The sequence below is a fragment of the Variovorax sp. GW821-FHT09B05 genome, assembly GCF_059418265.1.
Genome location: NZ_JBWKPN010000004.1, coordinates 1 through 56,517, shown reverse-complemented (window position 1 = coordinate 56,517; position 56,517 = coordinate 1). Strand labels below are relative to the sequence as shown.

The following is a 56,517-nucleotide window of genomic DNA, read 5'->3' as shown; positions in this document are numbered from 1 at the left end:
CGGGCACCTTCGACAAGTCCATCGTGACCCAGCACGGCACCGCCGGCATGCAGATCCGCAAGCCCGAAACCGCCACGCTGGAGTTGCCGCCGCATGCGCTGGTGGTGCTGCACAGCGACGGCATCGAGACGCGCTGGCATGCCGACCGCGTCCGAGGGCTGCTGCAAAAGGATCCCACACTGGTGGCCGCCGTGCTTTTGCGCGACCATACGCGTCACCGCGACGATGCGACGGTCGTGGTTCTGCGGCGAAAGGAATAGCGATGAGCAGCAGCGAACCCGGGACCGCGCAGGACACCGACCCCCTGACACTGGCGCGCCAGCTGGCCGAGAGCCGGCAGGAGGGCGCGGACCTGCGCGCCGAACTCGAGGAGACCAACCGCGGCGTGGTGGCGCTCTATGCCGAGCTCGATGCGCAGGCCGAGCAGCTCAAGAAGGCCACCGAGCTCAAGAGCCGCTTCCTGGCCTACATGAGCCACGAATTCCGCACGCCGATCAGCGCGATCCGCAGCATCACGCGCATCCTCAGCGACCGCATGGACGGCCCGCTCACGGCCGAGCAGGAGAAGCAGGTCGGCTTCGTCGAGACCATGGCCTCGGAACTCGCCGAGATGGTCGACGACCTGCTCGACCTGGCCAAGATCGAGGCCGGCCGCGTGGAGATCTCGCCGGCCTGGTTCGAGATGGTCGACCTGTTCTCGGCGCTGCGCGGCATGTTTCGCCCGGTGCTGCGCAACCCGGCCACCGCGCTGATCTTCGAGGAGCCCGAGGGGCTGCCCAAGCTCTACACCGACGACCGCAAGCTGTCGCAGATCCTGCGCAACTTCATCTCGAACGCGCTCAAGTTCACGCCCGAGGGCGAGGTGCGCGTGACCGCGATGCGCGTGGGCGAGGACCGCGTGCGCTTCTCGGTGGCCGACACCGGCATCGGCATCGCGCCCGAGCACCATGCGGCCGTCTTCGACGACTACTCGCAGGTCGATTCGCCGGTGCAGAAGCGGCTGCGCGGCACCGGCCTCGGGCTGTCGCTGAGCAAGCAGCTCGCCACGCTGCTCGGCGGCCACGTCGAGCTCGAGAGCGCGCTCGGCAAGGGCTCGACCTTCTCGGTCACGCTGCCGGTGCAGCTGCGGCGCCAGCCCGGCACCGAGGCGCAGGGCGGCGAGGACGGTTGGGGCTGGAACGGACAGGGCGGCCCCGGGAACGAACAACACGCGGGGCAGGCATGAACATCGACCCCGTCATCAACATCACCATCGACCGTTCGCAGCACACGGTGCTGGTGGTCGACGACAACCCCACCACCCGCTACGCCACCGCGCGCGTGGTGCGCGCGGCCGGCTTCCATACCCAGGAGGCGGGCACCGGCGGCGAGGCCGTGCGGCTGGCGCCGAAGAACATCTCGGCCGTGGTGCTCGACGTGCACCTGCCTGACTTCAGCGGTTTCGAGGTCTGCCAGCAACTGCGCCAGCGGCCCGAGACCTCGACCCTGCCGGTGGTGCACCTGTCGGCGACCTTCGTGCGCAACGAGCACAAGGTGGCCGGCCTCAATGCGGGCGCCGATGCCTACCTGGTGCACCCGGTCGAACCGCCGGTGCTGATCGCCACCTTGCAGGCGCTGATCCGCGCGCGGCTGGCCGAGGAAAAGCAGCGCGCGAGCGAGGCGCGCTTTCGCGCCATCTACGACCAGGCGCCGCTGGGCATCGCGCTGGTCGACGCCCTGGGGCGTTTCGCCGACGTCAATCCCGCGATGGTCGGCATGCTGGGCCGGCCGCGCGAGACGCTGATCGGCCAGGCGGTCAGCGCCTTCGCGCCGCCCGACTGGACCGCCTTCGTGCACGACCACACCGTCGAGAACGACGATCCGCTGCGGCCCCTGGCGACCTGGACCGGCGAGTTCCCGCTGCTGCGCCAGGACGGCCGCTGGACCCGCCTCGAATGGACCATGTCCACGGCCATCGAGCCGGGCCTGCGCGTGGGCATCGCGCTCGACGTGTCCGAGCGCTTCGAACTCGAGACGCGCCGGCGCGAGGTGCTCGAGCGCGAACAGGCGGCGCGCGCCTCGGCCGAGCGCCTGAGCCGCACCAAGGACGACTTCGTGGCCGTGCTCTCGCACGAGCTGCGCAACCCGCTCAACGCCATCGGCGGCTGGGTGCATCTGCTGAAGGTGGGCAACCGCGCGCCCGAGCAGATGGAGAAGGGCCTCAACGCCATCGACCGCAGCGTGAAGGCGCAGGCGCGGCTGATCTCCGACATCCTCGACGTCTCGCGCATCAGCTCGGGCAAGCTGCGGCTGCACCGCGAATGGGTGGACCCGGCCGCGCTGGTGAGCGCCTCGATCGAGGCCTCGAACGCAGCCGTGGCCGCGAAGAAGCTGCTCATCCACTTCAACCAGGAAGGCGCCGAGCAGGCCGCCTGGCTCGACGGCACGCGCTTCCAGCAGATCGTGTGGAACCTGCTGTCGAACGCGATCAAGTTCTCGAACGAAGGCGGCCGCATCGTGGTCGACCTGGTGCGCAGCGGCGACCGGCTCCTGCTGTCGGTGCAGGATTTCGGCCGCGGCATCGCGAGCGATTTCGTGCCGCACCTGTTCGACCGCTTCTCGCAGAGCGACTCGCCCGACAACCGCTTCCACGGCGGCCTCGGCCTCGGGCTGTCGATCGTGAAGAACCTCGCCGAGCTGCATGGCGGGCAGGTCTCGGCGCACAGCGAGGGCGAGGGCAAGGGCGCCACCTTGCGCGTGTCGCTCGGCGTGGTGCCCGATGGCGACGGCGGGATCATCCTGCTCGATGCGCGGCAGTCGTCCGCCGATTCGCCGTCGGACCACCTGCTCGCGGGGCTCGAGGTGCTGGTGGTAGAGGACAACGCGGACGCCAGCGAGATCCTGGCCGTGGTGCTGTCCGACGCGGGCGCGCTGGTGCGCATCGCGCCCGACGTGGACGTGGCGCTGCAACTGCTCGACCAGAAGTGGCCCGACGTGCTGGTGAGCGACATCGGCCTGCCGGGCCGCGATGGCTACGACCTGATCCGCGAACTGCGGCTGCTCCAGGTGGAGCGCGGCAAGCCACGGGTCTTCGCGATCGCGCACACGGCCTTCACCCGGCCGCAGGACCATGGCAAGGCGACCGAGGCCGGCTTCGACGTGCACCTGGGCAAGCCGCTGCAGCCGCATGCGCTGATCACGCTGATCAACCAGCGCCACGGCTGAGCGCGGCCTCCTAGGCCGCCGGGCCCTCCACGAACACATCGGAGTGGAAGTCGGCGGCATCGAGGCCGCAGCGCGCGAGGGCGGCCTCGCGCACCGCCGCCACCATCGCGGGCGAACCGCAGCAGTACAACGCGTGCCCGCGCAGGTCGGGGCAGGCCTGCACCAGCGCCTCGTCGGCCCGGCCGCGGACCTGCTCGGCGCGCAGGCTGTCATCCGCCGTGGCGTCCTCGTCGCTCAACGCCGCGATGAAACGCAGCGACGGCCACTGCCGCTGCCAGCGCGCGATCGCGGCGGGCAGATAGATGTCCTGCGCCCGGCGCGCACCCCAGAGCAGCGTGATCGGCCGGTCGACGCGGCGTTTCATCAGGTCGTCGAGGATGGACTTGACCGGCGCGAAGCCCGTGCCGCCGACCACGAAGACCAACGGGCCGGTGTCCTCGCTGCCACCGGCCAGCGAGAAGGCGCCGAACGGCAGCTCCACCTCGAGCACATCGCCGCTCGCGAGCTGCGGCACGCGCGCACTGAAGGCGCCGCCGGGCACGTGGCGCACATGCAGCGTCAGCGTGTCGCTCTCGTGCGGCGGATTCGCCATCGAGTAGCAGCGCGTGCTGCCGTCGTCGAGCTTCAGCTGCAGGTACTGGCCGGCCTGGAAGCGCGCGCGCTGGCCCGCGGGCAGTCGAAGCTGCAGCAGCGAGACGTCGGGCGCCGCGAGCTGGTGGCGAAACACCTTGGCCGCGAAGCGCTTGCGCGCCGCGGGATCGACGCGCCGCCAGGAGACCGGCCGGATCTCGAGCGCCGGACTCGCGGCCGTGCACATGCAGAACAGCACCTGGCCCGGCCCGCAGGTCTCGTTGACCATCGCGCCGCGGCCCGCGGGTGCGACCTCGCCATGCGCGACCGTGCCCGCGCAGTTGCCGCACACGCCCTTGCGGCAGGAATGGGGCAGCTCGATGCCGGCGCGCAAGGCGGCGTCGAGCACGGTCTCGCCCTCGTCGGCGTCGAAGGCCAGGTCGCTGTCGGCGATGGCGATGCGGTGGCTCATGGCACGACCTCGCCGGAAGCGGCCGGCAGACCCGACAACAGCGCGATGGTGCGCAGCACGGCCTCGGGGCTCGCGATGCCGCGGCCCGCGATGTCCATCGCGCTGCCATGGCCCACGCTCGACAGCAGCGCATCGGCGCCGATGCTCAGGGCGCTCGCGGCGCGCGGCGCCAGCAGCTTGACGGGGATGTGGCCCTGGTCGTGGAACATCGCGACGTAGAGGTCGTGCGCGCGATCGGCGAGCAGCATGTCGGCGCCCGCGGGGCCGTCCACGCGCAGGCCCTCGGCACGCGCGGCCTCGACCGCCGGGGCGACGATCGCCGCATCCTCGGGCCCGAACAGCCCGCCCTCGGACGCATGCGGGTTGATGCCGAACACGCCGATCGAAGGCTGCGTCACGCCGAGCGTTGCGCAGGCCCGCGCGCCGGCGCGGATGGCCTCGGCCACCAGTGCGGGCGTCATGCGCTCGAGCGCGGTGCGCACGCTCTCGTGCAGCGTTGCATGCACGATGCGCAGCCCGCCGCCCACGAGCATCAGGAACACGCGGTCCCCGGCCATGTCGCAGACGCGCGCCACCAGCGAGGGATAGCCGCTGAAGGCGATGCCCGCGCGATGGATCGCGGTCTCGTGGTGCGGGCAGGCGACCACCGCATCGACCTCGCCGCGCCGGCAGGCCTGCAGCGCGGCCGTGGCCGACGCGACCGCGGAGGCGCCTGCTGCGGCGTCGATCTGTCCGGGGCGACCCTCGAAGTCGTCGGTCGCGACCAGCCTGGCGTCGCGCAGCAGCGCATCGAGGCCGAGCTGGGCCGCCGTGCGTTCGAACACGTTGGCCGGTCCGTACAGAACGATGTGCCCACGGTCTTCGCGCGGCAGCGCGGCCAATGCCTTCAGCGCGATCTCGGGCCCGATGCCGTTGGGATCGCCCGCCGTGAGCGCGAGCCGGCGTGGCGTTCGAAGAGAAGACTCGGCGTTCACAGCGGCAGCGCGAGCAGGGTATCGGTCACCGTGCTGTCGCACACGGCCACGCGCGACTGCAGCAACAGGCGGCCCTCGCGCCGCACGAAGCGATCTTCGTAGCTGCCGGTGGCGAACATCTCGGTCTGTCCCGTGGCCATGATGCGCGCCACCATGAAGGGCGTGCGCGCGCGCGCCGTGTCGGCTTCGGCCTCGAGCAGCAGCGGCATGCCCAGCAGGTGGCGGTAGCGCTGGCGCTCGTAGATGTTGGCCTCGCGCAGCGCGGCGATACGGTCCTCGAGCATCGCGCGCGAGTCGGCGTAGACGATGCCCGCGGGCAGTCCCTCGCGCTCGTTCTCGACGTGGGTGATGCGGTAGTGGCAGTCCTCGGCGAAGAAGTCGGGCCAGCGCTCGAGCGCATCGCTGTCGATGGCATCGGCATAGGCCGCGTTGAAGGCGCACAGCGCCAGCAGGTCGATCATGGGTGTTCTTTCCTCGTCGGGTGCTCAAGCGCCCATGTGCTGCCGATAGGCCTTCCAGAAGCCGCGCACCGAGGCCTCGGTCGCGCGGCCCTCGCTCGAGACGGCACCGTCGCCGCCCATCTCGACGATGGCCTCGTGGTCGGCCGCGCCCGCGATGCCGCGCTGCACGAAGCCGCCGACCGCGCCGTCCTCCATCGAGATGAAGCCCGCGGGCCCGACCAGGTTCGACTGCTTGAGCCGCACGCGGCGCTGCGCGGGCGTGTCGTCGACATAGCCGATGTAGGTCCAGTTGAGCTCGGTGCGCGCGCTGCCCTTGGGCAGCACCTGGCGCACCGCGAGGCAGTTCTGGATCTGCTGCAACACGAAGCCCGGGAACACCGAGAGGATCTGCAAGGTCACGCCGTCGTCGTACTCCTTGAAGCCCGCGAGCACGCTCGGGTCCTTCAGGCGGTAGCGGTCGTTGTCGGAGCGCAGCGCCTGCTCCTTGTACGAGGCATCCTTTTCCGCGGCCGCGTCGATCATCGAGTAGCTCACGTGGTGGCCGCCGCTCTCGTCGACGATCACGCCGCCCTTCTGCGACAGCCGGTTGAGCTCGAAGGTGGTGAAGAACAGGTGCAGCAGGCTCGCGTGGTAGCTGTCCTTCACGTTCTCGACGTAGAGCTTCCAGTTGTTGGGCAGCGCCTGCGTGAAGCGGCCGATCACCTCCACCGGCTTGTGCAGCACGCGCTCGATGCGCGCGCAGATCTCGTCGCCGAGGTACTCCTCGATCGAGGGCACGTCCTCCGAGAAGCTGCCGAACACCAGCCCGCAGAAGCGCGCGATGCGCAGCTTGCGCGGCCCGTGCGCCTCCTTGCAGAAGCTCGCGGGCATGCCGCCCTGGCCCTTCACGCCCTTCTCGAAGGCCACGCCCGTCAGGTCGCCCTGGCGGTTGTAGCTCCAGGCGTGGTAGACGCACTGGAAGTTCTCGCTGCGGCCCGACTTCTCGAGCGCGATCAGCGCGCCGCGGTGCGCGCAGCGGTTCTCGAAGGCGTAGATCTCGTCGTCGTCATCGCGCACCACCACCACCGGTGTCTCGCCCGCGAAGGTGGTGCGGTAGCTGCCGCCCTCGGGCAGCTCGGCCTCGAGGCACAGGTAGTTCCAGGTCTGGCCCCGGAAGATGCGTGCCTGCTCGTCGGCGGCCAGTTGCGCGTCGCTGTAGACGCCGAAGGGGATGCGCGTGAGGCCGGGCCCCGACCAGTGGATCGGTTGCGCGGGCGCGGTGGATGAAGCGATGGACATGGCGGGCTTACTCGAGGGTGACGTTGGCGCTCTGGATGACCTTGTGCCACTTGGCGGACTCGGCCTGGATGAACTGGCCGGTGCGGGCACTGTCCCAGCCGCGCGGCTCGGCGCCCTGCTCGGCGAACTTCTGCTTCACGTCGGGCAGCGCGAGCGCGGTGGCGATGGCCTTCTGCGTCGAGGCCACGATCGGTGCCGGCGTGCCCGGCGGCGCGACCACCGCGAACCAGGTCACGGCATTCATCGCGGGCAGCTTCTGCTCGGCGAAGGTCGGCGCCTCGGGCAGCGCGGGACTGCGGTGCTCGTCGGCCACCGCGAGGATGCGGACCTTGCCGGTGCGAGCGAACTGCAACGAGGAGGAGATGTTGTCGAAGAACACGTCGACCTGGCCGCCGATCAGGTCCACCAGCGCGGGTGCCGTGCCCTTGTACGGCACGTGCGTCATCTCGGTGCCCGTGAGCTGCATGAACAGGCTGGCCGTGAGGTGCGAGGTGGTGCCGTTGCCCTGCGAGGCGAAGCTCACCTTGCCGGGGTTGGCCTTGAGGTAGGCGATGAACTCGGCCACGTTGTGCACCGGCAGCTTCGGGTTCACCACCAGCACGTTGGGCACCGTCGCGAGCACCGTCACCGGCACCCAGCGCGTGGGGTCGAAGCCCAGCTTCTTGTAGAGGTGCTGGTTGATCGCGATCGGCGCGGGCGGCGAGGCCAGCAGGGTCTTGCCGTCGGGCTCGGCGCGGTAGACCACGTCGGCGCCGATGTTGCCGCCGGCGCCCGTGCGGTTCTCGATCACCAGGCCACCGGGGAACTGGTCGCGCAGCTTGTCGGCCACCACGCGCGGCAGGATGTCGGCGGTGCCGCCGGCGGGGAAGGGCACGATCATGCGCGCGACCTTCTCGTTGGTGGTCTGCGCCTGCGCGGCGAGCGGCAGCGCGGGCAGCATCAGCGCGGCCAGGGCCGCCAGGCCGAGCGTGCGCGCGGCGAGTCTGTGGAACATCGTGTGTCTCCGTCTTGTTCGTGCATCGAGGGGTTTTCAGTGTCCTTGCGAGCCGGTGGCCGGACAAGCTAGATTTGCGCTATGCGCAAAAACGAAACCACCGCCCCGGGCGAGGACGAGGCCGTCCCCGACAAGAACTTCGTCGCCTCGCTCGAGAAGGGGCTGGCCGTGCTGACCTGCTTCGGCCGCCAGCACAGCCGGCTCAACGTGTCGGAGGTCGCGCGGCTCACGATGAGCACGCCGGCCTCGGCGCGGCGCTCGCTGCTGACCCTGCGCGCGCTCGGGTACCTCGACAGCGACGGCAAGCGCTTCTGGCTGCTGCCGAAGGCGCTGCTGGTGGCGCATGCCTATCTGGCGTCGCGGCCCGAGCCTTCGGTGGCGCAGCCGCTGCTCGACGCGCTGTCGGAGCGCACGCGCGAGTCAGCTTCGCTCGCGCTGCTGCAGGACGACGACGCGATCATCATCGCGCGCTCCACCGCGCGGCGCAGCCTCAGCACCGGCCTGGGCATCGGCTCGCGCCTGCCGGCCTACTGCGCGGCGCTGGGCCGCGTGCTGCTCGCGAGCCTGCCGCCCGAGGAGGCCGAGCGCCGCATCCGCGCCATGCCGCGCCCGCGGCTCTCGCCGCGCACCGTCACCGACGCGGCCGAGGTGCTGGCCATCGTCGCGCGCTGCCGGCGCGAGGGCTACGCCAGCAACGACGGCGAGCTCGAGCTCGGCGTGCGCTCCATGGCCGTGCCGGTGCGTGATCGCGCGCAGCAGGTGGTGGCGGCGATGAGCATCGCTGTGCGCACCGAGCGCATGACGCTGGCGGAGTTTCGCGAGGCCTTCCTGCCGGCGCTGCAGAAGGCGAGTGCGAGCTTGAGTGCGCGCCTGTATCCGGGATGAGGGGCGCCGTCGTCGCGTTCAGCGCAGCGCGCCAGACAGCCGAGCGATCAAGGAACGAAAAGGAAACAGGAGGATGCTTCCAGTGGCCAGCAGCACGTAGGCCAGCACCATCAGCGAAAAGCTTCCCAGCAGGCACAGGGCGATTCGGGACTGGATCATCAGGTGGATCAGTTGCTGGCCGAACAGTCTCGGATTCGCCAGATCGATCGGCAGCCAGTAATAGAACGACAGCAGGATCAGGAAGAATGGAAGCGCCAGGAAGTAGATCGTGAACAGGCCCTTGAGCTGTGACGGCTGGCGCGAGAGGCCGGACTTCAGCCGCAGATGCATCTTCTGATTCACGCCGAGAAAAATGGCGACCAGCGGCACGAAGAGGACTCCGATCGAAAAATACTCCGCGGCAAGTCGCGAGGAATCCGTCTGTAGAAGGTGGATCTTCTTCAGCGGAGGGATGGCTTCGATCACGAGGTGGTTGTCGCCGGCCAGCAGCTCGCGAAGAAAGAGGAAGACGAAGAACAGCAGTGCGAAGAACAGCCAGGACTGCAGCGAATGCCTGGTGAAGTCCGCATTGATCTTGCCGAGTGCGTCGAACTCCTTGTCGCTCATGGCGTGGTTCATTTCGTGCTCCCGAAGCCGAAGAGCCTCGATAGGCCGAACACAACGATCACCGAGCAAATCGCCGCCGCGGCGGGAGCGATGATTCCGAACAGCGCCAGGTCGAACCTGGAACTGCCCAATTCAAGATATCTGAGCCCCTGACCCTGATTTCCGATGGCGATGCCATAGGTGAGAAGCGCGAACACCGGGATGGCGAAGACGATCAGGGCCTTGTCCGAGAGCTTCAGGTCCGGCTTCACGAGCAGGCCATCGATTCCTTTTTTCATGCACGCTTCCAGCCAACGCCAGAGGATGTAGAAGAACAAGGGGTAGCTGAACCAGACGATCGAGTAATAGAGGGAGGAAATCTCCGGGAAGTCGGACTTGAGGAACCCCTTCCATCCCGAGAGCGCTTTCCACAGGGAAGGCATCGGATTGATCGAATCGATGTCGCGTGCGACTTCCGAAGGCAAATAGGCGGCGCAGAGAGCGGCCACGCTCCAGATCGCCAGGATCAATACGACCGGGAGGCGGGGGAGTCCGTTGAAGAAATGCATTTCGCCTTGTGTGTTTTCCGGTGGAGCTGTACTCACTGCCTGCCCTGGGGATTGCGTCGTCGGATGCGTCGGCTTCGATTCAGTGAAACAACAAGATACATTGGCTGGCACGACTCAACAATGGGGGAAGTCAATAGCTGAGCATCTCTCCTCCGGATGGAGGAGGCCGACGGCACGCGCCGGTCGCCGATGCGGCGGCGAGCTAGCGATGCAAAATGCGCAGCCCTGCCGCAGGCCCCGATGAGGCTCGCTGGCTCGTGCGACCACCATCACGACAACGGCCTATGAACATCCGTCCCTTCCCCGCGCGAATGCTGCTTACGGGCACCGTCCTTTCGCTGCTGGCCGCCTGCGCTGCAAACCCGCCCGCGGACCCCGGCGAATGGAAACCCAACCCGCCCAACCCCAATGCGCCATATCCCGCCGAGTCGCGCACGAATGGCGAGCAGGGCATGGTGATGCTGCGCGTGCGCACCACGCCGGCGGGCAAGCCGGCCGCGATCGAGGTGCAGAAGTCCAGCGGCTATCCGCGCCTGGACCGCTCGGCGGTCGAGACGGTGTGGAAGTGGCAGTTCAAGCCCACGCCCGACGACGGCACCGTGGTGTGGCACGAGGTGCCGATCCGCTTCTTCATCACCTCGCTGCCGCAGCAACAAAGGCTCGACTGAAAGCGCCGCCGCTCAGGCGATGGCCGGCGCGTCGTCCGTGAGCTGGCGCAGCGCCTCGCGCAGCTTGCCGAGGTCGGCCGGCTTCGAGAAATGGGCGTCGAAACCGGCCTCGAGCGCCTGGCGCCGGTCCGATTCCTGGCCATAGCCGGTCAGCGCGATCAGCGCCATCCGGCGCGTGCCCGATTCGCGCTCTCGCTCGCGCACGCGCCGCGCGAGTTCATGCCCGCTCATGCCGGGCAGGCCAATGTCGAAGATGCCCGCGTCCACGGGCCCGGCCTCGAGCAGCTGCAGCGCCTCCTCGGCGCTGCCGGCCTTGCGCACCTCGTGCCCTTCGAGCGCGAACCACTCGGCCAGCACATCGAGCGCATCGAGGTTGTCGTCGACCAGCAGCAGGCGCAGCGTGGGCGCGCCGATGGCGGCGGCATCGGCGGGCGCCTCGGGTTCGGTGGCCGCGGCGCCGGCCAGCGGTAGGCGCACGATGAAGCGGCTGCCCTGTCCCGCGCCGGCGCTCTGCGCCTCGATCAGCCCGCCATGCAACTTCGCGAGGCTCTGCGCGATGGCCAGGCCCAGGCCCAGGCCGCCGGCGGCGCGCTGCAGCTGCTGCGCGCCCTGCACGAAGCGCTCGAACACATGCGGCAGCAGCTCGGGCGCGATGCCGATGCCCTCGTCGCTGACCGACAGCTCGGCCTGGCCGCCGACCATGCGCAGGTCCAGCGCGATGCCGTCGGTGGGCTGGGTGAACTTGGCGGCGTTGTTCAGCAGGTTGCAGACGATCTGCACCAGCCGCAGCGGATCGCCGAGCACCGGCACCGGCTGGTCGGGCAGGCTCAGCCGCGGCATGCGCGCGCGCGGCTGCAGCGCGGGCTGCGTGAGTTCGATCGCCTTGGCGGCCACGTCGCGCAGGTCGACCGGTTCGGGCCGCAGCACGATCTTTCCCGACACGATGCGCGAGATGTCGAGCAGGTCGTCGACGAGTCGCGACAGGTGGCGCACCTGCCGCTCGATGATCTGGCGCTCGCGCGGAAAGGCCTTCTCGTCCTTGCGTTCGATCAGCGTGAGCGCGAGCGAGATCGGCGCCAGCGGGTTGCGCAGCTCGTGGCCCAGCATGGCGAGGAACTCGTCCTTGGCCTGGCTCGCCACCTCGGCTTGGGTCTGCGCCTTGCGGGCGCGCGCGAGCAGGCGCACGTTGTCCAGGGCCAGCGCGGCGCGCTGCGCGAGCTCGCCGATCAGGGCACCGTCGGCCGGCGAGAAGCGCCGCTTCGAGCGGTCCTGCAGGATCGCCATCGCGCCGATGGTGCGGCCGCGCGCCACCAGCGGCACCACGCAGCCGGCCGTGATGCCCAGCATCTGGACGAAGCCGCGCAGCTGCGGGTCGAGCAGCTCGAAATCGCCGGGACGGTCGAGGTTGCCGATGAAGGTCTGGCCGCTGGCGATGGCCCAGGGGAACGAGCCCGGGCCTGTGGTCGGGGCCGCGCTGTTGTCCACGAACTTCGCGATCTCGGCGCTGCGCGCGGGGTCGGCATGGTGGGTGAGCTTGCGCTCGAGCACGTCGTGCTCGTCGAGCAGGTCGATGCGGCAGAGGTCGGCCACGTGCGGCACGATGATGCCGGCGATCGCCTGCAGGGTCGACTCCTCCTCCAGCGAGCGCGACAGCACCGCGCTCGCGCTCACCAGCCGCTCGAGCTGGGTCTGCGCCGCCTGCGCCACGGTGCGCGCCTCGCGCTCGGCGTTCAGCAGGCTGTCGCGCTCGGCCTCGTGCTCGGTGCGCTGCGTGGCGGCATCGGCCAGCGCCTGTGCCACGGCGTCGATCTCGGCGATGCCCGAGGCATGGGGCGAGACTGGCAGGCGGTGTCCGAGCGCGTCGGCGCTGCGGCGCAGGCGCGCCATCGGCCGCGTGATCGAGCGCGACATCCACCAGGCCACGAGCGCGCCGAGCAGCAGTGACACCAGCAGGCCGCCGCCATAGGCGACCAGGGTGCGGCGCAGCGCGTCGTCGGCCACCGCGGTGGGGGCGCCGAGCGCGACGATCCAGGGCGTGACGTCGATGCGCGCCACCGCCGTCTGCACCTCGGTGCCGTCGACGTTGCGCGTGGTGCCCACGTATTCGCGCCGGTCCTTCATCGTCTGCAGCAGCGCGCGCAGGCTGTCGCTGGGCGCGCGGCCGCGAAAGCGCTCGTCCTCGCGCGAGCGCGCCACGCGCGTCAGCGCCGCATCGAAGACCGAGACCGTCCAGCCTTCGGGCACGCGCTGGCGCGCCAGCACGGCGCCGATCGCCTCGGGCCGCACGATGGCGGTGAGTACGTAGCGCACCGTGTCGTCGCGTATCACCGGCACCCGCACCGCGAAGGCCAGGTTGCCGCGCGGTCCCGGCGTCAGCGCGCCGATGCCGGGCTGGCGCGTGCGGATCACCTCGGCCAGGCTGGCGGCCTCGACCACCTCGCCGTCGGGTCCGGCGACCGAGCCCTCGCTGCTGAAGACCACCTTGCCCGAGGGCGCGATCAGCAGCACGCCGCGCCATTCGGGATGCGTGGCGCGCAGCGACTTGGCGAGCACCAGCGCGTCGATCAGGCCGCTGTCCTCGTTGGCACCCAGCGGCTCGGCCAGCGCCAGCGCCTGCAGCGCCGAGATCGTGAGCCGCAGCTCGCTGTCGACCGAGGTGGCGAGCGCGCGCGCCACGCCCATGGTGGAGGTCTGGGTCTGCGCGCGCTGGGCCTGCAGCAGCCCGTTGAGCGCGAAGCCGCAGACGACGGCGAGGGGCAGCAGGGCCGCCGAGGCGACCAGCAGGAGCCGGACCGAGAGGGAGGGAGCGCGCATTCGCCTGAGGAGATCAACCGCGGAAGCGGTGATTGTTGCTCAGCCGGCGCGGGCGGCCATCCCGGGTTTTCGGTAGCTAGAAAGTCCAGCGCGCGCTGACCCGCGCGCTGCGCGGCTCCATCGGATGGATATGGCGCCCGTCGATGCCGTCGCCACAGGCACCGCGCGCTACTTCGCCCGCGCTGCACGAGGCGTAGAAGTACTCGATGTCGTTGCCCTTGCGGCCCGCGAGGTTGAACACGTCCAGGCCCAAGGTGAGTTGCTTGTTCACTGCATAGCGCGCGCCGAAGTTCAGCAGTGTGGTGGCGCGCGAGCGCACCGTGTTCAGCGTGTCGAGCGCGCGCGGGCCCATGTAGCGCAGGCGAAGCGAGGCCGTCAGCGGACCCTCGGTGTAGATGACGCCGGCCGCGAACACGCGCTCCACCGCGTTGTCGATGTAGTTGCCTTCGCCTTCAGGTGCGAGGCCCCGGAAGCGCGCGCGCGAGATCGCCGCATCGGCCTCGAAGCGCCAGCGCGAACCGAGCTTCCAGCGCAGCGTGGCCTCGATGCCGCGGCGGCTGCTGGCGCGGCCGGGCTCGGTGGTGCCGGCATCGCCGACATAGACCAGCTCCGAGTCGAGCCGCAACTGCCACAGCGCCGTGGTGAGGCTGAAGTCCTCGCTGGGCTGGAAGCGCCAGCCGATCTCGGCGCCGCGTCCCTTCACGAGCGCGGGCACGCGGTCCGCGGGCAGGCCGTTCGTCGGATCGACGTTGATCGTCGCGCCGCGCACGTCGTTGCTGTGGAAGCCCGTGCCCACGTTGAGGTAGAGCTCATGGGCCGGCGTCACGGTGAAGGCCAGGCCGGCCTTCGGGCTGACCAGCGAATCGTGGCCGCGTCCGCTGTTGACCGGGCCATAGAGCGGTTCGCGCCCTTGCACGTCGTAGCGCAGCAGGTCGCCGCGCAGTCCGACGTAGCCGCGCCAGCGCTCGCTGAAGTTCACGAGCTGCTGGGCGTGCATGGAGAACAGGTCCTGCTGAACCTTGTCGTTGCGGACCGTCGAGATCCGTTCGCGGGCCACGGTGTTGTACAGCCCGACCTCGCCGATGCGGTCACCGCGCCAACTGCCGCCGAAGCTCAGCACGCCATCCAGTCCCCCGATCTGATTCGGCCGGCTGTGCGTGCCCTGCAGCCCAAAGACCCGGCGACGGTCGGTCTGCTCGAACTGGTCGCCCTGCTCGGGGTTGTTGAGGAAGTAGGTGAAGTCGGAGAACAGATCGAAGCGGTAGTCGATGACATAGCCGCTCAGTTGCGTCTGCCCCTCGGGGCTGTTGTCGAACCACTTGCCCGACAGGCTGAGGCGCCGCGTCCTGCCGCCGTCGGTGGTGTTGAGCGAGCCGAAGCGAGAGAGCTCACCACTGTCGACCAGCCGCTCGGGGATCTGGTCGGTGGAGTTCCAGCGGCTCTGGTAGGCCATGGCCGTGAGGCTGAAGCCGCGCACCGGCGAGCCCTGCGAGTAGCGCAGCACGGCGTTGGCCTTGCGCAGGCGTTCGGGCGTGTCCCAGGGCCCGTTGTTGCCCTCGAGCTCGATGGCACCGAGCCAGGTCTGGTCCTGCACGGTGCGCGAACCCGCTGCGAGCAGCCGGCGGAAGTTGTTCGCGCCCAGCGTGACTTCGGCAAAGGGCGCATCGAGCGCGCTCACGTAGTCGAGCGAAGCCGTGCCCGCGAGCGCGAAGTCGCCGCCATCGGCGAAGTAGGGCCCCTTGCGATAGCGCACGCCCGAGACCAGGTCGGGGATCAGGAAGTTGAGGTCCGCGAAGCCCTGGCCATGGCCGTGCGAGGGCATGTTGACGGGCATGCCGTCGACGGTGACCGCGAAGTCGGTGCCGTGGTCGAGGTTGAAGCCGCGCAGGAAGTACTGGTTGGCCTTGCCGTCGCCCGAATGCTGAGTGGCGACCACGCCGGGCACCGCCTCGACGATGTCGCCGGGGCGCAGCTTGGGGCGGGCCTGGAACGAGGCTTTCTCCACCGCGCCCTCGCTCGCGCTGTCGGCGGTGCCGATGGCCGCATCGCGCGGGCCGCTGACTTCGATCGGGGGCAGGTGGACGGGCTGGGCCCAGGCCGGAACGCCGGCAAGCATCGCCGTGGCGAACAGGCACGGGGAGCGCCGCAGGAGGATGCGCATGGGTCCCTCTTCTTGTGTATGAACAACTGTGAATTATTCATACGACAGGGCGCGAAACCATACGCCAATCGGCGCACCCGGCCGGCGCGGCGCTCAGTTCAGCGGCTTCAGATGGCGGTGCGGCCTGGCGTTGCCATGGGCATGGGACTCGCCCGCGTCGAGCGGCACGAGGTGCACGTTGCCATGGCGCACCCCGCGCAGCGCCACCAGCTGCTCGGCGCAGGCGCGCACCGCGGCGGTGGGACCGCGCAGCACCACGGTCTCGAGGCAGTGGTCGTGGTCGAGGTGGGTGTGCAGGCTGGTGATCACCAGGTCGTGGTGGTCGTGCTGCAGGTCGAGCACCCGCGTGGTCACGGTCTGCTCGTGGTGGTCGTAGACATAGCTGACGTTGGCCACACACCAGTTCGAGCGCTTCGCCGCGGGCTTGTCGAGCGAGGCGCTGCCCAGGCGCGAGCGGATCAGGTCGCGCACGGCCTCCGAACGGTTGACGTAGCCCTTGGCGGCAATGAAGGCATCGAACTGGGCCGCGAGTTCGTCGTCGAGGGAAATGGTGAAGCGTTGCATGGCGCGGGCGGGAAGGGGAGGGCGCCCGCATCATAGAAGCAGCGCGTGCCGATGCGGTCGATCCGCCCCGTGCCCGCCCATGCCGGGTAGCCCTCGATCCTGCGAAGGACCGAGGGCTTTTTCATGGGCGAAACCCCGCGCGCCGGAGGCGCCGGGAACACGATCCATCGGGTTTGCACTACATCAAACATGATATATCATGTGTCAAACTTCGAAAAAAGCAGCCAAGGATCCCGCATGCCGTCCGTGTCTTCCGCCGCCTCTTCCCCTTTGTCGAACCGTCACGATCTCCAGCTCCGGCAACGCGCCGCCAAGGTCGTGCCCGGCGGCATGACGGGGCACCTGAATGCCGCGGGCCTGCCCGCGGGCTATCCGCAGTTCTTCGAGCGCGGCCAGGGCTGCCGTGTCTGGGACGTCGACGGCAACGAATACATCGACTTCATGTGCAGCTGGGGCCCGAACCTGCTGGGCCATCACCATCCGGTGGTCGATGAAGCCGCGCGCAAGCAGCAAGCCCTGGGCGATTGCCTCGACGGCCCCTCGGCGCGCTTCGTCGAGCTGGCCGAACGCTTCGTCGCGCGCAGCGCCCATGCCGACTGGGTGCTGTTCCAGAAGAACGGCACCGATGCCACCACCGTCTGCCTGATGGTGGCGCGCGCGGCCACGGGCAAGCGCAAGGTGCTGGTCGCGACCAAGGCCTATCACGGTGCCGATCCCTGGTGCACGCCGATCCCCCAGGGCATCACGCCCGAGGACCGCGCGCACCTGATCCACTACACCTACAACGACATCGCGAGCCTCGAGGCGGCGGCGGCTCAGGCGGGTTCGGACTTGGCCGCCATCGTCTGCGCGGCCTTCAAGCACGACCTGGGCATCGACCAGGAGCTGCCCACGCCGGAGTTCGCGCGCCGTGCCCGCGAACTCTGCGACCAGGCCGGTGCCGCGCTGATCCTCGACGAGGTGCGCGCGGGCTTCCGCGTGCATGCGGGCGGAAGCTGGGAGACGGTGGGCGTGCGGCCCGACCTCAGCGCCTGGAGCAAGTCGATCGCCAACGGCTATGCGCTTGCTGCCGTGACCGGTGTCGACGCGCTGCGCGAGGCGGCCACGCGCATCTACACCACGGGCTCGTTCTGGTCGGGCGGCGTGGCGATGGCCGCGGGCCTGGCGACGATCGAAGTGGCCGACGCGCAGGACGTGGTCGGTCATGTGCAGGCCATGGGGCAGCGCTTTCGCGACGGCATCGCCGCGCAGTCCGCGAGCCATGGCGTGCCGGTGCGCCAGACGGGTCCGGCTGCGCTGCCGCTGATCCTGTTCGACGAAGACCCGGGCTTCGACAAGGGGGCAGTGTTCACGGTCGAGGCGCTGCGCCGCGGCGTCTACCTGCATCCCAAGCACAACATGTTCCTGTCGCTGGCACACACCGTGCAAGACATCGATCGGGCCCTGCAGGCCACCGACGCGGCCTTCGCCGCCGTCGCCCAACGCTTCGGCCACCGCTGAGCCGCTCCCGTGCGAGTCCCTGAAACGCCGACGCCACAATAGCCGCGCGATTCACGCACCCGCACTCAAGGAGAGAGAAGCCATGGCAACCCCCGTCATCAACGTGGTCGAACGCACCAACCTCGCGAGCCAGATCTACGAGCATCTGCGCGAGCAGTTGATGTCGGCCACTTTCCAGCCGGGCCAGCGCCTGAAGATCCGCGACCTGGCCAAGACCATGGGCACCAGCGAGACGCCGGTGCGCGAAGCCCTGATCCAGCTCGTGCGCGACCGCGCGCTCGAGATGAAGGAGGGCTACTTCATCCGCGTGCGCCAGCTCACGCTGGCCGAGTACCTCGAGCTGCGAGACATCCGCTTCGCGCTCGAGCCGCTGGCGGCCGAGCGTGCCGTGCCCCTGCTCGACAACGCCACCATCAAGCAGCTCACCGAAAGCCATCGCCTGCTGGTGCGCGCGGAGAAGACCAAGGACTACCGCGCCGCGCTGCAGCATAACTTCGACTTCCACTTCGGCATCTACCGCCACTCGGGCATGCCGCAGCTCACCGAGCTGCTGGACCGCATCTGGGTGCAGGTCGGTCCGATGCTGAACTTCCTCTACCCGCACGGCCATCCGACCTACGACGCCGAGCACCAGCACGTGAACGTGCTGCGCGGGCTGCAGCTGCGCGACACCGCGATGGTGCGCAAGGCCATCGAGGACGACCTGATCGAAGGCGGCCGCGACTTCGTGCGCGTGCTGAAGGAAATCGACGCCAATCCCGCGCGCGCCGAGGAACTGCTCGCGCTGCGCAACCAGCCACCCCCTTCCAGCAGAAAGAAAAGCCCGACATGACGGACCCCGGCAGCGCCCTGCATCCCACGGCATTCCCTCCCGACTGGCAACGCCGCGACCGCCTCGCGCTGCCCGTGCCGGAACTCCGGCGCGTGGCGCACACCTTGCGCCGCCAGGTCATCGAGCTCGTGCGCCGCCATGGCCAGGGCTATGTGCAGCAGGGCTTGGGCGCGGCCGAGATCTTCGCGAGCCTCTACTTCCACGAAGCGCGCATCGATCCCGCCGACGCACGCTGGGAGGAGCGCGACCGCTGCATCCTTTCGACCGCGCACAACTCCGCGCTGTTCCATGCGGCGCTCGCGCTGCGCGGCATGATCCCCTCGGCCTCGCTCGACGACTACGTGAAGGACGGCTCGGCGCTCGAGATCAACGTCTCCGAGCGGCTCGGCCCCGTGGTCGAAGGCACCTTCGGCTCGCTGGGCCAGGGCATGTCGGTGGCCGCCGGCATGGCGCTGGCCTCGCGCATTCGCGGCATCGACTACCGCGTGAACGTGGTGCTCGGCGACGGCGAGCTCGAGGAGGGCCAGGTCTGGGAGGCCGCGATGCTCGCGGGCTCCGAGGGCCTGCACAACCTCTGCGTGGTGCTCGACCTCAACTGGATGCAGGTCGAGGGCCACACCGACAGCGTGCTGCGCCTCTCGCCCATCGCCGACAAGTTCCGCGCCTTCAACTGGCAGGTGATCGAGCTCGACGGCCACGACCTCGAGGCGCTGCTCGCGGCCTTCGCGGCCGCGCGCGGGCAGACCGTGCGGCCGACCATGATCGTCGCCACCACGGTGCCCGGCAAGGGCGTGAGCCTGCTCGAGGGCGTGATCAGCCACAACGCGAAGCTGCCGGCCGAGGTGGCCGACGCGGCGCTGCGCGAACTGGGAGAGATGGCATGAACGCGAACATCAAGGCGCCGGCGCGCGCGCTCGAGGTCGAGGACTTCACGCAGGGCGGTGCCCACACCGCGATGTCGGCCGCGCAGTCGGCGGGTGCATCTTCGGTGCCGCGCTACTACGGCGAGACGCTGCTGGCGCTCGCGCGCGAACGCCAGAACATCGTCGCGCTGTCGGCCGACCTCACTTCGTCGACCGAGACCGACATCTTCCGCGACACCTTCCCCGAGCGCTTCCTGAACCCCGGCATCGCCGAGGCCAACATGGTGGGCGTGGCCGGCGGCCTCGCGCGCAGCGGGCTGCAGGCCTGGGTCCACACCTTCTGCGTGTTCGCCACGCGCCGGCCCTTCGACCAGATCGCGATGCAGGTCGCCTATCCGCGCACCGACGTCAAGATCGTCGGCTTCCTGCCGGGCCTGTCGACCATCCTCGGCGTGAGCCACCAGGCGATCGACGACATCGCGCTGATGCGCGCGCTGCCGAACATGACGGTGATCGAGCCTTCGGGCCCGGCGCAGGTGCCGGCCGCGGTGCGTGCCGCGGCCGACCACGAGGGGCCGGTGTACCTGCGGCTGCTGCGTGCGTCCGCGGCGCTGCCCGAGGGCACGCCCTGGGAGCCGCTCGAGCTCGGGCGCATCCAGCCGCTGGACGACGGCGATGGCGAGGCGCTGATCGTCGCGAGCGGCCTGATGGTCGAGCCCGCGAAGGCGGCGGCGCGCGCGCTGCGCGCGCAGGGCATCGCGGTCGCCGTGGCCAACGCGCACACGCTCAAGCCTTTCGACGATGCCTTCATCCAGCGGCAACTCGCGCGCCGGCGCCTGATCGTGACGGTGGAGAACCACTCCATCGTCGGCGGCCTGGGCTCGGCCGTGGCCGAGGTGCTGGCCGAGGCCGGTGCCGGCACGCGGCTGGTGCGCCTGGGCGTGCGCGACCGTTTCGCGCAGGGCGCGTCGATGCCCTGGCTGTTCGAGCGCCACGGCCTCACGGCGCAGGGCATCGCCGACGCGGTGCGGGAGGCATTGGCTGCGGGCGAGAAGACGCGATGAACGACGCCGTGCTGGTGCCCGAGCTCTGCCGGCTGCCCGCGCGCGAGCTGGCCGCGCTGATCCGGCGCCGCGCGCTGTCGTCGCGCGAGGTGGTGAGCGCCTTCCTGCAGCAGGTCGATGCGCTCAACCCGCGCTTCAACGCGATCGTCTCGCGCGTCGAGCGCGAACAGGTGCTCGCCGAGGCCGACGCGGCCGATGCGGCGGTGGCGCGCGGCGACGCGCTGGGTGCGCTGCACGGCCTGCCGCAGGCGATCAAGGACACGGCGCCGGTGCGCGGCATGCGCTCCACCTTCGGTTCGCCGCTGTTCGCCGACCACCTGCCGGCGGCCGACGCGATCATGGTCGAGCGCATGCGCGCGGCCGGCGCCATCTTCATCGGCAAGACCAACGTGCCCGAGTTCGGCCTGGGCTCGCACACCTACAACCCGGTGTTCGGCGCCACCGGCAATGCCTGGGACCCGCGCTTCAGTGCCGGCGGCTCCAGCGGCGGCACCGCGGTGGCGCTCGCGCTGCGCATGCTGCCGGTGGCCGACGGCGCCGACATGGGTGGCTCGCTGCGCAACCCGGCGGCCTTCAACAACGTGCTGGGGCTGCGGCCCTCGCAGGGGCGGGTGCCGTTCTGGCCGCGCGGCGATGCCTTCGCCGGGCAGCTGACCACCGAGGGCCCGATGGGCCGCAGCGCCGACGACCTCGCGCTGCTGCTGTCGGTGCAGTCGGGCTACGACGCGCGCGCGCCGCTGTCGCTCGACGGCGCGGTGCCCGACTGGCACGACCGCCTCGAGCGCGATTTCGCCGGTGCGCGCATCGGCTGGCTCGGCGACCTCGGTGGCCATCTGCCGTTCGAGCCCGGCATCCTCGCGCTGTGCGAATCGGCGCTCGCGCGCTTCGGCGATGCGGGCCTGCGGGTCGAGCCGGTGCGCACCGACTTCGACTGGGAGCGCGTCTGGCACGCCTTCACCGTGCTGCGCCAGTTCATCATCGGCGGCAAGCATGGCGCGCACTACGACGTGCCGGCCTCGCGCGCGCTGCAGAAGCCCGAACTGCAATGGGAGATCGAGCAGTACCGCAAGCTCTCGGCCGACGACCTCTACCGCGCCGCGCTCGACCGCACCGCCTGGTACGACTGCCTGCTGGGCCTGTTCGAGCGGCACGACTTCCTCGCGCTGCCGACCGCGCAGGTCTTTCCCTTCGCGATCGAGGAGCATTGGCCGCGCGAGATCGCGGGTCGTGCCATGAGCAGCTACCACCGCTGGATGGAGGTGGTCACGCCCGGCACGCTGTCGGGCTGCCCGGTCATCAGCCTGCCCGTGGGCTTCGATGCGCGCGGCCTGCCGATGGGCATGCAGATCATCGGCCGTCCACGCGACGACCTGTCGGTGCTGCAGATCACCCACCTCTACGAAAGCCTCAGTCCCTTCCTGCGGATGGCGCCGCCCGCGCTGCGCATGGATTGAGGGGCGGGCTCCCGCACACACACAGAACGAACGAGACAAGGAGCACCACCCGATGAACCCGACCCGCCCGCTCAAGGGACTGCACGCCCCGGTGGACCTGTGGCGCGATGCCTGGGGCATTCCGCATCTGCGCGCCGCCAACGCCGACGACGCCTTCTTCGCGCTCGGCCATGTGCATGCGAGCGATCGCCTGTGGCAGATGGACGCGCTGCGCCGCCGTGCGATCGGCCGCTATGCCGAATGGCTCGGCCCGGCCGCGCTGCCGATGGACATGCTGGTGCGCCGGCTCGGCCTGGCCGAGTGCAGCCGCCGCGACCTGGCCGCGCTCGGCGGCCCCGCGCGCGCCATGCTCACGGCCTACACCGCGGGCGTGAATGCCTCCATCGCCGAGGGCCAACTGTCGCCCGAGTACGCGCTGCTCGGCGAGACGCCCGAGCCCTGGGAGGAATGGCACAGCATCGCGGTGCTGCGCCAGACCGGGCTGCTGCTGAACTCGGTCTATCCGAAGCTGTGGCGCGCCATCGCGCTGCCGGTGATCGGCGCCGAGGCCATCGACCGCCTGCGCATGGACGACGGCGGCGAGGAACTGGTCTGCCTGCCGCCCGGTTCGCTGGCCGGGCGCCTGTCGCCCGACATGGCCGAGCTGGCCGACGCCATCTCGGCCTTCATCGGCGAGGCCGACACCGAGGCGGCCGGCGGCGGCAGCAACAACTGGGCGGTGCACGGCAGCCGCACGCGCAGCGGCCGGCCGCTGGTGGCCGGCGATCCGCACCGCGTGCTCGACATGCCCAACATGTACCTGCAGTGCCACCTGGCCTGCGACGCCTTCGACGTGATCGGCCTGACCTCGCCGGGCGTGCCGGGCTTCCCGCACTTCGCGCACAACCCCGACGTGGCGTGGTGCGTGACAGTGGCCTTCGTCGACACGGCCGACGTCTACCTCGAACGCTTCGATGACGAGGGCCGGCGCTACCTGCGCAGCGACGCACCCGGCGGCGGCGATGCGCAATGGGCCGAGGTCGAGCGCCGCGTGGAACGCATCCGTGTGCGCGGCCAGGCCGACGTTGACTGCGAGATCCTCGTGACCGCGCGCGGCCCGGTGGTGGCCGGCGATGCGAAGAGCGGCAGCGCGCTGGTGCTGCGCCATTCGGCCGACGTGGAGGCCGACCGCTCGCTCGACTGCATGCGTCCGATGATGGAGGCGCGCAGCGTCGATGCGCTGTTCGAGTCGGTGCGCGGCTGGGGCCTGGTCGACCACAACCTGGTGGCCGGCGACACCCAGGGCCACATCGGCCACCACGTGCGCGCCAAGGTGCCGCGGCGCGCGGCCGCCAACGGCTGGCTGCCGGTGCCGGGCTGGCTCGACCGCCATGCCTGGAAGGGCTGGATCGACTGGGAGCGCATGCCGCGCCAGATCGATCCCGCGGCGGGCCTCATCGTCACCGCCAACAACCGCGTGGTCGAGCGCCATGACGACTACCTCTGCACCGACTGCCATCCGCCGCATCGCGCGCAGCGCATCTGGCAACTGCTGGCGGCGATGGAATCGGCCGACGTCGCGGGCATGGAAGCCGTGCATCGCGACACGCTGAGCCTGCCGGCGCGCGAAATCTGTGCGCGGCTCGCACCGTTGACGCTGGCCGATGCCCCTTCGCGTGCATTGCGCGACCGTCTCGTGGCCTGGGACGCGCGCCTCGAGGCCGATTCGCGGGAAGCCGATGCCTATGTTTCGCTGCGCATGGCGCTGGCGCGCGCGGTGGCGCGGCGCAGCGGGCTCGCTGCGCTCGATGTGAGCCGGCAGCGCACCGTGCCGCCCGGCCTCGCGATCGACTACCAGCTCGGCTGGTGCGTGCCGCAGTTGCTGCGTGCCGACGATCGCGCGCTGCTCGGCGGCGCGAGCTGGGACGAGGTGCTGACCGAGGCCCTGGCCGAGGTCGCGCGCCTGCCGGTGGCGGCATGGGGCGAGCGGCATCGGCTCGAGCTGCGCCATCCGCTGGCGCCGGTGTTCCCCGCCGAGCCCTTGGTGGCGCCGCGCGACATGGGCGCGATCGGCGGCGACAACGAAACCGTCTTCACCACCGGCTACCTGCCGCACCTGGGCCCGCACGCGCACTACGCCTCGCTGGCGCGCTACGTGTTCGACGTGGGGCAGTGGGAGGCCTGCCGCTGGATCGTGTTCCATGGCGCGGCCGGCGATCCGCGCGATGCGCACTACGCCGACCAGAGCGACTCCTGGCGGCGCGCGGAAACGGTGCCGATGCACTACGACTGGCGCACCGTCGCGGCCGAAGCCGCTTCGCACACGCGGCTCGCGCCGGCCTGAGGCCGCGGCGCGCGAGCGCCGTCGGCATCGCGAGCACAGCGCATACCGCGAGGTCTGCGCAAAAAAGAGAAAGCGCGCACAGCTCTTGCATGGGAGATGCCCGGATTGTCTTCGTTTGACACATGATATATCGTGTATCAAATTTCATATCGAGAGATTTCCAGCGTTTTTCCACGAACCCTCGAAGCCCCTGAAAGGAACCCGGCTCATGAAGAATTCCCCTCCCCTGTACGCACGGCTCGCCGGCTGGGCGGTGGCATGCGCGATGGGCGCGGCCGCGACCGCCGTGTGCGCGCAGAACGCACCCGCGCCGGCCAAGACCCTGCGCATGGCGATCAACAACGACCTCAAGGTGGTCGACCCGCTGTTCAGCAACACCTACGTGACGCGCGACTACGGCTACATGGCCTTCGACACGCTGTTCTCGCGCGACAGCAAGGGCGAGCCCAAGCCGCAGATGCTCGAGCGCTTCACCCAGTCGCCCGACAACAAGGCCTGGACCTTCACGCTGCGCCCGAGCCTGAAGTTCTCCGATGGCAGCGCCGTGACATCGGCCGACGTGGTGGCCACGCTGCAGCGCTGGGCCAAGCGCGCGACCATGGGCCTGCTGCTGGCCGACTCGGGCGCGGAGTGGAAGGTGGTCGACGACAAGACCTTCTCGCTGCAGCTCAAGGAGGGCATGGGCCAGGTGCCGCTGATCCTCGCGGCCAAGACGCTGTTCATCGTGCCCGAGAAGCAGGCCAAGGCCTTCCCCGACGCGCCGATCCCCGAACCCATCGGCTCGGGCCCGTTCATCTTCAAGCGCGACGAATGGATCCCGGGCAACCGCATGGTGTTCGTGCGCAATCCCAACTACGTGCCGCGCAGCGAGCCGGCCGACGGCCTGGCCGGCGGCAAGCGCGTGAAGCTCGACCGCGTCGAGTGGCGCTACATGCCCGATGCCAACACCTCCACCTCGGCGCTGAAGAACGGCGAGGTCGACATCGTCAACGTGGTGCCGCCCGACTACCAGGCCGCGCTGCGCACCGACGCCAACGTGCGGCTGGCGCAGACCGGCATCTGGCAGCCGTTCATGGTGGCCAACACGCTGGCGCCGCCGTTCAACAACCCGAAGGCGCGCGCGGCGCTGATGCACCTGGTGAACCAGGAGGAGATCCTCGCGGGCATGGGCTTCACGCCCGAGCCCGGCAAGTCCTTCTACTGCCCGGCCGTGTTCATGTGCGGCGCGCCCAACGAGACCGCCGCGGGCGCCGAGACGTTCAGGAAGCAGGACTTCGAGAAGGCCAAGGCGCTGCTCAAGGAGGCCGGCTACAAGGGCGAGAAGATCGTGTTCCTGCAGCCCACCGACGGCACGCAGTCGATGGCCGCGCTGATCTGGATCCAGTACCTGAAGAAGGCCGGCCTGAACCTCGACGTGCAGGTGATGGACCAGTCCTCGGTGCTGGCGCGCGTCTACAAGAAGGAAGGCCCGGCGCAGGGCGGCTGGAGCCTCTACCTCACGGCCTCGAAGAATGCCGACGTCGACACGCCGCTGACCAACGGCTGGGTGCTCTCGTCGTGCAAGGGCAGCGTGGTGCCGGGCTGGCCCTGCGACGCGAAGATCGACGAACTGCGCGACGCCTGGATCCGCGAGGGCGACGCCGCCAAGCGCAAGCAGCTGGTGGACAACCTGCAGCGCCGCTTCTATGAAGCGCCGCCCTACATCCCCTACGGCCAGTACCCGGCCACCTTCGCGGCGCGCAAGGACGTGAAGGGCACCGAGCTGTTCGGCATGGGCATCCCGATCATGTGGAACGTCGAGAAGTAAGGGGACCGCGGCATGGAATATGTGATCCGGCGCGTGCTCGCCACGGTGCCGGTGATGCTGGTGGTGTCGGTGATCGTGTTCCTGCTGATCCACCTCGCTCCCGGCGACCCGGTGCTGCTGATCGTCGGCGACTTCGCCACGCCCGAGCAGATCGCGCAGACGCGCGCCGCCCTGGGGCTGGACCAGCCGCTGTGGCACCAGTTCATGGTCTGGGTCGGCAACGTGGTGCGCGGCGACTTCGGCGTCTCGCTGTTCAACCAGATGCCGGTGTCGCAGCTGCTGGGCCAGCGCATCGGCGCCACGCTGTCGATCGCCTTCTTCACCATCCTGGTGGCGGTGATGCTGTCGATTCCGCTGGGCGTGCTCGCGGCCTACCGCGCCGGCAGCTGGATCGACCGGCTGGTGATGGTGTTCGCGGTGTGCGCGTTCTCGATGCCGGTGTTCCTCACCGGCTACCTGCTGGTCTACACCTTCGCGCTCAAGCTGCAGTGGCTGCCGGTGCAGGGCTACCGCGGCATCGCCGAGGGCGTGCTGCCCTGGCTCAAGCACCTGGTGCTGCCGTGCCTGAACCTCGGGCTGCTCTACACCGCGCTGCTCACGCGCATGACGCGCGCCTCGATGCTCGAGGTGCTGCACGAGGACTACATCCGCACCGCGCGGGCCAAGGGCCTGGGCGTGCTGCCGGTGCTGGGCCATGCGTTGCGCAACGCGGCGATCCCGATCGTCACCACCATCGGCGTGGGCATCGCGCTGCTGCTGGGCGGCGTGGTGGTCACCGAGACCGTGTTCTCGATCCCCGGACTCGGCAGCCTGGTGGTCGACGCGGTGCAGCACCACGACTACCCGGTGATCCAGAGCCTGCTGCTGCTGTCGGCGGCGGCCTATGTGCTGATCAACCTGCTGGTCGACCTGAGCTACAGCCTGTTCGACCCGCGCATCCGCTATTGAGGCCCCGCGAATGACCGAAGCCATCCTGAACCCCGGCGCCGCGCGGCGTCCTCCCTCGCCGGCGCTGCGGCTGCTGCGCAAGCACTACACGCTGATCCTCGGCGTGCTGATCCTGCTGGTGGTGGTCACGGCCGCGCTGGGCGCGCCGTGGATCGCGACCCACGATCCGCAGGCCATCAACCCGATCGCGCGCATGAAGGCGCCCTCGGCCGAGCACTACTTCGGCACCGACGCGCTCGGGCGCGACACCTTCAGCCGCGCCGTCTGGGGCGCGCGCGTCTCGCTCGTGACCGGCGCCTCGGTGGCGCTGCTGGCCACGCTGTTGGGCGTGCTGCTCGGCCTGCTGGCGGGTTTCGTGCGCTGGACCGACGGGCCGATCATGCGCGTGATGGACGGCCTGATGGCGATCCCCGGCATCCTGCTGGCGATCGCGCTGATGGCGCTCACCAAGGCCAGCCTGACGACGGTGATCGTCGCCATCACCGTGCCCGAGGTGCCGCGCATGGTGCGGCTGGTGCGCGCGCTCTCGCTGTCGCTGCGCGAACGGCTCTACGTGGAGGCCGCGCATGCGCTCGGCACGCGGCTGCGCACCATCCTGTGGCGGCACGTGCTGCCCAACATCCTCGCGCCGCTGCTGGTGCAGGCCACCTTCATCGCCGCGTCGGCCGTGCTGGCCGAGGCCGCGCTGTCCTTCCTCGGCGTCGGCGTGCCGCCGCAGGTGCCGAGCTGGGGCAACATGATCTCGGAAGGCCGCAACCTGATCGCGATCGTGTTCTATCCCATCGTGTTCCCGGGCCTGCTGCTCGGGCTCACGGTGCTGGCGATCAACCTGCTGGGCGACGGCCTGCGCGATGCGCTCGACCCGCACGTGGCGCGCCAGCTCTGAGGACATGTCCATGAACGACACCCCCCTGGCCGCCAAGGGCGCTGCGCACCGCGCGGGCGATGCGCCGCTGCTCGAGATCGACGGCCTGCACACCTACTTCGACACCCTGGCCGGCGAGGTGCGCTCGGTCCACGGTGTCTCCTACCGCGTCGAGGCCGGCCAGACGGTCGGCGTGGTCGGCGAATCGGGCTGCGGCAAGAGCGTGACGGCGCTGTCCGTGATGCGGCTGATCCAGACCCCGCCCGGGCGCTTCGCCGGCGGCGCCATCCGCTACCGCGGCACCGACCTGCTGAAGCTCAGCGAGGCCGAGATGCGCCGCATCCGCGGCAACCGCATCTCGATGATCTTCCAGGAGCCGATGACCTCGCTGAACCCGGTGCTGACCGTGGGCCGGCAGATCGCCGAGACCGTCATGCTGCACCAGCAGGTGGGCCGCCGCGAGGCGCTGGCGCGCGCCACCGAGATGCTGCGGCTGGTGCAGATCCCCGAGCCGCAGCGGCGCGTGAACGAGTACCCGCACCAGCTCTCGGGCGGCATGCGCCAGCGCGTGATGATCGCGCTGGCCCTGGCCTGCCATCCCGAGCTGCTGATCGCCGACGAGCCGACCACCGCGCTCGACGTGACGATCCAGGCCCAGATCCTCGAGCTGCTGCGCGGCCTGCAGCGCGAGCTCGGCATGGGCATCGTGATGATCACGCACGACCTCGGCGTGGTGGCCGAATGCTGTGATCGCGTGGTCGTGATGTATGCCGGGCGCAAGGTGGAGGAGGCCGACGTGCTCGACCTGTTCGAGCGGCCGCTGCATCCCTACACGCGCGCGCTGATGGCCTCGATGCCCTCGATGAACACCCACAGCGCGCGGCTGACCGAGATTCCCGGCATCGTGCCCTCGCCGCACGAGGCGGTGCGCGGCTGCGCCTTCGCGCCGCGCTGCAGCTTCGCCAGCGAGCGCTGCCGCAACGAGGTGCCGCCGCTCGAGGAACACGGCGCGGGCGCGTCGCACCTGTCGGCCTGCTTCCATGTCGAGGAGCTGGTGCGCCAGACCGAAGTACCGACGGCCCATGCTGTCTTGCTGCAGGAGGCCGGCGCATGAGCACGAACGCGACAACCGAGGCGGGCACGCCCCTGCTCGAGGTGCGCGACCTGCGCAAGCACTACCAGTCGCCGGGCTCGTGGATCTCGCGGCGCAAGGCCTCGAAGGTCTATGCGGTCGATGGCGTGTCGTTCTCGGTGGCCGCGGGCGAGACGCTGGCGCTGGTCGGCGAATCGGGCTGCGGCAAGACCACCACCGGCAAGTCGATCCTGCGGCTGATCGAGCCGACCTCGGGCACGGTCCGGCTCAACGGCCGCGACCTGCTCTCGCTCGACGCGGGCGCGATGCGCGAGCAGCGGCGCGAGATGCAGATCATCTTCCAGGACCCCTACGCCTCGCTCAATCCGCGCATGACGGCCGGCGAGCTGGTGGCGGAGCCGCTGCGCAACTTCGGCGAGTCGAACGGCGCGCAGCGCAACGAGCGCGTCGCGTGGCTGTTCTCGAAGGTCGGCCTGCGGCCCGAGGCCATGAAGAAGCTGCCGCACGAGTTCTCGGGCGGCCAGCGCCAGCGCCTGGGCATCGCGCGCGCCCTGGCGCTGAACCCGAAGCTGATCGTCTGCGACGAGCCGGTGTCGGCGCTCGACGTGTCGGTGCAGGCACAGGTGATCAACCTGCTGACCGACCTGCAGGCCGAGTTCGGCATCGCCTACCTGTTCGTCGCGCACGACCTCGCGGTGGTGCGCCACATCAGCCACCGCGTGGCCGTGATGTACCTCGGCAAGATCGTCGAGATCGCCGGGCGCGACACGCTGTTTCGCGCGCCGCTGCATCCCTACACCGAGATCCTGCTGTCGGCGGTGCCCGTGCCCGACCCGCGCGTGCGCACGCAGCGCCGGCTGCTCAAGGGCGATCCGCCCAACCCGGCCGCGCCGCCCTCGGGCTGCCGCTTCCACACGCGCTGCCCGATGGCGCAGGCGCGCTGTGCCGAGGAGGAGCCGGTGCTCGAACAAAAGACGGCGGGCCAATGGGTGGCCTGCCATTTCCGCTGACTGCAAATCCACTCACACAAGGAAAGCGATACCGATGATTGCCGAATACGACAAGCTCGATGCCGTGGCCATGGCCGACCTGGTCCGCCGCCGCGAGCTCAAGGCCGAGGAACTGCTCGACGAGGCCATTGCCCGCACCGAGGCGCGCGACACCGTGCTCAACGCCGTCACCACGCGCTTCTTCGACCTCGCGCGCGACCGCATCGCACAGGGCCTGCCCGACGGCCCGCTGCGTGGCGTGCCCTTCCTGCTCAAGGACCTGGGCGTGTTCTACGCCGGCACCAAGACCACCAGCGCCTCGCGCCTGTTCGCCGACTTCAGCTCGCCGATCGACAGCACCCTGGCCGAGCGCTACGTGCGCGCCGGCCTCGTGATCTTCGGCAAGTCCAGCCTCTCGGAATTCGGCATCAGCGCCACCAACGAGCCCGAGATGTTCGGCCCCTGCCGCAACCCGTGGAGCCTGGAGCACACCACGGGTGGCTCGAGCGGCGGCGCCGCCGCGGCCGTGGCCGGCGGCATCATCCCGAGCGCGCACGCGGCCGATGGCGGTGGCTCGATCCGCATCCCCGCTTCGCACTGCGGCCTGTTCGGCCTCAAGCCCACGCGCGCGCGCGTGCCGCTCGGCCCGCACATCAGCGAGAGCTGGGCCGGCATGACCATCCACCATGTGGTGACGCGCTCGGTGCGCGACAGCGCCGTGCTGCTCGACGTCTCGCAGGGCGCCGCGCCCGGCGATCCGTACTGGGCGCCGCCGCCCGCGGCCTCGTACCTCGAGCTGACGAAGCGCGATCCGCAGCGCTTGCGCATCGCCGTCTCGCTCAAGTCCTTCGAGGCCGTGGCGCTCGATCCCCAGGTGCGCGCCGGCGTCGAGAACGCGGCGAAGCTGTGCGAATCGCTGGGCCACCAGGTCGAGTGGGTCGATCCCGCGCTGGACGACGTGATCTCCGACGACGAGTACCTCCAGTGCCGCGCCGACATCATCCACGCCAGCATGTACACCTCGCTGCTGCGTCGCAACCGCCAGTTGGGCCGCGACTTCAGCGGCCGCGACCTGCAGCGCGTGACCGCGCTGTTCGCCGAGGCCGGCCGCGAGGTCAGTGCGCAGACCTACCTCAACGCCATCCAGACCCTGCAGCGCGCGAGCCGCGCGCTGGGCCAGCAGTTCGAGAAGTGGGACGTGCTGCTCGGACCCGTCTGTGCCACGCCGCCGCACAAGCTCGGCGAGGTCGACATGGAGAGCACCGACCTCGCGACCTACAAGGCCATCGCGCGCAGCCACACGGGCTACACCTCGATCTGGAACGTGGCGGGCAATCCCGCGATGTCGGTGCCGCTGCACTGGTCGAAGGAAGGCCTGCCGATCGGCGTGCAGTTCACGGGGCGCTTCGGCGCGGAGGACACGCTGTATCAGCTGGCCGGGCAGATCGAGCGCGCGGCGCCGTGGGCGGACCGCAGGCCGGCGGCGTTTCCGGCCACGGCCTGAGTTAACAGGCCGCCTGTCGCCGCCATGGGCAAGAGCCATGGCGGCGACAGCTTAGTGCGCGCTGGCGGTTGGCCGGATGACGATCTCGCTCGTATCCACGTCCTCCGGCTGCGAGATCGCGAAGTCGATGGCGCGCGCGATCGCCGATGCGCTGATCGCCACCTTCCTGAACTCCTTCATTTCGTCGCGGCCCTTCTGGTCCGAGATGGTGTCGGCCAGTTCCGACTCGGTCACGCCCGGGCTGATCGTCGTGACGCGGATGTCCTGGTGCTCCTGGCGCAGGCCCTCGGAGAGGGCCCAGACCGCGTACTTGGTCGCGCAGTAGACGGCAGCCGTGGGCGAGACGGCGTGCGCCCCGATCGACGCGACGTTGATCACGTGGCCCGCGCCCTGCTTCTGCATGGTGGGCAGCACGGCGGCGATGCCGTGCAGCACGCCGCGGATGTTGACGTCGATCATCCGGTCCCACTCGTCGAGCTTGAGCGAGGCGAGCGGCGACAGGGGCATGACGCCGGCGTTGTTGACGATGACGTCGATGCGGCCGAAGCGCGCGATGGCGTGGGCCGCGAAGGCCTGCACGTCCTCGCGCCGCGTCACGTCGAGTGCGCGGGCCTCGGCGATGCCGTCGGCGGCGACGATGTCGGCGACGATCCGCTCCAGCCGTTCGGTGCGCCGCGCGCCGAGCAGCACGGTGGCGCCGTTCTGCGCGAGCAGGCGGGCGGTGGCTTCGCCGATGCCGCTGCTGGCGCCGGTGATGAGGACGATCCTGGAAGTCTTTGCGTTCATGGTTGGGTCTTTCTAAGGTTGGAAACGAGGGTTCGGGTCATCGCGTGCTGGCAGGCGCGACGCGCCGCAGCACCATCCCGCCGTGATGCAGCACGCCGTCGATGAAGTCGCCATCGGCCGTGAAGCCCGTGTCGTCGACGTACTCGATGTGGTTGCCTTCGATGAGGTAGCGGCCGCGGTAGGCGCTCTCGCGGCTGCCGCGCGCCTCGTCGTAGCGGCCGTTGGGCAGCAGCTGATGGCGCACGTGGCCGTCGCCGGTCACCCACATGCCGAGGTAGGGATGCGTTGTCATGTCCGATTCCTTTGGAGATCGAGCCTGGGCTCGGTGAGGGGTGGCGAGGGCCGTGCCAAGGGCCAGGAGCCCGAGGGCCAGCAGACCGCGCCGCATGGGTTTCCGGCGGTTGCGAGCCGCTGGAGAAGAGGTGGTTCGTGAAGTCATGGGCTGACTTTAGGAAGGCGCGACGGTTAAGAGAACTCCCCGATCGCTGACTGCGCCGGTTAGCATTGCTAACCAATGGATGCCGACTTCAACCTGTTGCGCTTCTTCCTCGCGGTCGCGAAGGAGCAGAACTTCCGCGCCGCCGCGGACCATCTGGGCGTGACGCGTTCGGCCGTCAGCCAGGGCATCCGGCGGCTCGAAGACAGCCTGGGCATCGCGCTGGTCCAGCGCTCGACGCGCCACGTGCGCCTGACCGAGGCGGGCGAAGCGCTGCACCGGCAGATCGCCGAGCCGCTGTCGACGGTGGGCGCGGCACTGGAAGAGGCCGCGGTCGAAGGCCCTTCGCGCGGCGTGCTCCGGGTCGCGGTGACCTCGATCGCCGAGCGCTTCCTCTCGGGCCCGCTGATCAGCGCTTTCGCGGCGGCCCATCCCGGTGTCACGCTCGACGTGACCGTGACCGACGACGAGTCGGACATCGTCGCCGCGGGTTTCGATGCCGGCGTGCGGCTGGGCGAGGTCATCGAGCAGGACATGGTGGCGGTCCCGCTCACCGGACCGCAGCGCCAGATGGTCGTGGCGAGCCCGGCCTACCTGGCCGCGCACGGCGTGCCGACGCATCCGCGCGAGCTGCTCGCGCACTGCTGCATCGGATGGCGGCGTTCGCCCAAGGAAGCGCCGTACCGCTGGGAGTTCCGCGAGGACGGGCGCGACTTCGCGCTGACGGTGGCGCCGAGGATCACGACCAACGACATGCTGCTGATGATCCGCACCGCGCTCGCGGACACCGGCATCACGATCGGCATGGAGGAGACCTTCCGGCCCTACATCGAGCGCGGTGAGCTGGTCTCGGTGCTCGACGATTTCCTGCCGAGCTTCGCGGGCTTCTTCCTGTACTTTCCGAGCCGCCGGAACCAACCGCGCAAGCTGCGCGCGCTGGTCGAGCACGTGAAGTCGTTCGCGCAGCGCTGAACTCGGCGGAGTACCGGTCGGGTCCGTACCGATTCGAACGGAAGTCGACTGCTTCGGTCGGACCCTGCGCTAGACTGCCCGCATGCTCAGGCCGACCAAGTCCCAGATGAACGCCCGGATCGTCGATTGCGCCGCCGGCCTGTTCGCCAAGCATGGGTTCGAGAACACCTCGCTGCAGCAGATCGCGGATGCGATCGGCTATTCGAAGACGGGGTTGCTCTATCGCTACCCGAGCAAGAAGGCGATCTACGAGGCGGGCTTCCAGGCCGGGCGCGACCATGTGACGGCGTTGCTGGCCAGTGTCGAAGGCATGCGCCCCGGCATCCGGCGCGACCGCACCGTCGTCGCTTCCTATGTCGACTTCACCTTCGAATGGCCGGGCGTGTCGGCCTTCGCCAACCGGCTCTCGGGCGCCGAGGAGAGCACCGAGCCGCAGCTCATGGAGATCGCGCTGCTGATCTACCAGGCGCTCGGCACCGATCCGTTCAAGGCCAAGGCGCAGCGCATCGTGCGCATCACGCTCGCGTTCTCCGGCCTGGGCATCGCGGCGATCTCGGCGGTTCGCCTCGGTCAGCAGAAGGAATGGCGCGACGACATCATCGCGTCGGCGATGAATGCGCTGGGCCACTGAGCACGGTCGCTAGAGCGTCGGCAATGTTGCTCGCAGGTGATCGGCGAATGCCGCCGCCATGGCGGTCGCGGGCTCGAGGCTGAATTCGACCGCCAGCCCGACCGTGGGCAGCACGGGCAGCACGTCGCCGGTCTCCAGGATCTGCAGGTCCGGCGGCACGGCGGATCGGGTGAGCACCGCGATGGCCTGGCCGGAGCGCACGATGGCCAGCAAGCCCGAGATGCTGGCGCTGGCATAGGCCAGCCGATAACTGCGCCCGGCGGCATCGAGCCGCTCGCAGGCCACGCGGTGGTCCAGCGTGTCGGGGTCGGACAGCGCGAGCCGCAGCGGCTCGCACGCCGCCGCGAGGTCATGCCGCAGGCCGACCCACACCAGCGCTTCGTGGCGAATCACGGGAAGCTTGCGCTCTGCGCCGATGGTGGAGACCAGCGCGAGGTCGAGCGTGTGCTTCCGGAGCTGGTCGTCGAGCCGGGCGGTCGGCGCGCAGAACACCTCCACACGCACCTGGGGATGCCGGTCCGCGAAGCCGCGCAGGATCTGCGGCAGGAAGGCGACGGCGTAGTCCTCGGGGCAGCCGAAGCGCAGCGTGCCCGACAGCGTCGCGCCCGAGATCTCGGCCAGCGCCGCATCGTGATGCTGGAGGATCGTGCGCGCATGGCCCAGCAGGCGTTCGCCGTGCAGCGTGGGCACGACGCCGCGGCCGGTGCGATGCAGCAGCGGCTGGTTCAGCGTCTCCTCGAGCTTCTTGACCTGCATGCTCACCGCGGCCTGCGTGCGGCCGATCCGGGCCGCGGCCTGGCCGAGCGTGCGCGCCTGCGCAATCGCCACGAAGGTGCGCAGCAGGTCGATGTCGAGATGGCGGCTCAAGGCATGGCGGTCTCTGGGGTGCGCGATTTTCGTACCGATTCGGTCTGATTGCAACCACGGTGGTCTGTGAGCCCGCTGCCGCAACCGGCGCTGATAGCTGGAATAAGAAATATTGGCTTGGCGCATGCCCCCCGTGTTCCTAGACTTCGCGGCCTCGAACAAAGGGAGCTCTCCATGTCTTGCGGCGTCGATTCCGCCTTCTGGGCCAATACCCGCCGGCACCTGATCCGGTACGGCCGTGCCGGCGTGATGGTCGGCATCGATGGCGATGCACCCGACCTTCATGCGCTGTCGCAGGCGCTGAGCGTCGAACTGCCGCTGGCGGCGTGGCTGACACCGGGGCAGGCCGCGGAGGGCCGTCATGCCGGCGGCTTCTTCTATCTGCCTCGCGCGGGCGATGGTGTCGCCGCGGTACTTCCGCGACGGCTCGAAGTGCCGGTGCGCGCCGATGCCTGGCCCGACAGCGGCCTGCACGCCTTGCGGCGATCCTTCGACAGCGACGAGGCCGGGAATGCACCGGGCCGCGGGCTGCTGCTGGGCATCGAGATCGTGCAGGCGCGCGAGCGCGCGACGCTGGGCCTGCGCATGGACGTGGTCGCACTGCATGGACGGCACGGCGTCCAGGCGAGCGAAGCGGAGGCCGAGCTCGGCACGAGGCTGCTGAAGCAGGCCGTCGCGCACGGCGCGTAGCCGCAACGGCGTTGCGCTTCGTTCGCCATGGGTACGCAGAACTATCTCCACCTGTGGGATGACCGTTTCCTCTACATCACGCCGACCATCCGCTCGGGGCTGACGGCCCGCCCCTCGGCCACGCTGCTGGTGTCGGCCAGCGGGCGGCCCTTCGCGCTCGAAGGGATGGACGGCACGCGCGTGCGCTGCACCGCGGCGCTCGTGGCGCCGCACGTGCCGCGCCGGCTCGATGTCGACGGCTGCGGCCTGCTGTCGCTCAACATGGAGCCGTCTTCCAACGTGGCGCGCATGCTCGAGGGCGTGCAGGGCGATCGCGGCATCCAGGTCATCGACGCCCAATGCTTCGGCCGCCTGCGCGAGCGCTTCGAGGCCGCGCTGCAGGGCGAACTGCGCGACAGCCAGCTGCGCGAACTCAGCACGCGCATGGTCGAGGCCGTGGCCGGCCGTCCGCTGCGCCATGTGCCGCTGGACCCGCGCATCGAGCGCGTGCTGGAGCGCGCGCGAACCCATGTCGGCCCGCTGCCGCTGCGCGACCTGTCGGCCGAGGCCTGCCTCTCGCCCGATCGGCTGACGCATCTGTTCCGCCAGCAGCTGGGGCTGTCGATCAAGCGCTACCTGCTGTGGACCAAGGTACGGCGCACGGTCCAGCAGTTCGCGGGCCGCAGCGGCCCGCTGGCGGACATCGCCCACAAGGGCGGCTTCACGGACATGGCCCACATGAGCCGCACCTACCAGCGCTGCTTCGGCCTGGTGCCTTCCTTCCTCGCCAACGGCGCGCAGGTGCAGGTGCGCGCCGATGTCGGTGCGTTGCACACCTGGGGTCCACCCTGAGCAAGACGGCGGGTGCGTACAACGGGCGCGCGCCTGCCGTCCCTAAGCTCCTCGCCACTCCCCCGCGGAGTGATTCACAGGAGACACGATGCAACAACGACAACTCTGGCGCGCCAGCAGGCCGCTCGGCCTGCTGGCCATCGCAGCCACGCTCGCCGCATGCGGCGGGGGCGGTGGCAACAACGGCTTTTCCTTCGCCGGCACGGCACCGCCCGCGCCCGGCAACCCGGCGCCTCCGAGCACTGGCGCTCCCGCTTTCAAGGCCGAGATCCGCCGCACCGCGATGGGCGTGCCGCACATCAAGGCGGCCGACTGGGGCGGCGTGGGCTACGGCTATGGCTATGCGCAGGCGCAGGACAACCTCTGCACCATGGCCGATGCCTTCCTCACCTACCGCGGCGAGCGGTCGAAGAACTTCGGTGCCGATGCGCTGCTCGTGTACCCGGGAACGATCGGCCGGCCGAAGAACATCGAGTCCGATTTCTTCCACAAGCACGTGCTCTCGAGCGAGACGATCGATGCTTTCGCGCAGGCCCAGCCCGACAAGCTGAAGCAGCTGGTCGAAGGCTTCGCGGCCGGCTACAGCCGCTACGTGCGCGACCTGAAGGCCGGTGGCGAAGCCGGCGCGCATGCGGCTTGCCGTGGCGAAGCCTGGGTGGCGCCCATCGCGTCGGGGGATATCTGGCGCCGCCTCTACGCGGCCAACCTCACGGCCGGCTACGGCAATTTCGTGACGCAGATTGCGAGCGCGGTCGCGCCCGCCTCGACGGCCGGGCAGGCGCAGGCATCGGCGCGCGCATTGCGCCGCGCGCAAGGCACGCAACTCGCCGCGCTGCGCACGCAGCCTCCGAAGGCGCCTGCCCTCGAGGTGGGAGGCAAGCATGGCGTGGGCAGCAACATGTATGCCTTCGGCACCGCGGGCACGGGCGACGACAGCGCGCTGCAGTTCGGCAACCCGCACTGGTACTGGCGCGGCCCCGACCGCTTCTACCAGGCCCAGCTCACCATTCCGGGCGAACTCGATGTGAGCGGCGCTTCCTTCCTCGGCGTCCCGCTGATCCTGATCGGCTTCAACCAGAACGTGGCCTGGAGCCACACCGTCTCGGCCGCGCGGCGCTTCGGCCTCTATGAACTCGCGCTGGCCGAGGGCGACCCGACCAGCTATCTGCGCGACGGCAAGCCGGTGAGGATGAAGCCCAGCACCATCGCCGTCGACGTCAAGGGTGGCCCCGCGCAGACCCGCACGCTCTACAAGAGCGAGTACGGCCCGCTCATCAACCTCGCGGGCATGAGTCCGGCGCTGGCCTGGAGCCCGCGCACGGCCTTCGCGATCCGGGACATCAACGCCGACAACTTCCGCGCCTTCCGGACCTGGCTGCGCTGGGACCAGGCGAAATCGCTCGACGAGTTCATCGCCATCCAGCGCGAGGAGGCAGGGATCCCGTGGGTCAACACCACCGCCGTGGGGCGCGGCAGCGCCAAGGCCTGGTATGCCGACATCACGGCCGTGCCGAACGTCTCGCCGCAACAGACCGAACGCTGCACCACGGCCGTGGGCCAGCTGCTGGCCGCCGCATTGGAACGCGTGCCGGTCTTCGACGGATCGCGCAGCGAGTGCGATTGGCAGACCGACCCCGACTCGGTGCAGAAGGGGGCCGTCGGACCGTCGCGCATGCCCAGCCTGCTGCGCGACGACTACGTGGCCAACATGAACGCGAGCGCCTGGCTCACCAACCCGAACGAGCGGCTCACCGGCTATCCGGCCATCTTCGGTGGCGTCGAGACCGGGTTCACCACCCGCTCTCGCCTCGGCCACCTGATGGCGCAGGGCCGACTGAGCGGCACCGACGGCTATGCGGGCAAGACGGCCACCGCGGCGACGGTGCAGCGGATGGTGCTGGACAGCCGCGTCTACACCGCGGAGCGCTTCAAGGATCAGGTGCTGGCGCTGGTGTGCGCGGTGCCCCGCATCGATGTGGCGGCCGCCAACGATCCCTACCTGGGCGACACGCCCGCGGGCACCGTCCAGACCGCCGAGGCCTGCGCCGCGCTGCGTGCCTGGGACGACACCGACAACATCGATGCGCGCGGCGCGCATGTCTGGGACGAGTTCTGGGGCCGCGTGGAGAACGCGATTCCCAAGACCGATCTCTATGCCGTGCCCTTCTCCACCGAGGATCCGCTCAACACGCCGCGCGAGATCCGGGCCAGCGCGGCCGATGCCTTGCGCCAGGTTTTCGGCGCCGCGCTGATGCGCATCGAGGCCAGCCCCTATCCGGTGAACGCGCCGCGCGGCGACTACCTGTTCGTCACGCGCAACGGCCGCAAGATTCCGCTGTTCGGCGGCATGAGCGACCTCACGGGTGTCTTCACCACCACCGCCACCTTCAACCGGCTCGACCGCGGCGGTTACAGCCTCGATGGCGATTCCGTCATCGCCAACAGCTACATGCAGATCGTCCGCTTCCCGGCCGGCAAGGTGGAGGCCGACACCTTCCTGACCTACTCGCTCTCGGACGACCCGGCCTCGGCGCACCATGCCGACTACACGCGGGCCTACAGCGCCAAGCAGTGGCTGCGCGTGCCCTACACGGAGGCGGAGATCGCCGCGGACCCGGCGTACCGGAGCGTCGCTCTGAGCGAGTGAGATGGGTGGGTGCCGACGCCGTGCCTTCAGCGCGGCGCCGGTCCCGTGCTCGCGCGTTCCATCAGCCGGACCGGCAGTGCGACGGGTGCCGTCGCGGTGCCCGCACCCAGCCGCGCCAGCAGCTGCCGTCCCGCCTGTTCGCCGATCTCGCGGATCGGCAGGTGCACGGTGGTCAGCGGCGGGTGCAGATAGGGCGCGAAGTCGTTGTCGTTGAAGCTCGCGACCGACAGCCGGCGCGGCACCTCGATGCCGGCCTGGTCGAGCGCGGCCAGCGCGCCGGCCGCGAGGTAGTCGCTGCCGCAGACGATGGCGCTGACGGGCGGCTCGCGGCGCGCGATGGCCTGCATGGCTTCGAAGCCTTCGCGAAAGCCATGGTCGGTCTCGATGACGGCCTCGGCGCGCAGCACGAGCGAGCGCTCGGCCATGGCGAGCTTCAGGTCGCGCAGGCGGCGCCTGGCGCGCTCGCTGTCCGCGGTGCGCCCGCCGATGTAGCCGAGGCTGCGATGGCCGAGCGCGCGCAGGTGCTCGACGATCAGCACCGCCGCCGCCTTCTCGTCGAAGCCGATGCTGCTGCCGCTGGCATCGGGCGGCGCCCACATGCACACGAAGGGCGTGCGGCTCGCGCCGAGCATGGCCAGCACCTGCTGCGGCTGCTCGGCGCCGAGCAGCGCCACCGCATCGACGCCGCGCTCGAGCAAGGCGCGCAGGATGCTCGTGTCGGTGGCGGGCCTCGGTTCGGGTGCGGACAGCAGCAGCGTGTAGCCGCCGGCCGCCAGCGTCGATTCGAGCGCCTGCACCAGCGCCGGGAACGACGAACTGCCGAAGCGCGGCACGATCGCGCCGACGGTCATGGTGCGGCGCATCGCGAGCGCGCGTGCGGTGCCGTTGGCCACATAGCCGAGCCGGTCGACCGCATCCATCACGCGCAGCCGCGTCGCCTCGCTGATCATGTTCGGCCGGCTCAGCACGCGGGACACGGTGCCGGTCGACACGCCCGCGAGCGCCGCGACATCGGCCAGCGAGGCGGCGCGGGCACCGGGCGTGGGAAGAGGGGAGGAGGGGCGCGAGGCGGTCATGGAGGGGCGATGGACAGCGCATGTTAGCCGCCCCGTGCAAGCGCATGCAGGCCTAGGTGCTAACCCCGGGGTCACGTGGATTCGATTGCTCCTATGCTTCGTGCAAGCGCTTGCATAAACCGCCTGGAACGCGCTGGCGGGCCCACGAATGGAGACAGTCCGATGCATCCGATCCCCACGCTTCGCCGCGCGCTGCTCGCTGCCGCGGTGCTCGCCGCCACCTGCACGGTGGCGCCGCTCGCGCTGGCACAGCCCGCGGCATGGCCGGTTCCCGGCAAGCCGGTGCGCATCGTCGTGCCGTTCCCCGCGGGCTCGGGCTCCGATGCCACGGCCCGGGTGATCGCCAAGCTGATGACCGACGAATTGGGCGGCGCCCCCGTGATCGTCGACAACAAACCCGGTGCCGGCACCTTCATCGGCGCGCAGGAGGTGGCACGTTCGCCGGCCGACGGGCACACGCTGCTCTACACCATCGTCATCACGCACACGCAGAACCCGCACCTCTACGCGAAGCTGCCCTACGACCCGGTCAGGGACTTCACGCCGCTGGCGCAGATGGTGAAGTCGGCCACGGTGCTGATCGCGCCGCCCGATGCGCCGTTCAGGAACATCGGCGAACTCGTGGCCTATGCCAAGGCGAACCCGGGCAAGCTCAACTACGCCTCGTTCTCGCAGGGCTCCACGTCCCACCTGAACGGCGAGCTGCTGCAGATGCGCACCGGCACGAAGATGACGCACGTGCCCTACAAGGGCACGGCCGATGCCTCGCGCGCGCTGGTCGCGGGCGAGGTGCAGCTGTACTTCGACGGCACCGCCACGGCGGTGCAATTGATCAAGGCCGGCAAGGCCATCGGCCTCGGCACGGCCACGCCGGCGCGCGTGCCGGTGCTGCCCGACATGCCGACCATCGCCGAGCAGGGCGTCAAGGGCCTGGACATCGTGGGCTGGCAGGGCATCTTCGGCCCCGGAAACATGGACCCGGCCGTCGCGAAGAAGATCGGCGACCTGCTCGCGAAGATCGCGCGCTCGCCCGAGATGCTCAAGCTGATCGAGACGCAGGGCAACGAACCATCGGGCGCCTCCGGCCCCGCCTTCGCCGCCATCGTGAAGAACGACAGCGAGCGCTGGGGCGAGGTCATCAAGGCCGCCAACATCAAGCTCGACTGAGCGCAGGAGACATCGGAATGTTCGACACCATCATCCGCGGCGGCACGCTGGTCGACGGCAGCGGCGGACCGCGCTTCACGGGCGACATCGGCATCGCCGGCGGGCGCATCGCCGAGGTCGGCGGCAAGCTGGGCGCCGCGCATCGCGAGATCGATGCCAGCGGCGCCATCGTCACGCCGGGCTGGGTCGACGTGCACACGCACTACGACGGCCAGGTGACCTGGGACCCCTACCTCAGTCCCTCCACCGACCATGGCGTGACCAGCGTCGTGATGGGCAACTGCGGCGTCGGCTTCGCGCCGGTGCACCGCGACAAGCGCGAGTGGCTCATCAGCGTGATGGAGGGCGTGGAGGACATTCCGGGCACCGTGCTGGCCGAGGGCATCGACTGGCAGTGGGAGAGCTTTCCCGAGTACCTCGACGCGCTCGAGCGCATGCCGCGCGCGCTCGACGTCGGCGCGCAGATTCCGCACTCGGCGCTGCGCACCTATGTGATGGGCGAGCGCGGCATCACGCACGACGAGGCCACGCCCGCCGACATCCAGGCCATGGTGGAACTGGTGCGCGAAGGCATGCGGGCCGGCGCGCTGGGCTTCTCGACCAGCCGCACCATCATCCACAAGTACCAGGGCCGCAAGTACCCGCCGGGCACCTTCGCCTCGCCCGACGAGATCCTCGGCATCGCGCGCGCGCTCGGCGAGGTCGGCCATGGCGTCTTCCAGATGACGTCGAACCACTACCAGATGGAGACCGAGCTGCCGTGGATGACGCAGCTCGCGCGCGAGAACAACCTGCCGGTGGCCTTCGCGCTGGTGCAGACCGACCAGACGCCCGACACCTGGAAGCGCCTGCTGGCCGCGCTGGACGAGACCCACCGGCAGAACGTGCCGCTCTATGGCGCGGTGGCGGGCCGGCCCGCCGGCATCCTGATGGCGTGGCTCGGTTCCACCCATCCGTTCATGGCGCATCCGCTGTGGCAGCAGATCGCGCCGCTGCCGTGGGCCGAGAAGCTCGCGCGCCTGCGCGACCCGGCGGTGCGTGCGCAACTGACCGACATGGATGCGCTGACCGGCTCGGCCCGGCACGACAGCCGCATGGCCTACCTGACGCAGAGCTTCCACAAGATGTATGCGCTGGGCGCCGAGCCCGACTACGAGCCGCCGCAGGAACGCAGCGTGGCCGCGATCGCGCAGCGCGACGGACGCACGCCGCTGGAGGTGGTCTACGACATGCTGATGGACCTCGACGGCAAGGGCATCGTCTACTTCCCGAGCTTCAACTACGCCTACAACGACCTGAGCCAGCTGCATGCCGAGCTGCAGCATCCGCGCACGATGCTGAGCCTGGCCGATGGCGGCGCGCACTGCGGCTACATCTGCGACGTGAGCATGCCGACCTACATGCTCACCCACTGGGCGCGCGACCGCCGCCGCGGGCCGACGCTGCCGCTCGAGCTGATGGTGCAGCGGCAGACGCGCGACACCGCGCGCATCTACGGCCTGGAGGACCGCGGGCTGCTGCAGCCGGGCTACCTGGCCGACATCAACATCATCGATTTCGACCGGCTGCGCATTCCGCCGCCCTATGTCGCCTTCGATCTGCCGGCCGGCGGACGGCGGCTGGTGCAGACCGCCGAGGGCTATCGCGCGACGCTCAAGGCGGGGCAGACCATCATGGAGAACGGGGAGCGCACGGGGGCGCTGCCCGGGAAGCTGATGCGGGGACCGCAGCGCCGCGCGTGAGGGCGCCGTGGGACGTCAGCGCACGCAAGTGAAGCTGCTGGCGAGATCGACGTCGCCCGCCCCGTCGTAGCGCGGCCAGGCCGGGTACTCGCACAGCGGGCGGGTGCGGCCGTTGTTGCCGGCGTTGGCATCCGTCACCGTGAGCCTGGAGGGCGCCACGCCCTGCTCGACCCAGCGTTCGAGCGCATCGACCGAGTCGAAGCGCACGTCGTAGGCGCCGCCGCCATGCCCGTAGCCGGGCACCTCGTAGTACTTGAGGAAGGCGCCGACCCGCTCGCTGCCCATCGCCGCGACGGCGCGCCGGTGGAACTCCTCGGACGAGCCCGCGGGAATGAGTGGATCGGCCATGCCGTGCACGATCAGCACCTTGCCGCCCTTGTTCGCGAACGCGCTCAGGTCGGGGTTGACGTCCAGCCGCGACGAGATGTAGCGCAGCCGCTGCTGGACATAGCCGTTCGCGTCGACGGCGAAGAGGAAGGGGTCGTAGCTGGCATCGCGGTAGACCATGTACTTGACGAAGGACTCGCCGATGTAGGTCGCGAACGCCATGCCGAAGCGCGAGGGCGTGGCCGGCGCGCTGCTGCCCATCGCGGGAATGACGCCGCCATCGAAGATATTGAGCGCGGCATAGCCGTCGGTGCCGTTGGCCAGCAGGTAGGGCAGCTTCAGCGGCGTGGCATAGGCACGGAAGCCCCCGACCTGGGCCGTCGACAGGCAGCCGTCGCCGCTGTCGACGCCGCCGGGGCAGGCGAGGGTCGCGGGATCGAAGGCGCAGGCCGAGACCTTGGCGATGACGCCGTCCGTTGCGCCATCGAGCGCATCGCAGGCCGCCACCGCCGAGCGGGTCAGCAACTGCTGCTTGGCCGGGTTCGACCAGGCGCCGGGCGCGGCGAGCGCCTTGGAGGTGATCGCGTAGTTGGTCAGCATGCCCGTCAGCGACCAGGCGGGGAAGTAGGCGATGACACCGTCATAGAGCGCGGGCCAGCGGTCCGCGACGTAGAGCGCCTCGCGGCCGCCGCCGGAACCGCCGGCCGCATAGGTGCGCACGGGGGCCGCGCCGTAGCGCCGCGCGATCAGCTTCACCGCGACGTCGCGCGTCTTGCGCAGCTGGTCGCCGAAGTAGTTCTCGAGCGCCTCGTCGTTGAGCGCGAAGCTGGCCTCGGCGGCGCTGCCGCTGTGTCCCGAATCGCTGCCGAAGGCGGCATAGCCGCGCGCGAGCGGCGTGGCGAGGCCCGAGGTGCCGGGCGCGTTGCCGTTGCCCGCGATCACGCTGCCGTCGTAGCCGCCGCCCGTGAGCTGCATGGCCTTGCGGTTCCAGGCGGTCGGAAGGGCCAGGTCGAACTGGATCGGGGGTGCGCTGGCGTCGACCGGCGCGATCGATCCGGTGACGCGGCAGTACTCGCCGACGGCGGTCGATCCGCTGCCCGCGGGCGCCACGAGCGTGGTGCTGGAGACCACGGCGCCCGAGGTCGGCAACGCGATGTCGGTGGCGGGGATGCTGAGCCCGTTCAGGGCGGCGCAGGCCTCGGCCGCGCTCAGCGCGGGTGCGGGAGGTGGCGCGGGCGTGTCGGAGGCCGGCGCGGGCGCGGGGACCGACGCCACCGGGGCGAATCCGCTGCCTCCTCCGCCGCCACCGCATCCGGCCTGCACCGCGAGCGCGATGACCGAGGCCGCGAGCGAGATCCTTCGCTTCGAAACCTGGGTCGTGGGGGTGTAGCTCTTGTTCATCTCGTCGTCTCCTGCATCTGCGTTGAAATCTCTGTCGGCCTCATCGCCCGCGGTAGACCGGCGGGCGCTTCTCCATGAAGGCACGTGGCCCTTCGCGCGCGTCCTCGCTGGCGAGCACGCTGGCCTTGGCCTGGTTCTCGAGCGCGAAGCCTTCGGCGAGCGACAGCCCGCTCGCCGCGCGCGCGGTGCGCTTGATCGCCTGCAGCGCGAGCGGCCCGTTGCGTGCGATGCGTTCGGCCAGCGCGCGCGCCTCGGCCATCAGCGCCGGGCCCGGCACCACACGGTTGACCAGGCCGATCTCGCGGGCCCGTGCCGCGTCGATGGGGGCGCCGCTCAGCATCAGTTCCATGGCCAGCGGCCACGGCAACTGCCGAGGCAGCCGCACCATCGAGCCCGCGAAGGGGATCAGCGCGCGCGTGGCCTCGGGCAGGGCGAATCGGGCGTGCGCGGCGGCGATGCGCAGGTCCGTGCCGAGCATCAGCTCGAAGCCCGCGGCCATGCACACGCCGTTGATGGCGGCGATCACGGGCTTGTCGAGTTCGAAATCGCGCAGCCCCGAGGCCGCGAGCACGCGCGGGTCGGACAGCAAGCGGTGGTCCCATTCGTTTTCTGGCGCGCGGGCCCCGCGCATCAACGGCAGCGTGAGCGACAGGTCGCCGCCGGCGCAGAAGGCGCGCTCGCCGGTCGCCGTGACGATGGCCACGCGCAAGGTGTCGTCGGCCGTGAAGCGCATCACGGCATCCGCGAGCAGGCACAGCATGCGCGGCGTCAGCGCATGGTGCGTGGCGGGCGCGTCGAGCGTGATGGTGGCGATGGCGCCGTCGACGTCGAGGCGCACCGGCGGGCTCATGCGCCGCCTCCGGCGCGATCGTCGATCTCGTACGGGATCGCGAAGGCGCGCATGAGCGCGTGCAGGCGCTCGGCGTCAGGTGCGGCATCCGCCGCGGCGCGTCGGCGGAACCGTGCATGCAGCCCGCGCGCGCCGTCTTCCACCGCGACCGCGACGCCATCGAGCAGGCCGGCGTCGCGCAGGCGCTGCGTCAATGCATGCTCGCAGGCCAGGGCCCGCAGCCGCGGTTTGTAGACCTTGCCGACGGCGGTCAGCGGGATCGCCGCGAGGATCTCGATGCGCTTGGGGAATGCGGGCCGCTCCGGAATGCGTGCGTTGGCGAAGGTCGAGAGCGCCTCGGCATCGACCCGCGATCCCGGCCGCAGCGACACGTAGGCCACCGGCAGTTCGCCCGCGTACTCGTCGGGCTCGCCCACGGCCGCGGCCAGCTCGACCTCGGGATGCTGGAGCAGCGCCGCCTCGATCACCTGCGGATCGATGTTGTGGCTGCTGCGGATGATCAGGTCCTTGGCGCGCCCGGTCACGAACACGCGGCGCTGCGCATCGACATGGCCGATGTCGCCGGTGATCAGCCAGCCGTCCTCGAAGGTGCCGGCGTTGCGGTGCGCTTCGGTGTAGCCAGGGCCCACGTTGGGGCCGCGCAGGCGCAGCACGCCGCTCTCGCCCGGCGCGCAGTCGCGGCCATCGTGCGCCACGGCCTTGACCTCGGTGAACGGCAGCGGAATGCCGCAGGAGCCATGGACACGCGGCGCGAGAAAGGGTTCGATGCTGACCACGCCCGCGCACTCGGTCATGCCGAGGATGTTGCGCACCGGGATGCCGAATTTCCGCTCGAAGGCGTTGGCCAGTTCGTTGGGCAGCGGCGAGCCGCCGGTGAGCAGGGCGCGGACGCGGGCGTGGTCCGCGGGTTCGGCCTCGAGGCCGAGCAGCGTCGCGATGACGGTCGGCACCGTGGCCAGCAGGCTCACGTCGTGCTGCCGCACGACGCTCCAGTAGCGCCGCACCAGTGCCGGGTTGCGCAGCCCGAGCAGGGTGGGCAGCACGATCCGCGCGCCGCTCAGCAGCGCCGAGAGGCCGTAGACGAAGGAGCCGGCGACATGGAACAGCGGGAAGCCGTTGAGGATCACGTCGTCCTCGCGCATCGCGTAGAGCTGGGCCGCGCTCCAGGCGGCGTGCAGTTGGTTGCGATGCGTGTGCTGCGCGAGCTTGGGCGCGCCGGTCGTGCCGCCCGTGTGGAAGAGGGCGGCCAGTCCGTCGGTAGATCGTGTCGGGAGCGCGAGCGGTGCATCCGGCGGCATCCGCGACAGGGCCGCGTCGAAGTCGATCGCGCCCGGCGCGCCGCCGACGGCGAGCACCTGGCGCAGCGCGGGGCAAGCGTCGGCCAGCGTCGCGGCGCGCGACCAGATGTCGAGCTCCGGATGCGGACCCAGCGCCACCAGGATGTTCGCGCCCGAGGCCCGCACGAGTTCGGCCAGGTGCGCGGCGTCGAGCAGGTAGTTGATCGGGCAGACGATGCCCGCGGTCTCGGCGCCCAGCAGCGTCAGCCAGGCCTGCGGAATGGCCGGCAGCAGCATCGCGACGCGCGGTGTCTCGCCGGGCACGAGGCTGGCGAAGAGGCTCGCCGCGCGGCGGATGTCGGCGAGCAGGTCGGCGTAGCGCCAGTGCCGCGGCGGCGTTTCGGGATCGGCATCGAGCAGATAGCTGAGCGCGATGCGCGTGGGGTGCGTTGCCGCGACCTCGCACAGCGCGTCGTACACATGGTCGTGGGCCATGAAGGAGGCGTAGGGCCGCGCTTCGATGCGCGCGAGGTCCTCCGCGTCGCGGATCCGGTGGTGTTGCATGGGTCGATGGGGCGCGGTCGGCGCCCGTTCCTTGTTCTCAGTCGCCGCGGAACCCGGAGGCCTTCACGACCGCGGCCCAGCGTGCCGCTTCCTCGCGCAGCATGCGGTCGGTGTCGGCACGGCCCGCGCCGACGATGCTGAAGCCCGCTTCCACGAGCTTGGCGCGCGCGTCCTCGGGCTGGACGGCCTTCACGGACTCCACGCCGAGCAGGTCGAGGAGGGCCGGCGGCGTGCCCTGGGGCGCCATGAGCGCGAACCAGGAGGAGATGTCGATCTTCGGATAGCCCGACTCCGCCATGGTCGGCACCTCGGGCAGCAACGGCGAGCGCCGTGGCGCGGTGGTGGCGAGCGCGCGCATCTTGCCGCCCTTGATCTGGGCGTTGCCGAGCGCCGTGGAAACGAAGGCGGCCGAGACGTCGCCCGAGAGGATGGCCGTGACCGCGTCGCCCGTGGTCCGGTAGTGGACCGGCTCGACCTGGAAGCCGGCCGCCTCGCCGAACAGCTCGGCCCCGAAGTGGCCCGAGGTGCCGGCGCCGAAGGTGCCGAAGTTGAGCCGGCCGGTCTGTGCGCGAGCCGCCTTGACGAAGTCCGCCACCGTCCTGTGCGGCGAATTCGCGGGCACGGCCAGCAGGAAGTCGACGCGCGTGACCTCGCTGATGCCCGTGAGCTCGCGGCTCGGCGCGTAGCCGAGCTTGCCGAAGGCGGCCGGTGCGATCGAGATCGAGCCGACCTCGCCGAGCAGCAGGGTGTAGCCGTCGGGCACCGCCTTGGCGACCGTCAGCGCCGCGATCTGCCCGCCGGCGCCGGGCTTGTTGTCGACCACCACCTGTTGCTTGAGCAGCTCCGACAGCCGGATCGCGAACAGCCGCGCCAGCACGTCGGGCGCCGTGCCGGGCGCATAGCCCACGGCCAGGCGGATCGGGCGGTCGGGATAGGCCTGTGCGCGGGCGGCGAGCGGCCACTGCGCGAGGGTGGGCACCAGGGAGGCGGCCAGCAGGGTGCGGCGTGAGAACGTCATGGGGGATTCCTTTGGCCGCCAGTGTCGCGATGGAGGACTTTTCGTCTGTCCCCTGCGATGTAGACAGGGCGCGCCCTGAGGGGGAAAACCCGGTGCGGCCGGAAGGCGCCGCGCCGATAGGCTCCGTGCATCCCACCGGCCGTGTCCATGCAGCTCATCCCCCTTTCGTCCGCCACGCCCGCGCTCGCCACCAGCGCGGACGGACGCGCCGTCGATGCCATGGCGGGACTGATCGCCTGCATCGGCGCCCAGGGCTTCGCCAACGACGCGCTGGCGCAGCTCAACCGCTGGCTGCCCGTCTCATGGCTGTCGGTGTTCCGGCTGTCCGACCATGCGCCGCCGCGCATGCCGGCGTCGGGCAGCTACCGCGCGCCCGACGGCACCGCGGAATCGTGGGCGGTGTACCGGTCGTCGCTCTACCGGCAGGACCAGACCTTCCTCGCGGCGCGCGAGCAGATCGGCCAGGCCCGCTGCACGCTGGTGCACTGGCATGCGAAGGAGATCCCGGCCGCGCATCGCGAGCGCATCTACACGCGGCACGGCCTGCGCGAGCGGCTCTCGGTGGTCTGCAAGGACAAGGACGACGGCCTCCTGGCGATCAATCTCTATCGGCACGAGAGCCTGCCGCTCTTCACGGGCGAGGAGATCGAGTGGGTCGGCATGGGCGCGCCGATCCTGACCTCCTGCGTGCAGCGCCACCTCGATCTCGCCGGTGCGCGCGAGCAATCCTTCGACGCCAGGCTGTCGGTGCTCACGCGCAGGGAGCGCGAGGTCTGCGAACGCATGCTCAAGGGCTGGACCTACGAGGGCATCGCCAACGACCTCGGCATCTCCGCCGGCACGGTCAAGACCTTCAGGGACCGGGCCTTCGATCGCCTGGGCATCCACCACCGCAACGAGCTGTTCGCATTGGTGCTGGTGAACACGCCCTAGATGTGCAGCGCGGCGAGCGCGCCGATCGAGATGCCGGCGAGCGCCACGCCATACATGGCGCGCTCGAGCCACTTCCTGCGGGTCAGCAGCGCGATGGCCGCGAGCGCGATCGACACCTGCAGCACCGTGGTGGCCTGCGCCCAGCGGTGGTGCTGGTGCATCTGTTCCTCGGAGGCCGTGTCCCAGCGGACGGATTCGTCCTCGAGCTTCTTCGCCGCGGCCTGGATCTCGCCCTTCTCCTGCTCGTAGCGCGTGACCTTCGCCTGCCAGCCCTGGCGGCGACCGTCATCGGTGGCGGTGTCGCGCGCGAACTCGGCCAGCGCCTGCTTGGTGCTCTTCGACTGGAAGTAATTCCACTGGTTCGAGGCCTCTGTCTTCTTGATGGCCGCGTTGTTCTTGTAGAGCCCGGCGTTGGCCTGCGTGGCACCGCCCATGTACGCGAAGATCGCGCCGATGGTGGCGATGGCCGCGGTGCAGACGGCGATCTTTCCCGTGACGCTCATGCCGGCGCCTTCGGCCGCATCGCCGTGGCCATGGCCGTGACCGCTGGTAGCGGCATGTTCGAGTTCGTGGTCGTGCGGGCCGTGCACGTGAAATCCGTGTCCTGACATGGGGTCCTTTGTTTTCAGAAAGATCTGGACGGCGCGGGAGTATGCACGGGCGCGACGCGGTTGCGGCCTTGGGGAAAGTCCTGTCGGCTGGGGCTGCCTGCCAGGGGCGGCCGCGGGTTCACTTCCATAATGGCGGCCAGTCCAGCTCTCTCGAAACCCCCGCAGACATGTCCGTCACCAAAGCCGCCACGCCGCGTCGCGCCCCCCGGGGCGAAAAATCCGAGCGCACCCAGGCGAGCCTGCTGGCGGCGGCGCGCGAGGTCTTCGCCGAGCGCGGTTTCGAACGCTCGACGACCTCGGAGATCGCCCAGCGCGCGGGCGTGTCGGAGGCGACGCTGTTCACCTACTTCGAAAGCAAGCGGCGCCTGTGCATCGACGTGGTGGGCCGCTGGTACGACGAGATCAGCATCGAGCTCGAGGAGCAGGTGCCGGCGATCGCCGGCTTCGAGGCCAGGCTGCGCTTCGTGATCCAGCGGCATCTGACCCATCTGATGGGCGACGGCATCGGGCTGTGCGCGCTGGTCCTCGGCGAAGGGCGGATGGTCGATGCCGAGTTCTCCGGGCTCATCGCCGAGCTCAAGCGGCGCTACACATCGCCCTTCATGGCGGCGCTGAGCGAGGCGCGCGAACTCGGCGAGGTGCGCGGCGATGTGCCGCTGCGCCTGATGCGCGACATGGTGTACGGCTCGATGGAACACGTGCTGTGGGACTACGTGACCACGGGCACCAAGCCCTCGATCGCATCGACGGCCTCGCAGCTGACCGCGATGCTGATGGCGGCGTTCGCGCTCGAGGCAGCGCCGGCGCGCGCTGCCCGCCGCTTCCAGTCCGATGTGCTCGCGGCGGTGCGCCGGCTCGAGCGCGACGCGGGCTCGGCCGAAGACGCCGCCTAGCGGATCGGCCTGGCGGCCCCGGCCCGACATCGGCGCCGCCCTCCAAAAAATGAGTAAGACTCAAGCCGCACATGCGCGGCTGGCAGAGGCGTGCCTGTTGCCAACCTCGGAACTGCGCATGTATAGTTGAGCAACACTCAATTTAAGGTGCGGAGACCACGATGGGACACGGTGACCCGGAGATCCAGCGCGCATTGCGCTCGGTTTCGCTCGACGACAAGTACGACGGCGGCAGCGGCGCGGCCTACCTGAGCGGCACTCAGGCGCTGGTCCGGCTGCTGCTCAACCAAGGGGCGCGGGATCGCCGCGCGGGGTTGCGCACCGGCGGCTTCGTCAGCGGCTACCGCGGCTCGCCGCTGTCGGGGCTCGACCAGGCACTGTGGGGTGCACAGGCCCGGCTCGAGGCGAGCGACATCCGGTTCCAGCCGGCGATCAACGAGGACCTGGCCGCCACGGCCTGCTGGGGTTCGCAACAGCTCGCGCTGTTTCCCGAGGAGGCCAGGGTCGACGGCGTCTTCGCCCTGTGGTACGGCAAGGGGCCCGGCGTCGACCGCAGCGGCGACGCGCTCAAGCACGGCAATGGCGCCGGCACCTCGCGGCTCGGCGGCGTGCTGGTGCTGGCGGCCGACGACCACACGGCCAAGTCCTCGACCTTCGGCCACCAGAGCGAGCAGGCGCTGGTGGCGGCGTTCATCCCGGTGCTGTATCCCAGCAGCGTGCAGGAGTACCTCGACCTCGGCGTGCATGGCTGGGCGATGAGCCGCCACAGCGGCCTGTGGGTGGGCATGAAATGCGTGTCGGACGTGGTGGAGACCACGGCGGTCGCCGACGTGGACCCGCAACGGGTGACGGTGAAGCTGCCGGACGCGGGCGAAGCGCCGCCGCAGGACCTGCACATCCGCTGGCCCGACGTGTGGGCCGAGCAGGAGCCGCGCATCGTGCGGCACAAGCTGCCCGCCGCGCTCGCCTACTGCCGCGCCAACGGGCTCAACACGATCGCGCTCAAGACGGCCTCGTCGAGGCTGGGCATCGTGTGCGCCGGCAAGAGCTACAACGACGTGCGCGAAGCCTTGCGCCTGCTGGGATGGACCGACGCGCAGGCCGCCGAGCGCGGCGTCGCGGTGCTCAAGCTCGGCATGGTCTGGCCGCTGGAGCCGGAGATCGTGCGCGAGTTCGCGCGCGGTCTCGACGAGCTGCTCGTGGTCGAGGAGAAGCGCCCGTTGATCGAGCAGCAGCTCAAGGACGAGCTCTATGCGGACGCGGTCGAGGGCCGCAAGGCCATCCGCATCTCGGGCAAGAGCCGTGGCGGCATCGGCGGGGAGTGGAGCGTGGGCGCCGCCGAGCGCCTGCTGCGCAGCGACTACGAACTCACGCCGCCGGAGATCGCCGCCGCGATCGCCGAGTGCCTGGGTCTTCCGGTGAATGCCTTCGAGGCCGACCCGCGTGCCGTGGCACATGGGGCACCGGCGGCGCCGGCCGCCGTGCGCAAGCCCTACTTCTGCTCGGGCTGCCCGCACAACACCTCCACCGTGGTGCCCGAGGGATCGCGCGCCATGGCCGGCATCGGCTGCCACTACATGGCGAACTGGATGGACCGCGACACCAAGGCCTACACCCACATGGGCGCCGAGGGCGTGCCGTGGATCGCGCAGCGCCTGTTCTCGACGCGCAGGCACATCTTCGTGAACCTCGGCGACGGCACCTACTTCCACTCGGGCTCGCTGGCGATCCGGCAGGCGGTGGCGGCCGATGCCTGCGTGACCTACAAGGTCCTGTTCAACGACGCGGTGGCCATGACGGGCGGGCAGCCGGTGGAAGGCCAGCTCACTGTCTCGCGGATCTCCGAGCAGGTCGCCGCCGAGGGCGTGCGCCGCATCGCGGTCGTCAGCGACGACATCGAAAAGTACCGTGACGCGGGCACGCGCTTCGCCGTCGGGACGACGGTGCACGAGCGCGGCGAGCTCGACCGCGTGCAGCGCGAACTCGCGGCCTTCGAGGGCGTGTCGGTGCTGATCTACGACCAGACCTGCGCGAGCGAGAAGCGCAGGCGCCGAAAGCGCGGCAGCTATCCCGACCCGGCCATCCGCTACGTCATCAATCCCGAGGTGTGCGAGGGCTGCGGCGACTGCTCGGTCAAGAGCAACTGCCTGTCGGTGGAGCCGCTGGAGACGGAGCTGGGGCGCAAGCGCAGGATCAACCAGTCCTCGTGCAACAAGGACTTCTCCTGCGCCCAGGGCTTCTGCCCGAGCTTCGTGGCGGTGAAGGGCGGCAAGCTTCGCTCGAGCCCGTCCAGGAGCGACGTGCTCGCCTGGGAGCCGCCGCCGGAGCCGGTGGTGCCCGAACTCGACGGCACCTGCGGCATCCTCGTCAACGGCGTCGGCGGAACCGGCGTGGTGACCATCGGCAGCCTGATCGGCATGGCGGCCCACCTGAGCCATCGCGGCTGCAGCGTGCTCGACATGGCGGGGCTCGCGCAGAAGGGTGGGGCGGTGTGGAGCCATGTGCAGCTCGCGCCCACGCAGTCGGCAATCCTGTCGTCGCGGATCGCGTCGGCGCAGGCGGACGTGCTGATCGGCTGCGACCTCGTCGTGAGCGCGCATCCCGACAGCCTCGGTCGTCTGCGCGAGGGCCGCACCCGCGCGGTGGTGAATCTCGACGTGGCGCCGACCTCGGAGTTCGTGAAGAACGCGGACTGGAAGCTGCCGACGCAGGCGCTGAAGGCGTCGCTGGAAAAGGCCTGCGGCGCGGATGTCCAGTGGTTGAAGGCGCAGGAGACGGCGACCTGGGCGCTCGGCGATGCCATCTACGCCAACCTCGTCATGCTCGGCTTCGCCTGGCAGAAGGGCTGGATTCCGCTGTCGTCGCAGGCGCTCGAACGCGCGATCGAACTCAACGGGCAGCAGGTCGAGAAGAACAGGCAGGCGTTCCGGCTCGGCCGCTGGTGGGCGCACGACGCACCGCGCGTGCTCGCCGCGATGAAGCCCGCGAGCACGATCCAGTGGCTGCCGCGCATCAACCGTACGCCCGAGGAGACCGTTGCGCGTCTTTCCGAGCGGCTGGTGGCCTACCAGGGGCCGGCGTATGCGCGCCGGTTCGCCGCTTTCGTGCAGCTCGTCGATAGCCAGTGCGCCGACGAGACGCACCGCAAAAGCTTTGTTGTTGCAGTGGCGCAGAACCTTTTCAAGCTCATGGCCTACAAGGATGAGTACGAGGTCGCGCGCCTTCATTCCGATCCGGAGTTCATGGACTCGATCCGCCGCCAGTTCGACGGAGAGATCCAGCTGCAATACCATCTCGCGCCGCCCCTGCTCGCCAGGAAGAACGACAAGGGCGAGCTTCAGAAGACCGCCTATGGCGCCTGGATGGGCCGGGCCTTTCGCGTGCTGCGGCACGGGAAGGTGCTGCGCGGCACGCCCTTCGACATCTTCGGCTATACGCACGAGCGCCGCACCGAGCGCGCGCTCGTCGAGGAGTACCGCGCCGCGATCGGCGCCGTGGTCGCGCACCTGGGCAGCCATGCGTCGCCGTGCCTGGAGCTGGCGCGCTTGCCGCAGCAGATCCGCGGCTATGGCCATGTGAAGGAGCGCGCGGTCGCGGCGGCGCGGGCGCGCCAGGCCGAGCTCTTCGAGGCCATCACCGGCAAGCCGCTGCCGCCGGGCCCGATGGCCGACGGCTATGGCAAGTACCTGGAGTACGGCTGGTGACGAACGCTTCGCCAACGACGGATCGGCGCAGCCGCAGCGCGGTGCGCGCGGCGGAAGGCATCCTCTCGACGCTGGACGACGGCGTGTGGCGCATCCAGATCCATCGGACGTCCAAGCGCAATGCGCTCACGATGACCATGTTCAGCGCCCTGGCCGAGAGTCTGGGGTTGGCGCAGGCCAATGACGCCGTGCGGGCGATCACCTTGTCCGGCCTCGGGCCCAACTTCTGCGCGGGCCACGACCTGAGCGCCTTCGACAGCTGGCCGCAGGGCGCGGGAGACCCGGTGCCGCGCTTTCTTCATGCATTGGCCGACGTGCGCAAGCCGCTGCTCATCGGCGTGCACGGATCGGCCGCCGGCATCGGCGTGACGATGCTGCTGCACGCGGACTGGGTGATCGCCACCTCCGACGCGGTCATGAAGCTGCCGTTCGTCGACCTGGGCATCGTTCCCGAGGCCGGGAGCTCTCTTCTGCTGGCGCGAGCCATCGGCGCGCTCAGGGCGAGGCGCCTGTTGCTGGGCGGGGAGGCCTTCACCGGTCAGCAGGCCCACGATTGGGGGCTCGTCTCGGAGCTGGCGCCCGTGAATGAACTCGCGACCTGTCTGCAGCACAGGGCCCTCGCGCTGGCGGCCAAGGATCCGAAGGTCTATGGCCGCATCAAGGCGCTGCTGGTCCCGGCCGGCGAGGTGCGCGCGCGCATCGATGAGGAAATCGACCTGATCAACACCTGCGTGGCCGAGCGCCGCGCCTTGCAGACCGGATGAATCCCGCCATGACAGCACAGACACCGCGCAAGGCGCACATCGTGTATGCCCACCCCGAGCCGAAGTCCTTCGTCGCGGCGATGCGCGACCGGGTGTCCGAGCGGCTGACCGCCGGCGGCTGGCAGGTCGGGCTCTCGGATCTCTATGCCATGGGCTTCAACCCGGTAGCGAGCGCGGCCGACTTCGTCGAGCGCGAGAAGCCCGACTACCTGGTCTATTCGCTCGAGCAGCGCCATGGATGGCAACGCCGGGCCCTGGCCCCCGACATCCTCGCGGAGGTCGAGGCCGTCAGGGAGGCCGAGTTGCTGGTGCTCGTGTTCCCCGTGTTCTGGTTCTCGGTGCCGGCCATCATGAAGGGCTGGATCGATCGGGTGTTCCTCTCCGGGCTCTTCTATGGCGGCAAGCGCATCTACGACCGCGCCCCCATGGCGGGCAAGCGCGCCCTGGTGGTCACCTCGCTGGGCGGGCGCAGTCATATGTTCGGCGAATCCGGTATCCACGGGCAGATCGATGTGATGCTGCGGCCCTTGCTGCAGGGCTCGCTGGGCTACGTGGGTTATGAGGTGTTCAAGCCCTTCGTGGCGTACCACGTGCCCTATGTGACGCACGCCGAGCGAGGCGCGCTGCTCGAGCAACTCGGCAGGGAGACGGATGCGCTGTCGCAGCGGGAGACGCTGGTCTTTCCGTCGCTCGATGCATATGACGATGTGCTTCGTCCCGTGGCGCAAGGCGTGGGAGAGACGAGGTAGGCCGGGCGATCCACAGGAGGCCGAGAAAATTTTTTCTTCGGAAGTAGACGTTCGGGCCAAAAGCTGTGCATAATCGAGGGCTTCGCTGGACGGCTTCAGCGGCGGATGACGGAAGTTGTTCTGCTGGTGGTTGAAGGTGA

General features: G+C 70.0%; 48 protein-coding genes (1 of these 48 only partly in view). 29 read left to right on the top strand and 19 right to left on the bottom strand.

What is annotated here, in order from left to right:
• The 3 genes in view from AC07RM_RS11980 to AC07RM_RS11970 are tightly spaced (at most 2 nt apart) and all read left to right on the top strand, a layout consistent with a single transcriptional unit that may run on beyond the window.
• A protein-coding gene (locus AC07RM_RS11980) for an ATP-binding protein (RefSeq protein WP_495334586.1) crosses the window boundary here: on the top strand, window positions 1–260 show its end. Its footprint begins 772 nt before the window's first position; the window shows 260 of its 1,032 coding nt (coding positions 773–1,032); its start codon lies off the left edge, out of view; its stop codon occupies window positions 258–260.
• A gap of 2 nt (window positions 261–262) precedes the next feature.
• Window positions 263–1,225 (top strand): sensor histidine kinase, encoded by a 963-nt coding sequence (locus AC07RM_RS11975; protein ID WP_495334585.1) that lies wholly within the window; start codon window positions 263–265, stop codon window positions 1,223–1,225.
• On the top strand, window positions 1,222–3,204 hold the full coding sequence (locus AC07RM_RS11970; protein ID WP_495334584.1) for a hybrid sensor histidine kinase/response regulator: 1,983 nt from the start codon (window positions 1,222–1,224) through the stop codon (window positions 3,202–3,204). The genes AC07RM_RS11975 and AC07RM_RS11970 overlap by 4 nt, the downstream gene beginning before the upstream one ends.
• A 10-nt stretch (window positions 3,205–3,214) precedes the next feature.
• Here AC07RM_RS11970 and AC07RM_RS11965 read toward each other — a convergent pair whose 3' ends face one another.
• Genes AC07RM_RS11965 through AC07RM_RS11945 form a run of 5 tightly spaced genes read right to left on the bottom strand, consistent with a single transcriptional unit; the run spans window position 3,215 to window position 7,953 of the window.
• Window positions 3,215–4,246, bottom strand: coding sequence for a 2Fe-2S iron-sulfur cluster-binding protein (locus AC07RM_RS11965; RefSeq protein ID WP_495334583.1), 1,032 nt, complete (start codon window positions 4,244–4,246; stop codon window positions 3,215–3,217).
• Window positions 4,243–5,220 carry a PdxA family dehydrogenase gene (locus AC07RM_RS11960; protein WP_495334582.1) on the bottom strand — a complete coding sequence of 326 codons (978 nt, stop codon included), beginning with the start codon at window positions 5,218–5,220 and terminating at the stop codon, window positions 4,243–4,245. The genes AC07RM_RS11965 and AC07RM_RS11960 overlap by 4 nt, the downstream gene beginning before the upstream one ends.
• Window positions 5,217–5,681, bottom strand: coding sequence for an aromatic-ring-hydroxylating dioxygenase subunit beta (locus AC07RM_RS11955; protein WP_495334581.1), 465 nt, complete (start codon window positions 5,679–5,681; stop codon window positions 5,217–5,219). Before AC07RM_RS11955 ends, AC07RM_RS11960 begins: the two co-directional genes overlap by 4 nt.
• A gap of 24 nt (window positions 5,682–5,705) precedes the next feature.
• Window positions 5,706–6,959: an aromatic ring-hydroxylating dioxygenase subunit alpha gene (locus AC07RM_RS11950; protein ID WP_495334580.1), complete on the bottom strand. Its 1,254-nt coding sequence runs from the start codon at window positions 6,957–6,959 to the stop codon at window positions 5,706–5,708.
• Window positions 6,960–6,966: 7 nt separating this feature from the next.
• The gene (locus AC07RM_RS11945) at window positions 6,967–7,953 is read right to left on the bottom strand and encodes a Bug family tripartite tricarboxylate transporter substrate binding protein (RefSeq protein WP_495334579.1); all 987 of its coding nucleotides are present in this window, start codon (window positions 7,951–7,953) and stop codon (window positions 6,967–6,969) included.
• A gap of 81 nt (window positions 7,954–8,034) precedes the next feature.
• Between AC07RM_RS11945 and AC07RM_RS11940 the strand changes: the two genes are divergently transcribed.
• Window positions 8,035–8,838 carry an IclR family transcriptional regulator domain-containing protein gene (locus tag AC07RM_RS11940; protein WP_431513640.1) on the top strand — a complete coding sequence of 268 codons (804 nt, stop codon included), beginning with the start codon at window positions 8,035–8,037 and terminating at the stop codon, window positions 8,836–8,838.
• An 18-nt stretch (window positions 8,839–8,856) separates the two neighbouring features.
• Here AC07RM_RS11940 and AC07RM_RS11935 read toward each other — a convergent pair whose 3' ends face one another.
• Complete coding sequence (locus AC07RM_RS11935) at window positions 8,857–9,444, bottom strand: hypothetical protein (protein ID WP_495334578.1); 588 nt, start codon at window positions 9,442–9,444, stop codon at window positions 8,857–8,859.
• Window positions 9,445–9,452: 8 nt separating this feature from the next.
• Window positions 9,453–9,992 carry a hypothetical protein gene (locus AC07RM_RS11930; protein WP_495334577.1) on the bottom strand — a complete coding sequence of 180 codons (540 nt, stop codon included), beginning with the start codon at window positions 9,990–9,992 and terminating at the stop codon, window positions 9,453–9,455.
• Between the two features lie 284 nt (window positions 9,993–10,276).
• On the opposite strand from AC07RM_RS11930, the gene AC07RM_RS11925 reads away from it, so the two are divergent.
• Window positions 10,277–10,660, top strand: coding sequence for an energy transducer TonB (locus AC07RM_RS11925; RefSeq protein WP_495334576.1), 384 nt, complete (start codon window positions 10,277–10,279; stop codon window positions 10,658–10,660).
• 12 nt (window positions 10,661–10,672) lie between these two features.
• Here AC07RM_RS11925 and AC07RM_RS11920 read toward each other — a convergent pair whose 3' ends face one another.
• From AC07RM_RS11920 to nikR, 3 genes are all read right to left on the bottom strand, one after another.
• The gene (locus AC07RM_RS11920; protein ID WP_495334575.1) at window positions 10,673–13,474 is read right to left on the bottom strand and encodes a hybrid sensor histidine kinase/response regulator; all 2,802 of its coding nucleotides are present in this window, start codon (window positions 13,472–13,474) and stop codon (window positions 10,673–10,675) included.
• 76 nt (window positions 13,475–13,550) lie between these two features.
• Window positions 13,551–15,635: a TonB-dependent receptor gene (locus tag AC07RM_RS11915; RefSeq protein WP_495334574.1), complete on the bottom strand. Its 2,085-nt coding sequence runs from the start codon at window positions 15,633–15,635 to the stop codon at window positions 13,551–13,553.
• Between the two features lie 93 nt (window positions 15,636–15,728).
• Window positions 15,729–16,199, bottom strand: coding sequence for a nickel-responsive transcriptional regulator NikR (gene nikR, locus AC07RM_RS11910; protein ID WP_093355885.1), 471 nt, complete (start codon window positions 16,197–16,199; stop codon window positions 15,729–15,731).
• A gap of 237 nt (window positions 16,200–16,436) precedes the next feature.
• On the opposite strand from nikR, the gene AC07RM_RS11905 reads away from it, so the two are divergent.
• The 12 genes from AC07RM_RS11905 (at window position 16,437) to AC07RM_RS11850 (ending at window position 31,441) form a co-directional block, all read left to right on the top strand.
• On the top strand, window positions 16,437–17,699 hold the full coding sequence (locus AC07RM_RS11905) for an aminotransferase class III-fold pyridoxal phosphate-dependent enzyme (RefSeq protein ID WP_495334573.1): 1,263 nt from the start codon (window positions 16,437–16,439) through the stop codon (window positions 17,697–17,699).
• 82 nt (window positions 17,700–17,781) lie between these two features.
• Entirely contained in the window at window positions 17,782–18,531 is a 750-nt protein-coding gene (locus tag AC07RM_RS11900; RefSeq protein WP_495334572.1) for a GntR family transcriptional regulator, read from the top strand.
• Window positions 18,528–19,415: a transketolase gene (locus AC07RM_RS11895; protein WP_495334571.1), complete on the top strand. Its 888-nt coding sequence runs from the start codon at window positions 18,528–18,530 to the stop codon at window positions 19,413–19,415. The genes AC07RM_RS11900 and AC07RM_RS11895 overlap by 4 nt, the downstream gene beginning before the upstream one ends.
• A complete protein-coding gene (locus AC07RM_RS11890) occupies window positions 19,412–20,458 on the top strand; it encodes a transketolase family protein (protein WP_495334570.1) in 1,047 nt (348 codons plus the stop codon). Before AC07RM_RS11895 ends, AC07RM_RS11890 begins: the two co-directional genes overlap by 4 nt.
• Complete coding sequence (locus AC07RM_RS11885) at window positions 20,455–21,912, top strand: amidase (protein WP_495334569.1); 1,458 nt, start codon at window positions 20,455–20,457, stop codon at window positions 21,910–21,912. Before AC07RM_RS11890 ends, AC07RM_RS11885 begins: the two co-directional genes overlap by 4 nt.
• A 52-nt stretch (window positions 21,913–21,964) precedes the next feature.
• Window positions 21,965–24,235, top strand: a complete 2,271-nt coding sequence (locus AC07RM_RS11880; RefSeq protein ID WP_495334568.1) for a penicillin acylase family protein — start codon at window positions 21,965–21,967, stop codon at window positions 24,233–24,235.
• A gap of 208 nt (window positions 24,236–24,443) precedes the next feature.
• Window positions 24,444–26,042: an ABC transporter substrate-binding protein gene (locus AC07RM_RS11875; protein WP_490875576.1), complete on the top strand. Its 1,599-nt coding sequence runs from the start codon at window positions 24,444–24,446 to the stop codon at window positions 26,040–26,042.
• Window positions 26,043–26,054: 12 nt separating this feature from the next.
• Complete coding sequence (locus AC07RM_RS11870; protein ID WP_495334567.1) at window positions 26,055–26,990, top strand: ABC transporter permease; 936 nt, start codon at window positions 26,055–26,057, stop codon at window positions 26,988–26,990.
• A 10-nt stretch (window positions 26,991–27,000) separates the two neighbouring features.
• Entirely contained in the window at window positions 27,001–27,876 is an 876-nt protein-coding gene (locus AC07RM_RS11865) for an ABC transporter permease (protein ID WP_057597733.1), read from the top strand.
• A 10-nt stretch (window positions 27,877–27,886) separates the two neighbouring features.
• Window positions 27,887–28,969 (top strand): ABC transporter ATP-binding protein, encoded by a 1,083-nt coding sequence (locus AC07RM_RS11860; protein WP_495334566.1) that lies wholly within the window; start codon window positions 27,887–27,889, stop codon window positions 28,967–28,969.
• Window positions 28,966–29,958, top strand: coding sequence for an ABC transporter ATP-binding protein (locus AC07RM_RS11855; RefSeq protein WP_208510001.1), 993 nt, complete (start codon window positions 28,966–28,968; stop codon window positions 29,956–29,958). The genes AC07RM_RS11860 and AC07RM_RS11855 overlap by 4 nt, the downstream gene beginning before the upstream one ends.
• A gap of 34 nt (window positions 29,959–29,992) precedes the next feature.
• Window positions 29,993–31,441, top strand: coding sequence for an amidase (locus AC07RM_RS11850; protein WP_495334565.1), 1,449 nt, complete (start codon window positions 29,993–29,995; stop codon window positions 31,439–31,441).
• Window positions 31,442–31,492: 51 nt separating this feature from the next.
• On the opposite strand, the gene AC07RM_RS11845 is transcribed toward AC07RM_RS11850, so the two are convergent.
• Complete coding sequence (locus tag AC07RM_RS11845) at window positions 31,493–32,227, bottom strand: SDR family oxidoreductase (RefSeq protein WP_495334564.1); 735 nt, start codon at window positions 32,225–32,227, stop codon at window positions 31,493–31,495.
• A gap of 37 nt (window positions 32,228–32,264) precedes the next feature.
• Window positions 32,265–32,519 (bottom strand): Atu4866 domain-containing protein, encoded by a 255-nt coding sequence (locus tag AC07RM_RS11840; RefSeq protein ID WP_495334563.1) that lies wholly within the window; start codon window positions 32,517–32,519, stop codon window positions 32,265–32,267.
• Window positions 32,520–32,741: 222 nt separating this feature from the next.
• Between AC07RM_RS11840 and AC07RM_RS11835 the strand changes: the two genes are divergently transcribed.
• Both AC07RM_RS11835 and AC07RM_RS11830 read left to right on the top strand, forming a co-directional pair.
• A complete protein-coding gene (locus AC07RM_RS11835) occupies window positions 32,742–33,635 on the top strand; it encodes a LysR family transcriptional regulator (RefSeq protein WP_495334562.1) in 894 nt (297 codons plus the stop codon).
• 82 nt (window positions 33,636–33,717) lie between these two features.
• The gene (locus tag AC07RM_RS11830; RefSeq protein ID WP_093355932.1) at window positions 33,718–34,266 is read left to right on the top strand and encodes a TetR/AcrR family transcriptional regulator; all 549 of its coding nucleotides are present in this window, start codon (window positions 33,718–33,720) and stop codon (window positions 34,264–34,266) included.
• Between the two features lie 9 nt (window positions 34,267–34,275).
• On the opposite strand, the gene AC07RM_RS11825 is transcribed toward AC07RM_RS11830, so the two are convergent.
• Entirely contained in the window at window positions 34,276–35,133 is an 858-nt protein-coding gene (locus AC07RM_RS11825) for a LysR family transcriptional regulator (protein ID WP_495334561.1), read from the bottom strand.
• A 174-nt stretch (window positions 35,134–35,307) separates the two neighbouring features.
• Here AC07RM_RS11825 and AC07RM_RS11820 point away from each other — a divergent pair, with 174 nt between their 5' ends.
• The 3 genes from AC07RM_RS11820 to AC07RM_RS11810 all read left to right on the top strand — a co-directional run bounded on the left by AC07RM_RS11820 (window position 35,308) and on the right by AC07RM_RS11810 (window position 39,301).
• Entirely contained in the window at window positions 35,308–35,823 is a 516-nt protein-coding gene (locus AC07RM_RS11820; RefSeq protein WP_495334560.1) for a hypothetical protein, read from the top strand.
• A 27-nt stretch (window positions 35,824–35,850) separates the two neighbouring features.
• Window positions 35,851–36,654 (top strand): helix-turn-helix domain-containing protein, encoded by an 804-nt coding sequence (locus AC07RM_RS11815; RefSeq protein ID WP_495334559.1) that lies wholly within the window; start codon window positions 35,851–35,853, stop codon window positions 36,652–36,654.
• An 88-nt stretch (window positions 36,655–36,742) separates the two neighbouring features.
• Entirely contained in the window at window positions 36,743–39,301 is a 2,559-nt protein-coding gene (locus tag AC07RM_RS11810; RefSeq protein WP_495334558.1) for a penicillin acylase family protein, read from the top strand.
• A gap of 26 nt (window positions 39,302–39,327) precedes the next feature.
• Here AC07RM_RS11810 and AC07RM_RS11805 read toward each other — a convergent pair whose 3' ends face one another.
• Window positions 39,328–40,377: a LacI family DNA-binding transcriptional regulator gene (locus AC07RM_RS11805; RefSeq protein WP_177239589.1), complete on the bottom strand. Its 1,050-nt coding sequence runs from the start codon at window positions 40,375–40,377 to the stop codon at window positions 39,328–39,330.
• A gap of 162 nt (window positions 40,378–40,539) precedes the next feature.
• On the opposite strand from AC07RM_RS11805, the gene AC07RM_RS11800 reads away from it, so the two are divergent.
• The gene (locus AC07RM_RS11800) at window positions 40,540–41,544 is read left to right on the top strand and encodes a Bug family tripartite tricarboxylate transporter substrate binding protein (protein WP_208507995.1); all 1,005 of its coding nucleotides are present in this window, start codon (window positions 40,540–40,542) and stop codon (window positions 41,542–41,544) included.
• 17 nt (window positions 41,545–41,561) lie between these two features.
• A complete protein-coding gene (locus tag AC07RM_RS11795) occupies window positions 41,562–43,286 on the top strand; it encodes an N-acyl-D-amino-acid deacylase family protein (protein WP_495334557.1) in 1,725 nt (574 codons plus the stop codon).
• Window positions 43,287–43,301: 15 nt separating this feature from the next.
• On the opposite strand, the gene AC07RM_RS11790 is transcribed toward AC07RM_RS11795, so the two are convergent.
• The 4 genes from AC07RM_RS11790 to AC07RM_RS11775 are packed head-to-tail and all read right to left on the bottom strand — an operon-like array spanning window position 43,302 to window position 48,723.
• Window positions 43,302–45,014, bottom strand: coding sequence for a tannase/feruloyl esterase family alpha/beta hydrolase (locus AC07RM_RS11790; protein ID WP_495334556.1), 1,713 nt, complete (start codon window positions 45,012–45,014; stop codon window positions 43,302–43,304).
• A gap of 40 nt (window positions 45,015–45,054) precedes the next feature.
• Window positions 45,055–45,864, bottom strand: a complete 810-nt coding sequence (locus AC07RM_RS11785; RefSeq protein WP_495334555.1) for an enoyl-CoA hydratase/isomerase family protein — start codon at window positions 45,862–45,864, stop codon at window positions 45,055–45,057.
• Window positions 45,861–47,705, bottom strand: coding sequence for an AMP-binding protein (locus AC07RM_RS11780; RefSeq protein ID WP_495334554.1), 1,845 nt, complete (start codon window positions 47,703–47,705; stop codon window positions 45,861–45,863). The genes AC07RM_RS11785 and AC07RM_RS11780 overlap by 4 nt, the downstream gene beginning before the upstream one ends.
• Window positions 47,706–47,742: 37 nt before the next feature.
• Window positions 47,743–48,723, bottom strand: a complete 981-nt coding sequence (locus tag AC07RM_RS11775) for a Bug family tripartite tricarboxylate transporter substrate binding protein (RefSeq protein WP_495334553.1) — start codon at window positions 48,721–48,723, stop codon at window positions 47,743–47,745.
• A 147-nt stretch (window positions 48,724–48,870) separates the two neighbouring features.
• On the opposite strand from AC07RM_RS11775, the gene AC07RM_RS11770 reads away from it, so the two are divergent.
• A complete protein-coding gene (locus tag AC07RM_RS11770; protein WP_296787337.1) occupies window positions 48,871–49,656 on the top strand; it encodes a helix-turn-helix transcriptional regulator in 786 nt (261 codons plus the stop codon).
• On the opposite strand, the gene AC07RM_RS11765 is transcribed toward AC07RM_RS11770, so the two are convergent.
• Complete coding sequence (locus AC07RM_RS11765) at window positions 49,653–50,267, bottom strand: DUF4337 domain-containing protein (RefSeq protein WP_495334552.1); 615 nt, start codon at window positions 50,265–50,267, stop codon at window positions 49,653–49,655. The genes AC07RM_RS11770 and AC07RM_RS11765 overlap by 4 nt on opposite strands.
• 167 nt (window positions 50,268–50,434) lie before the next feature.
• Here AC07RM_RS11765 and AC07RM_RS11760 point away from each other — a divergent pair, with 167 nt between their 5' ends.
• The 4 genes from AC07RM_RS11760 to AC07RM_RS11745 all read left to right on the top strand — a co-directional run bounded on the left by AC07RM_RS11760 (window position 50,435) and on the right by AC07RM_RS11745 (window position 56,377).
• Window positions 50,435–51,160 carry a TetR/AcrR family transcriptional regulator gene (locus AC07RM_RS11760; RefSeq protein WP_495334551.1) on the top strand — a complete coding sequence of 242 codons (726 nt, stop codon included), beginning with the start codon at window positions 50,435–50,437 and terminating at the stop codon, window positions 51,158–51,160.
• A gap of 161 nt (window positions 51,161–51,321) precedes the next feature.
• Entirely contained in the window at window positions 51,322–54,864 is a 3,543-nt protein-coding gene (locus AC07RM_RS11755; protein WP_495334550.1) for an indolepyruvate ferredoxin oxidoreductase family protein, read from the top strand.
• The gene (locus tag AC07RM_RS11750) at window positions 54,861–55,628 is read left to right on the top strand and encodes an enoyl-CoA hydratase-related protein (RefSeq protein ID WP_495334548.1); all 768 of its coding nucleotides are present in this window, start codon (window positions 54,861–54,863) and stop codon (window positions 55,626–55,628) included. The genes AC07RM_RS11755 and AC07RM_RS11750 overlap by 4 nt, the downstream gene beginning before the upstream one ends.
• Before the next feature lie 8 nt (window positions 55,629–55,636).
• Window positions 55,637–56,377, top strand: a complete 741-nt coding sequence (locus AC07RM_RS11745) for an NAD(P)H-dependent oxidoreductase (RefSeq protein WP_495334547.1) — start codon at window positions 55,637–55,639, stop codon at window positions 56,375–56,377.
• Window positions 56,378–56,517 lie beyond the last annotated feature (140 nt).

Coding starts and splice junctions, on each gene's coding strand:
- AC07RM_RS11925 (WP_495334576.1), top strand. CDS start 10,277: ATGAACATCCGTCCCTTCCCCGCGCGAATGCTGCTTACGGGCACCGTC.
- AC07RM_RS11900 (WP_495334572.1), top strand. CDS start 17,782: ATGGCAACCCCCGTCATCAACGTGGTCGAACGCACCAACCTCGCGAGC.
- AC07RM_RS11885 (WP_495334569.1), top strand. CDS start 20,455: ATGAACGACGCCGTGCTGGTGCCCGAGCTCTGCCGGCTGCCCGCGCGC.
- AC07RM_RS11865 (WP_057597733.1), top strand. CDS start 27,001: ATGACCGAAGCCATCCTGAACCCCGGCGCCGCGCGGCGTCCTCCCTCG.
- AC07RM_RS11860 (WP_495334566.1), top strand. CDS start 27,887: ATGAACGACACCCCCCTGGCCGCCAAGGGCGCTGCGCACCGCGCGGGC.
- AC07RM_RS11945 (WP_495334579.1), bottom strand. CDS start 7,953: ATGTTCCACAGACTCGCCGCGCGCACGCTCGGCCTGGCGGCCCTGGCC.
- AC07RM_RS11880 (WP_495334568.1), top strand. CDS start 21,965: ATGAACCCGACCCGCCCGCTCAAGGGACTGCACGCCCCGGTGGACCTG.
- AC07RM_RS11830 (WP_093355932.1), top strand. CDS start 33,718: ATGCTCAGGCCGACCAAGTCCCAGATGAACGCCCGGATCGTCGATTGC.
- AC07RM_RS11795 (WP_495334557.1), top strand. CDS start 41,562: ATGTTCGACACCATCATCCGCGGCGGCACGCTGGTCGACGGCAGCGGC.
- AC07RM_RS11815 (WP_495334559.1), top strand. CDS start 35,851: ATGGGTACGCAGAACTATCTCCACCTGTGGGATGACCGTTTCCTCTAC.
- AC07RM_RS11930 (WP_495334577.1), bottom strand. CDS start 9,992: ATGCATTTCTTCAACGGACTCCCCCGCCTCCCGGTCGTATTGATCCTG.
- nikR (WP_093355885.1), bottom strand. CDS start 16,199: ATGCAACGCTTCACCATTTCCCTCGACGACGAACTCGCGGCCCAGTTC.
- AC07RM_RS11850 (WP_495334565.1), top strand. CDS start 29,993: ATGATTGCCGAATACGACAAGCTCGATGCCGTGGCCATGGCCGACCTG.
- AC07RM_RS11920 (WP_495334575.1), bottom strand. CDS start 13,474: ATGCGCGCTCCCTCCCTCTCGGTCCGGCTCCTGCTGGTCGCCTCGGCG.
- AC07RM_RS11755 (WP_495334550.1), top strand. CDS start 51,322: ATGGGACACGGTGACCCGGAGATCCAGCGCGCATTGCGCTCGGTTTCG.
- AC07RM_RS11975 (WP_495334585.1), top strand. CDS start 263: ATGAGCAGCAGCGAACCCGGGACCGCGCAGGACACCGACCCCCTGACA.
- AC07RM_RS11800 (WP_208507995.1), top strand. CDS start 40,540: ATGCATCCGATCCCCACGCTTCGCCGCGCGCTGCTCGCTGCCGCGGTG.
- AC07RM_RS11970 (WP_495334584.1), top strand. CDS start 1,222: ATGAACATCGACCCCGTCATCAACATCACCATCGACCGTTCGCAGCAC.
- AC07RM_RS11915 (WP_495334574.1), bottom strand. CDS start 15,635: ATGCGCATCCTCCTGCGGCGCTCCCCGTGCCTGTTCGCCACGGCGATG.
- AC07RM_RS11835 (WP_495334562.1), top strand. CDS start 32,742: ATGGATGCCGACTTCAACCTGTTGCGCTTCTTCCTCGCGGTCGCGAAG.
- AC07RM_RS11780 (WP_495334554.1), bottom strand. CDS start 47,705: ATGCAACACCACCGGATCCGCGACGCGGAGGACCTCGCGCGCATCGAA.
- AC07RM_RS11955 (WP_495334581.1), bottom strand. CDS start 5,681: ATGATCGACCTGCTGGCGCTGTGCGCCTTCAACGCGGCCTATGCCGAT.
- AC07RM_RS11940 (WP_431513640.1), top strand. CDS start 8,035: ATGCGCAAAAACGAAACCACCGCCCCGGGCGAGGACGAGGCCGTCCCC.
- AC07RM_RS11820 (WP_495334560.1), top strand. CDS start 35,308: ATGTCTTGCGGCGTCGATTCCGCCTTCTGGGCCAATACCCGCCGGCAC.
- AC07RM_RS11775 (WP_495334553.1), bottom strand. CDS start 48,723: ATGACGTTCTCACGCCGCACCCTGCTGGCCGCCTCCCTGGTGCCCACC.
- AC07RM_RS11855 (WP_208510001.1), top strand. CDS start 28,966: ATGAGCACGAACGCGACAACCGAGGCGGGCACGCCCCTGCTCGAGGTG.
- AC07RM_RS11845 (WP_495334564.1), bottom strand. CDS start 32,227: ATGAACGCAAAGACTTCCAGGATCGTCCTCATCACCGGCGCCAGCAGC.
- AC07RM_RS11870 (WP_495334567.1), top strand. CDS start 26,055: ATGGAATATGTGATCCGGCGCGTGCTCGCCACGGTGCCGGTGATGCTG.
- AC07RM_RS11875 (WP_490875576.1), top strand. CDS start 24,444: ATGAAGAATTCCCCTCCCCTGTACGCACGGCTCGCCGGCTGGGCGGTG.
- AC07RM_RS11760 (WP_495334551.1), top strand. CDS start 50,435: ATGTCCGTCACCAAAGCCGCCACGCCGCGTCGCGCCCCCCGGGGCGAA.
- AC07RM_RS11950 (WP_495334580.1), bottom strand. CDS start 6,959: ATGTCCATCGCTTCATCCACCGCGCCCGCGCAACCGATCCACTGGTCG.
- AC07RM_RS11770 (WP_296787337.1), top strand. CDS start 48,871: ATGCAGCTCATCCCCCTTTCGTCCGCCACGCCCGCGCTCGCCACCAGC.
- AC07RM_RS11895 (WP_495334571.1), top strand. CDS start 18,528: ATGACGGACCCCGGCAGCGCCCTGCATCCCACGGCATTCCCTCCCGAC.
- AC07RM_RS11810 (WP_495334558.1), top strand. CDS start 36,743: ATGCAACAACGACAACTCTGGCGCGCCAGCAGGCCGCTCGGCCTGCTG.
- AC07RM_RS11935 (WP_495334578.1), bottom strand. CDS start 9,444: ATGAGCGACAAGGAGTTCGACGCACTCGGCAAGATCAATGCGGACTTC.
- AC07RM_RS11745 (WP_495334547.1), top strand. CDS start 55,637: ATGACAGCACAGACACCGCGCAAGGCGCACATCGTGTATGCCCACCCC.
- AC07RM_RS11840 (WP_495334563.1), bottom strand. CDS start 32,519: ATGACAACGCATCCCTACCTCGGCATGTGGGTGACCGGCGACGGCCAC.
- AC07RM_RS11890 (WP_495334570.1), top strand. CDS start 19,412: ATGAACGCGAACATCAAGGCGCCGGCGCGCGCGCTCGAGGTCGAGGAC.
- AC07RM_RS11785 (WP_495334555.1), bottom strand. CDS start 45,864: ATGAGCCCGCCGGTGCGCCTCGACGTCGACGGCGCCATCGCCACCATC.
- AC07RM_RS11765 (WP_495334552.1), bottom strand. CDS start 50,267: ATGTCAGGACACGGATTTCACGTGCACGGCCCGCACGACCACGAACTC.
- AC07RM_RS11805 (WP_177239589.1), bottom strand. CDS start 40,377: ATGACCGCCTCGCGCCCCTCCTCCCCTCTTCCCACGCCCGGTGCCCGC.
- AC07RM_RS11965 (WP_495334583.1), bottom strand. CDS start 4,246: ATGAGCCACCGCATCGCCATCGCCGACAGCGACCTGGCCTTCGACGCC.
- AC07RM_RS11790 (WP_495334556.1), bottom strand. CDS start 45,014: ATGAACAAGAGCTACACCCCCACGACCCAGGTTTCGAAGCGAAGGATC.
- AC07RM_RS11905 (WP_495334573.1), top strand. CDS start 16,437: ATGCCGTCCGTGTCTTCCGCCGCCTCTTCCCCTTTGTCGAACCGTCAC.